A 57,671-nucleotide genomic window follows, 5' to 3' on the forward strand; every position below is an offset into this window, starting at 1 on the left:
TTGGTTCAGAACGAATCGGAGGCTATACCGATCTCGCGGAACGGCTGAAAGTCGAAGCTGAAAAAGCCGAATATTCCTACACACCAGTCGCCGCAGTCTTCTCAACGGCTGGATTAATGGCACTGGCGACATCACTTGGCATTCCTGGCTTCATGGGATTTTCGCTCTCGATGCTAGCTTCTCTTAAGCTGATGGATCTGAATTCGTTTGCTGAGAGTTTCGAGAAGTATGATCTCGTCACTAAGCGCTTTAAGCCTTATGGAAGGATCTACCCGTTTGCTGAGTTGTTGATCGGGCTTGGATTTCTGTCTGGTATTGCACCATTAGCAACTGGCATTGGATCATTGGTTGTCGGAGTCAGTGGAGCAGTTTCAGTGTTCAAAGCGGTCTACATTGATAAGCTGGCGTTGAATTGTGCTTGTGTAGGTGGTAATTCCAAAGCACCGTTGGGTGTCGTAAGCTTTGCTGAGAACGCAATCATGGCGGTGATGGGGGGAATGTTGACCTTCACTTCATTGTCAGAGGCAAATATTCAGCCGATGAGAGCCTTAGAAGCACTGCCGCCCTCCCTTGTGCAGGTGCAAGACAGTAAGCCGAATCAAGCACAGTGAGCTTCATTGTCTGATCAAAGAGATTTCAGGAAATTATAGCGGTTGCCCGTAAGCTTGCGGCAGCGATAGTTATGCAATGGAAGCCGTTGCATCTTTGAGAACAGCTTCGATTGCATCGCTTAAGGATGGAGCTTTGTCTAACCGTTTGCGAATGCGACTTTTGAGCCACGCCCAACACTTCTCAATGCGATTGAAGTCGGGAGAATAGGGCGGCAGATAAAGCAGATGGCAACCTGCCGCTTGAATAATTTCAGCCACCCGTCCACCATGATGAAACGTCGCGTTATCGAGAATCACGACTTGGTTTGGCTGAAGTTGGGGAACTAAGCAGGTTTCGAGCCAGGTTTCAAAGATGGTTCGATTACACGAGCCTTCGACGGTGAACGGCGCTTGGAGTTGTCGCTCACAGTAAGCCGCAATCATGTTAATGCGTCCGCCCCGTCGTCCTGATTTGAGGGCTTCAAATCGCGTTCCCGCTTCACACCAACCGTAGCCATAGTCATCGCGTTGATCCATGCCCGCTTCATCGACATAGACCCGACGGGATGGCTCAATGGTCGCAATCTGTGCGAGAAATTCTGAGCGCTTTACTTCATCGCGTTCCCGATAGCCGTAAGTCTTTTTTTCCGCGTAAATCCAATCTTCGCCAAGGCTCGTGAGATGGTACGAGCACTGACTGGCTCGTGCCACAATTCGGCGAGTTCTGCTTGCGTCTTGTCGCCGTGTTGTTGAACAAATGCCCGAAACCGCTCCCAGTCCACAATCCGATGACTGTGCCCCCGTTGATACCCTTGGCTTGCGGCAAGATCACCAACCGAGCGGCGTTTGAGCCACCGATCCAAACTATCGCAGCTGATGTTGAACATTGTGATCACCTCGCTTTTGGGTACACCGCGATCCACAGCAACAACCGCTTTTTCTCGCAAATCTTGACTATAAGCTTTCGGCATTGGAAGGATATGGCAGCTCAACTGTCCTAGAGTGCCCAAGGGCTTCCTTTTGATACCGCTAACCTAATGACGACCGCTATAAAGCCATTGTCGGAGGATTAGAGTTGTGACAGTACACGACAATACGACGATCGCAGATTCAGCTACCACTTATCACGTTGAATTTGAATTCTAAGCCTATCCGCATTCAAGCAGGTGAACCCGTAGAACTAGCATTCACGATTCGGAACTCAACTGGAGAAATTGCCCATGATCTGAAAATCGCGCCTTGCTCAGTAATTTTTTCTTCTAGCATCCCTATCGTATCTTGAGATGAATCTGTATTAAGAAAAAGGTTGCCTATCTATCAGCGAAAGGCAACCTTTTTGAGTAGGACAGTTTGGAAAATATGCTATGCAATTCCTGCAACACTTGCCACTTTCTTGTACTCCGCAGAAGCTTGGCGGCAAGCTTGGGCGCACTTTTGACAATGAGGATTGTCTGGGTACTTTTCACACTCCGTCGCACAAGCATCACAAATTTCGATGCAAGCGCGAACAACTTGAGGAATGAAGCGAGATCCACGGCTCATATAGGAAGCTGAAGCCCAACAGATTTGAGCGCAGTCTGTACAAACTCTCGCACAGTCGGGCATTGAACCTAAACAAGCATTTGCACAGTGTTCACATTCGTAAGCACAGTGAATCGCGGCATCCAAAATTGATTGATAGTCTTGATGGGGCATTGTTCTTTTACTCCATGATTAAGCCATCTCTGCCATTTTGCGACAAGATTCTAGACAACGACGGCAGGTTTCTGCACAAGCTTTCATTTGGGCATCACTGCCATTGTCGCTATGACGATCGCAATCATCTGCACAACGCTCATTGACATCAGCGCACGTCCCACACACTTCACGATGAAACTCTGATCCTCTCAACATAAAGTCTGCGGCAGTTTGGCAGATTTGAGCGCAATCCATCAGAATCTTGATGTGCGAGGGTTCTGCGTGATGTCCACCTTTTTGTAACCTTTTTGTAAACAGTAGGTTGCTGTGTTGAGACAAATGCTGTGGCAGTCAAGGCAATCTTGAATGCACTTCAGCATATCTGGGCTGGTTTGGCTGAAAGTCAGTTGTTGAACAGTCATAAGGTTCTTCAGGGTTAAATTGTCCGAGAGTCATCTCTCAGACATAACCGTAGGAAAAGCAGGTTTCAATCGCATCATTCTTCTGGTATAGGGAAATTTCTAACTTCTAATAGGCATTCATTTCATGTCTATTTCATGTTTACGTGCTGGATTGAATGCTTTGAAAGCGACAGCTACGATAGCAGCGGTGAGCTAAAAGTAGTAAAGATAGTACGTTATCAGGATGACACGCAAGTTGTCACGGTAGCAAAGTCATTCACTGCTTCATGGATATAGCAACTGTTTTTTACGAGGCGAAGAATGCTTCTCAGACTTTATCGTTTTAACACTTCAGGAAAAACTCATGTTTCAAAGTCGTTCACCTTTGACTACTGATCTCGTTTCGACTTCTTCCTCGATCGTCAGTCCTCTAACCACTGATTCCCTCACAACCGTGGATTCAGGATTACGATTACCGTCACTCGCTTCGTCTGATGTTCGCGCTGCCTCAACAGTTGCACCAAACGATTCAGCAGCCCGGTTTGATGTGCGCTACTTGCAAGAGACGATCGATCATCACACAATGGCGATCGAGATGGCGGAACTCGCAGTCGATAAGGCAGTGAATGACGATTTGAGATCCCTCGCGCAAGGGATTGTTGATACCCAAACGGAAGAGCGATCGCAAATGCAGACTTGGCTCAGAGATTGGTACGGTTTCAACTACAGTCCTGATCTCAACTTTGGCGAAGAACGCATGATCCGAGAAATGTCTCGTATGGAAGGTGCCGAGTTTGAAATCGACTTTATGCGTCAAATGACCATGCACCATGAGGCGGGCATCAGTGATGCAGTTCCTTGTACTGAACGGGCAGGACACGCCGAGTTAAAAGATCTGTGTAGTAACATTGCTTCAACTCAGCAGAGTGAATCCGATCAGATGCGGCAGTGGTTACGCGATCGCTATCAAACCTCGGTGGACATGATGATGCCCGCAATGGGTGGATTAGAAAACTACAACGATTCCTCGATTCCGAACGGTAGTTTTGAGAACGGGGATTTCACAGGTTGGTCAACAGTTGGAAAAGCTGAAATTCAACCTTTAGATTACGGAGTCTTCCCAACTGACGGCATCTTTCAGGCACTGCTGACCACTGAGCGAGAAACCGCTTCTCCTTCAGAACTCGCATCGTTTCTAGGCGTAGATTCAAACGTGTTGAATAATCTTGGCGACGGCAACATTGATCAAGGCTCCGCAATCAAACTTACCTTTGATGCAAAAGCAGGAGACACTGTGTCGTTTGATTGGAATTTCCTGACCAATGAGTTAGATTCAACCCTGGTTGATCCCAGCAAAGATTTCCTTTTCGTCACGCTCGAACCGTTAGCACTCACCGCAGCCGATCCTAACTCAGCTTCTAACTCTTCGAGAACCATGTTCTCGAATGAAACCGGGTATGAAACCTTCTCGGCTGGAATCACCCAATCTGGTACCTATACGTTAGGAATTGGCGTTGCGAATGTTGGCGATCCGTTGTTTGACTCTGCCGTGCTGCTAGATAACTTCAAACTTGTCTCTGCCTAAACAATCATCTTGCAGTCTCTGCTGATCTAGCTTTAACGCAGGTATTAGTTTCTAATGCTTGCGTTAAAGTTCATTTTACTTTGCTGGAATCTTTCAATCTCGTCCTATGGATACAGAGCCATTTCATCTGCGTTTCATGCTGATGTTAGAAACTGAAGATTAGTAACGATTGTTCTCTTCATGATTGAATTCTATGAATTATGACTATGACTTAATTGTGATTGGAGCGGGTCCGGGTGGCCTAGCGGCATCAGAGCGAGCCGCCAGCTATGGCGCTAAGGTTGCGATCGTGGAATGCGATCAAGTGGGTGGAACCTGTGTGGTTCATGGCTGCATTCCTGAAAAACTGATGACCTATGCTGCCAGCTTTTTGCAATTCTTTCAGAATGCTGACGACTATGGTTGGGGTAACGTCTCCACCCAGTTCGATTGGTCTCAGTTTATGAAAGCCAAAGAGCAGCACATTGAGCATCTAAGCCAAGTTCACATCGAGCATTTAAAGAAAGCAAAGGCGGAACTGATCAATGGACAAGCTCGTTTTTTAGATGCTTATACGTTAGAAATTGGCGATCGTCGAGTTACAGCAAATAAGATTCTGATTGCGGTGGGTGGAAGGGCGGTTAAACCGAATCTTCCTGGAATTGAGAATGCAATCACAACTCGCGAACTGTTAGAACTGAATGCTCGACCGGATCATCTAGCGATCGTAGGCAGCAATCATATCGCTGTGAAAGCCGCAGGTATCATGAACGCTTTGATCCCTAAAGTCACGCTGATTACGCCAGAAACTCAAATTCTTCCAGGCTATGACGATGATTTGCGCTCGACTATTCAAACTCAACTTTCCCAGCTTGGAGTTCAAATCTTGTGTCGATCGCAAGTACAACAACTTGAGCGCGAACAGTCCTGCATCAAAATTAGTGTTTCTAGTGAAGCCGTAGATGAAATTTCTACAACAACGGTTGCTTGGATTGAGAATCGTACCCCGAATTTGGATGGATTGAATCTAGAGCAAATCAATGTTGACCTTGATCAAGGTGCGATCGCAGTTGATGAGTACAGCCGCACTTCGCAACCAAACATTTTCGCAATCGGAGATTGTACGCTTCGTCCTCATTGGACTCCCGCTGCAATCGCGTCCGGTCGGGCATTTGCTGATACAGAATTTGGTGATCAGCTTTGTGCTGTGAACTATGAGAATATTCCTGCTGTTGTTTCGACAAAACCCGAAGCAGCAACGATCGGACTTAGCGAAACACAAGCCCGCGAGAAGTTTGGAGATGCGGTTCGATGTTACCGCAAAACGTTTCAACCGCTGTTTAATCTAATTGGAGAATCGAAGCAGGAAGCATTGCTCAAACTTGTGGTCGATCAGCAGACTGACCGGATTTTAGGCGCTCATATGGTGGGTGAGTATGCGAGTGAGATTATTCAAATGATTGCGCCTGCGATGAAAGCTGGAGTCACCAAAAAGCATTTTGATCAAGCGATCGGGATTCATCCTTCGCTAGGGGAGGAGTTTTTCACAATGCGTGAAAAGTTGTAGCAGATTGACCGAACCGTGAGTAATGCTTATGACCCAACTACGTTCTAAGAGCTTTTGTTGCTGCCCCTCGGAGCCGCATTTCCACCTAAGCTTTGTTTGGAAAATGCTACAGATGTTCGCTTATGCACCGTCTAGTCAATCTGCTGCTCAAACATGGCGATTCTGTGGACTAGCTTTGATCGCGGATGCCACTTACATCACGGCGCTTTATTGGCTTAGCAAGTCTTTCACGCAGAGCGATCGCTGAATTACTCATTTAGCTTGAAGGCAAATTATACTGATGCCGATCGTTGGCATCATTTAGTGCAACAATCATGGAACTATCGCACTAACACTTGGGTCATAACGGTATAATAATGCAATGATTCGAGTGTTCGGTCTCGAAGTCGGTGTTATTCCACTGCTTCAGCTATTTCCTTCACTCTGATTGAAACCGTCCATGGAGTGGGCTATTGCCTAAATTTGCCTCATGCGCCACAGTAGCTTATTTAACCGGACTCGCGCAAAAATGGCAGGCTGGTATGCTGTCATTCTAGGCTTAATTTTGGGTACTTCTAGCTTTATGACGTATCAGATGGTGGCATATGCTCATTGGCAAGCCGTCGATCGAGAGCTAGAGTCTATTTCTGGAACGCTTCATGACAGTTTAGAGCCAAAGCTGAAACAACCCGGAAAATTAGAGCCAATGGTTGAACAAGTCCTACCTGGGTTGTGTCAAGTTGATACAGCTTGCTCAACGGCTTCCGATGGCGATCGCCACATTCTCGGTATTGTTCAGAATGGCGGTTACTATATTCGTTTTCTTGATCTGTCGGGTCGTTTATTAGCAACGGCTGGAGCATCTCCAGCTCAATCCAATTTGCCAGGAAATATTCAAACTTGGCAAGTGATTCGCGATCGCGAATCACAACGCTATCATCAGTATTCATTAACGCTAAAAACCTCGACAGGACAGCCGTGGGGTTATCTGCAAATTGGACGATCGCTGCGGGAATACGACGAACACTTAGCGATGCTTCGGATCTTATTTCTCTTTGGGTTTCCAGGAGTTGTTTTGATCATTGCGATCGCAAGCTGGTGGTTAGCGGGACTGGCAATGAAGCCTGTGTATGATTCGTATGCAAGAATGCAGCAGTTTACTGCTGATGCTGCCCACGAACTACGAACCCCGATCGCAACGCTGCGAGCCACCGTTGAGACGGCTCAAGATAGCCAACCGATATCAGAACAAGAAACGCAAAATTTGCTATCAATCTTGAATCGTCAGTCAGATCGATTAGCCCAACTCGTTCAAGACTTGTTGCTACTTTCTCGAATGAATCAAAAAACACTATTTTCTCAAACACGCTTGTGTTGTTTAAATGATCTCATTAGTGATTTGGTTGAAGATCTATCAACATTAAATATCGCAGCCCCGATTCAATTGAGTGTTCAAATTCGAGTTTCAGAACAACTTTATGTGATGGGCGATGAGAATCAACTGATTCGTTTATTTTCAAATTTAATCACAAATGCCTTGCACTATACTCCTCCTGGCGGTCAAGTGATTGTGACCTTAGAGAAAGATGAGCATCAGGCTGTGATTCAAATTCGCGATACGGGAATTGGGATTGCGCCCAAGGATCAAGCTCGAATTTTTGATCGGTTTTATCGAGTCAACAGCGATCGCTCTCGGCAGACGGGTGGATCAGGCTTAGGACTGGCAATTGCTCAAGCGATCGCAAAAGCTCACAACGGCAAAATTGAAGTGGAAAGTACCGTCGGTAAAGGTAGCACATTCACCGTTCGCCTTCCACTGCAAAACCCACATCACCCATCCAGCAATAAAAAGCCTGTAACTTTCAGATGGAAAACCACAGGCTCGAAAATGGTGTGAGATCCAGACAAAGTAATGACAAACCTTGCTTGGATTCTCACCAATAATTCTACTCGTCAACTATAGAAATTAAGATGAAATTAAAATCCTTAGCTTTCTCTGATTTGTTCCGATTTATTTCTTGAATTAGCTATTTCATGCTGATTTCATTTTCTTGTGAGAGCTTGGAAATGAGAGCCGTTTTTTCTTAGAAAGAACAATCCTTTCTATTTTCTAGGGTCAGCCATGAAAATCTTAATTGTAGAAGATGATCAAGCGGTTGCTAGTTCCCTGAGTCTATTGCTGACTAGTCAAAATTATATTGTTGAAATTGCCCCGGATGGAGAAACCGCTTGGCAACTCGTTGAGGTATATGAGTATGACTTATTGATGCTAGATGTTTTATTGCCTCGCTTAGATGGAATCAGCCTTTGTCGTCGGCTGCGATCGCGAGGGTACAAGATGCCCATTCTCCTGTTAACAGGTTGTGATACTAGCCAAGACAAAGCAGCAGGACTCGATGCCGGAGCCGATGACTACCTTGTTAAACCGTTTAATCCAGAGGAACTTTTGGCGCGGATTCGGGCATTATTGCGCCGGGGAAATGTTGCATCGCCAGTTCTGACATGGGGTGACTTACGCTTCAGTCCTGCAACAGGAGAAGTGGGTTACGCAGGTCGCGCTTTACTACTGACTCCTAAAGAATATGCGCTGCTAGAATTATTTCTCCGCAACCCACAGCGAGTATTTAGCTACAACGTTATCTTGGATCATTTATGGACGGCTGGAGAAGCACCTAGCGACGATGCCATTCGAGCGCATATTCGCGGATTACGACAAAAGCTGAAAAATGCAGGCGCAGCGAATGATTTCATTGAAACCGTCTATGGGATTGGATACCGTCTTAACCCGCTGAAGAATCAGCCAGCGTTTCAAGCGTTGGAAGGTGAACTGAGTTCGTCCCCAGGGACTCCTCAACAAATGCTGGCATCACTGACCCAGGTTTGGAATCGGTTTCGAGGAAAGGTCGAAGAACAACTGGCGCTGTTGGATCGAGCGACAAAAGCGATCGCAAACCAATCCCTGGACGAAACGTTACAACAGCAGGCGGTTGGAGAAGCACATACCTTGTTTGGCGCTCTCGGAACCTTTGGATTTTCAGAAGGATCTCGGCTCGCCCAACAAATTGAGCAAATGCTGCAAGTCGGAGCATCGCTTCAGCAGAACGAGATTGCTTGCCTGTGTCAATTAGTTGCAGCCTTGCGTCAAGAAATTAATACACCAAGAGAGGAAAGCGACTCAGAGGATTCCGGGTTAGAACGCGAAGAAAATTGCCCTTTGCTACTGATTGTCGATCGCGATCCAATCGCAGCAGAACAAGTCGTTCATGAAGCTGGAAATTGGGGATTCCGAGGAGCGATCGCAAGCAATTTAACGGTAGCTCAAACCCTGGTGGAGCAAGATGCTCCCGCTGTGATTGTCCTTGATCCAACCGTGTCACAATCGATTCAAGAGAGTTTGGCGTGGCTGGCTGAATTAAGCCGTCAATCCCCTTCAATCCCAGTTTTGGTATGGACAGCACACCATCAACTGACCGATCGATTAGACGCAGCACGGTTGGGCGCTAAAGCGTTTCTGCATAAGCCAACGACACCAGCACAGGTTTTAGAAACTGCCATTGAGGTGCAGCGAATTGATGCATTTCAACGAGCAACACTGCCGGGATCTGCGAGAATCACAGTCTTGGCGGTCGATGATGATCCTCAAATTTTGGTTGCACTACAAACATTCCTGGAGCCGTGGGGATTTCGAGTCCTGACATTGAGTGAGCCAGAACGCTTTTGGCAAACATTAGAAGCAGCCCATCCAGACTTGTTAATTCTAGATGTCCGAATGCCGAATATTAGCGGGATTGATTTGTGTCGAACGGTTCGGAATGACCCAGACTGGAGTGGCTTGCCCGTCATTTTCTTAACTGCTCATACTGACACTACTACAGTGAATCAAGTCCTTGCTGTAGGAGCGGATGATTTTGTCAGTAAACCAATCGAGGGTGCAGAACTCGTGACCCGCATTATCAAGCGGTTGGAGCGAATCAAGCTGTTGCAAAGTCGGGCAGAAATTGACCCGCTAACTTGGGTTGCAAATCGTCCACAATCCATCCGAGCCATTCAGGGATTTCTGCGGCTGGCAAATCAGAATCAGCAACCGTTGTGTTTCGCGATTCTAGATCTCGATCGCTTCAAGCAAGTGAACGATGTCTACAGTCAGATGGCTGGCGATGCTGTCTTGCGCCAATTGGGGCAGATGCTTCGACAAACGTTTCATCAGCGATCGGTCGTTGCCCGTTGGGGAAGCGGAGAGTTTGTGATTGTGCTTTATGGCGTGACAAAAGCTCAAGGAATCGAGCAGCTTTCTGAAGTATTGAAAACGCTTCGGCAACATTTATTCACATCTAGCAACGGCAGTCCATTTCGAGTGACATTTAGTGCTGGTGTTGCCCAATACCCCGACGATGGAGATGACTTGGACGCTTTGAATCGTGCGGCGCAAACTGCTCTCCATCAGTCCAAATTGGCAGGCTGTGACTGTATTTTTTCGGCTGGCACTCCCGGAACCATTCATTCAACCTGACGCAAACGCTACTTGTTTCTGTAACAAGTTATTGCACCGAATGCGGTTTTGCCAAGTTCCTCATAACTTTCTCGGATTTTCTCACTATCTTCAGGAGTGTAAGGAAATTCAGCGCTCTCTCAGAAGAGGTTGAGCCTATGTTTCAAAAAATTCTGGTGGCTTTAGATAAGTCAGAAGTTAGTAATCAGGTGTTCCAAGCGGCTCTAGATTTGGCGAAATCGGATCACGCCAGCTTGCTGTTACTGCACGTTCTATCATTTGAGGAAGAAGACTATCCGATCGTGGTTGGACATACGAGTTTGAACTATAACTCGGAGGGAATGGACTCAGCGATAAAGCAATTTGACCAGCAATGGCGAGCCTATGAACACCAGGGGATTGAGATGTTGAAATCGCGAACAACCACTGCAACCGCAGCCGGAGTTCCAACCGAATACATTCAGTGTTTGGGCGGTCCTGGTGCTTGCATTTGTGCGAATGCACGGGAGTGGGGCGCTGATTTAGTGGTGATTGGACGGCGGAGATTATCAATCTTGCGAGAGTTAGTGTTGGGTAGTGTGAGTAACTATGTGATTCATCATGCGCCCTGTAATGTTCTAACGGTGCAATCTATTGTGCAGAAAAATGTTCACGCAGAACTGCTTCAAGCCGCAGAGCTATCTCCCTAAGTAAAGATTGATTGCAAAGACTTGTCCCTCTAGTGAACTGTAAGGTTTAGCGTATTGATAAAAGACATTAGGATGCTATCTCTTCAATTCACGCCTGTTGTCTTCATCCCCTTCTACTTGAAGGAAAGGAGAGAAATTATGAGTCGGAAAACATTAACTTATGGTCTAGCAGGGTTATTAGCGAGTAGTGCGATTGTTGGACTTGTCATCATGAGTAACGCACAAGCCGATCCCCAAAACTCGATGCTTGCTCAACGTCCTGCTACGCGCACGAATCCTTCTCAGCCACGGGTGATGATGGGGCAGATGGATCAGCATTTTATTCAGATGATGATCCCGCATCATGAAAGCGCGATCGCAATGGCAGATTTAGCCTTGACTCGTGCCAAGCGCCCAGACATCAAGAGGTTGGCTGAAACGATCAAGCAAGATCAGACCCGTGAAATTCAGCAAATGCGGACGTGGTACAAGCAATGGTATGGAACCGAAGTCCCTAAAATGTCGATGGGAAATATGGGCATGATGGGGCACGGACAAGGCATGGGAAATATGTCTACGCACTCAGGCATGATGGCGGACACTGAGATGCAGTTGGAGACGCTGAGAACTGCCCCTGACTTTGATCAAGCATTTATCCGCGAGATGATTCCGCATCACCAAATGGCAGTGATGATGTCTCAAATGTTGCTCAACGGGACAAATCGCCCTGAACTGAGAAGTCTGGCTCAATCAATCATTCAAAGCCAAACGGCTGAAATCAATCAAATGCGCCAGTGGTATCAAGCTTGGTATCCCAATGCTAGTCGCCAATCTCAAACAAGGTAAGCGTGATGTGGACAAAGCTAATTCTGGGGATTGTTGCTGCCAGTTTTGGCGTGTTGCTTGGTGTCGCTGTGGTGAACATAATTGACCCTCAACCCCCTAAACGAGTTAACTCGCATCCCGACCCCTACACTCACAACGGCAGATACCTTCGATAAACAGAGACACATTTGAAAAAGAGTACAAACAATGTAGGAGATGAATTATGTCTGGAATTTCTGGGCTTTCTGGAGGAAAACAAGATAACGAGAAGACGGCGGTTGATCCAATCTGTGGCATGACAGTTCAGAAAGCAACTGCCATCAAAGGTGAGTATGAGGGACAAACCTACTATTTTTGTAGCCCTCACTGTCAGAACATTTTTGCCGCACAACTCAAGGAAGAAGCTGAATCCGGCGAATGAGACGCTCGATCGCCTTCCTGTTGCTTTGATTTCTAACCCTTTCTACTTTAACCCTAAGCTTCGTGTTCCGAGCCTTTCTAATCAATTGCCTCTTTAAATTTCCCCTTAATAAAGGAGCTTGCTAGAGCATGACCTCACACGGACATCACAGCCATTCACATGGTGGTACGAAAACCCTAACCGCAGACAAAATGGCGAAAGATCCTATCTGCGGTATGGTCGTTGAAAAGGCAACTGCACTTAAAGCTGAACGGACTGGGCGCACCTACTACTTCTGTAGTCAGAGTTGCCTGAATACATTTGAAAACCCAGAACACGAACTGAAATCCATGCGACGACGGGTGACGATCGCGCTCACCGGAGTTGTCTTACTGGCAATTATGCGAGCCGCCGCTTTTCTAGGATTAGCTGCGGGAGTGACGCTGGTTACGTGGGTTCCAATTCCAGCACTCCCCTGGTTTACTTGGGGCGTGTGGCTGTTTATTTTAACAACTCCGGTGCAATTCATCGGCGGGTGGTCATTCTATGTAGGATCGTGGAACGCGATTCGGACACGCCACATTAACATGGATTTTCTCATCGCCTTAGGAACGACAGTGGCATACATCTACAGTGTTGTTGTTGTCTTCTTTCCCAATATTCTGCCTGTGAAAGTGGCAGAGCGCGAAGTTTACTTTGAAGTCTCTGCGATTATCATCGCCTTCGTGTTATTGGGCAAATACATGGAGGAGATTGTTAAGAAAAATTCCTCAGCAGCAGTCCGAAAACTACTTGATCTTCAAGCTCCGATTGCTAGGGTGATCCGAGACGGAGTGGAAATGGAAATTCCCGCAGAAACTGTCATGGTTGGGGAAACCATTGTTGTGCGTCCAGGCGAAAAAGTTCCAACGGATGGCACAGTGACTGAAGGTAATTCCTCGATCGATGAATCGATGCTGACCGGAGAATCAATCCCAGTCGAGAAAGCACCAGGATCTGAGGTGATTGGTGGCACCTTGAATCGAACCGGATTATTTCGATTTCGGGCAACTCGCGTGGGTTCAGAAACAGCACTCGCACAGATTATCAAATTTGTCGAAGAAGCCCAAAATAGCACTGCACAAGTTCAGCGATTAGCAGATACAGTGACAGGTTACTTTGTCCCTGCTGTTGTTGGAATTGCTGTCCTTGCCTTCATCGGATGGTTAATTGCAGGAAATTTTCCACAAGCCCTGCTTGCATTCATTGCCGTGTTGATTATTTCCTGTCCTTGTGCATTGGGTGTTGCGACACCAGCCGCGTTGATGGTGGGGGTGGGCAAAGGAGCAGAAGCTGGAATTCTGATTCGAGGTGGCGAAGTGCTGGAGCGAGCACAAAAACTTTCAACAGTGATTTTTGATAAGACGGGCACTTTGACTCGTGGAGAACCGAGTGTTACCAATGTTGAGACATTTACAGATCGTCCCAAAGATGAAGTCTTGCGGTTAGCAGCTTCGGTAGAAGCAGGGTCAGAACATCCGTTGGGCGAAGCGATCGTGCGAGCAGCAACCAAGAACCGCCTAGATCTAGTGAGCGTGAAAAACTTTGAAGCCATCCCTGGGCATGGAATTCGAGGCGATGTTAATAGCGATCGCGTCGTCTTAGGCAATCGGCGATTGTTCCGAGAACAAGGCTATGCGATCAATTCTACGGTTGAAAATCTATTAACCCAACTCGAAACTGAGGGCAAAACGGCGATGCTGGTCGGCTGTAATGGTTTATTAGTGGGTGTCATTGCGGTTGCAGATACCCTGAAACCCGAAGCGATCGAGGCAGTCACAGGTTTGAAGCGAGAACGAGTAAAAGTTGCGATGCTGACCGGAGATAATCAGCGCACGGCAGATGCGATCGCTCGGCAATTGGGTATCGATCGCGTGATTGCAGAGGTGCTACCAGGCGATAAAGCTCAAGTGGTAAAAGACTTGCAAAAGCGGGGTGAAGTGGTCGCAATGGTCGGAGATGGAGTCAATGATGCTCCGGCTCTGGCAACGGCTGATATTGGGATTGCGATCGGATCGGGGGCAGATGTTGCCAAAGAGACGGGTGGAATTATTCTCGTCAAAAACGATGTCCGGGATGTAGTTGCCTCGATTCGACTGTCTCGCGCTACATTGCGGAAGATCAAACAAAATCTTTTCTGGGCGTTCATCTACAACACGATCGGGCTTCCGATTGCTGCCTTTGGCTTTCTGAGTCCAATTATTGCAGCAGCGGCGATGGCGCTTAGTTCGCTGTCGGTCATCGTCAATTCATCGCTCTTAAAAGGATTCAAGGTCAAACCTGATGAGCATTCGATCGCGACAACTTAAGAAGCTTCGTGAAACACCGTTTTGTTCCTAATCTATTGTTCTCTTAATTACTGAGGCTGCAATGACTCATCAACATGATCATTCTTCTAACCCCCCACGCGGCAATCAACAGATTAGTCCAAGCCGCTCGTTTGTTCGGATTGTTATGTATGTCACGATCGGCATTATTGTGTTTTTTCTGATCACAGAACACACAGCCCATTTAATCAGTTTTTTGCCGTACTCGCTTTTGTTTATTTGTTTGTTTATGCATCTATTCATGCATGGCGGTGGACATGGCGGACACGGTGGAGGGAACAATAACCAACCGCGTTAAGCACAATTTACTAAGCAATCATTCTGCTCAACTTTACTGTCAATGAGGTTCAACTGATGAATACGATGCCCGCTTATGGACTATGGGGATTAGTCCTAATCAATTCACTCATTTTCATTGTGTTCGCCTTTAGTTTCACGAAGCCCAAAACTGCGCGTGATTGGCGATCGTTTGGAGCATTTTCTGCCTTCATTGTTGCGCTATTCACAGAGATGTATGGGATTCCGCTCACAATTTACCTGCTATCGGGTTGGCTGCAAAATCGATTTCCAGGAATGAATTTGCTCGGTCATGACACCGGACATCTGTGGTGGACAGTTCTCGGTATGAAGGGTGATCCTCACCTCAATCCGATTCACTGGCTCAGTAATATTTTTATTGTGGGTGGCTTAATTGTGTTGGGATCGGCTTGGGAAGTTCTCTACAAAGCCCAGCGCAGCCATACATTAGCCACATCAGGTCCTTATGCAGTGATTCGCCATCCGCAATATGTGGCGTTCATCACAATTATGCTGGGCTTCTTAATTCAATGGCCCACCATCATCACGCTCATCATGTTTCCCATTTTAGTGGTAATGTATGTCCGACTAGCACGGCAAGAAGAGCGAGAAGCACGCGCAGAATTTGGAGACGAATACAGCCGTTATATGGCAAATACACCAGGCTTTTTCCCACGCTGGGGAAGATCTAGAAGTCGCACGACATCATAGTTTTTGCATGATAGTTTAACGATATGGGAGGTTGATATGACAATGCACACGTATGACCATGAAGAACGCCATCTCACTCGTAACACGAGTACAAGACTGAGAGTTCGATCGCTAGCATTTGCTGTCGGAGTTGCTACAGGTTTTGCCTATCTGCTCTGCATTCTCTTCATTGCGCTGGCTCCCCAAGCAGCAATGCGATTTTTTAGCTATATTCTGCACGCTGATCTGAGCGGAATCATGCGAACGGTGAACTTCGGAAGCTTTGTGGCGGGTCTGCTGTTTTGGTTGATCGCGCCTGCGTTATATGCTGCCCTCGTAGCCCGCTTCTACAATTCATTCTCAACCAGATAGTTCGCTTAAAAACACGATGCACAACGAATAGGAAGACCCATGAGTGATTTAATCGTGATTGGCTTTAAAGATGAATTCAAAGCAGATGAAGTTCTCATTGATCTGCGAAAACTCGAACTCGAATACTTGATTGATCTAGAAGATGCTGCTGTTGTGGTGAGAAATCAACAAGGCAAAGTCAAGATCAAACAAACTCAAGAACTTGTGGCTTCTGGGGTGTTGAGCGGTGGCTTCTGGGGACTCCTATTCGGATTTCTGTTTTTCAACCCTTTGTTAGGCTGGGCACTTGGAGCAACCGTTGGAGCAATTTCTGGGGCACTGACCGACATTGGGATTGATGACAACTTTATTCGTGAAATCGGTGAGACAATCGAACCTGGAACCTCTGCTCTATTCATTCTGGTACGGAAATCTACTCCGGACAAAGTTCTGGAAGACTTGAGCAAGTTTGAAGGAAAAGTAATCCGGACTTCACTCTCAAAGCATGATGAAGCAGAATTGCAGGCAGCATTAGCAAAGTCTCATCAAGCTCTCCAAGAAGCTTCTAGCGATCGATAACCTTAGATTCAAGAGGTGATTATGTTTTACAAAATTCTTGTTGCGATCGATCAGTCTGATCTGGGTGAGCAATTGATGGAAAAAGCCATCACAATTGCAAAACCAATCGATGCTCAGTTAATGTTGCTAAATGTTGCGTCTCCTTTCTATTCAGGCTATCCAGATCCGCCTGTTTATCCTATGGTTGATAGCATCTATCAAGAAGCAAACCAAACCATTCTGGAACGCTATGAACAAGAAGTAGAAGCGATCAACCAGCAAGGCTTAGATTTGCTCCGATCTCAGCAAGCGATTGCAACCCAAGCAGGAGTCGAAACAGAGATCACACAAAGTTTTGGCGATCCAGGTCATGTGATTTGCGACGTTGCCCGAAATTGGCAAGCAGACTTAATTATCATTGGACGACGTGGGCTTTCGGGATGGAAGGAAATGATTTTAGGAAGTGTGAGCAACTATGTGATTCACCATGCACCCTGCTCGGTTCTAACGGTTCAGCCCCTTTTACAATCTACTCCTGAAGCACCTCACATTGCTCAAGTCCATCATCATTAGCCTTAGAAACGCACTTTAGACGGTAGGAGGAATCTATGTTTAGTAGAATTCTCGTTGCGATCGAGATGTCAAAAGCAGGTCGGCACGTTTTTGAAACCGCTTTAGCACTTGCAAAGGCAACAGGTGCAAATCTGAAAATCTTGCACGTTCTATGTCCAGACGAAGAAGGTTGCCCAGATACATCAGGACTGTTAGGCACCTACTACTATCCAGGCACGGATGATGAAGCCACAGAACATGGACAAATTGGATGGGAGCAATATTCTCAGAAATGTTTAGAGCGGTTGCGATCGCTCGTACAGATAGCAACAACCGAGGGGGTTCAAGCTGAGTTTGCTCAACCGAGTGGAAAACCAAGTCAGACAATCTGCGAAGAAGCCCGGAATTGGGAGGCGGATCTGATTGTGATTGGTCAGCGCGGGCTTTCAGGTTGGGAGAAAGCATTGCTTGGCAGTGTCAGCAGTTATGTGATTCAAAATGCTCCCTGTTCTGTGTTGGCTGATCAATCGCCAATTCGAGCGAGATCTGTTCCCGCAAAAGTTTAGAAGCGTTGTCCAGCGTTCTTGCATTTCTCCTTTTGGCAGCAGTTTTCTTAATTGCTGTCATCATTCTTCTGGCTTTGATCTTTTCATCTCAATGAGTCATTCATTTTACTAAATAGTTTAAGTAAAAATGGCAGAACAACCGCGATTTTTAAATAGATTCCTTGCTTTAATCCAAGGAGAGGTTCCTGCCGACACTCTTGAAGCCTATCAGCGTGCAGGCAATGCCGTTTACGATCTCCTGAAGCAAGTTGAAGACCATCGCTTATCGCTCAAAATTCAGGGCTTAAATCCCTGGCAGTTCGATACGGCAACTCAGACACAATTTCTTTGCGCTTGGAATGCGTTTGTGTTGCAAAGTGTGGGGGATCAGCTTTTGCAAGCGGACTATCGTGCTGACCCCGCGACGATCGGATATGTTCCACCAATGACCGCAGAACAAGCACTTAACTTTTATAACCAGGTTGGAAAATGGTTAAGTCGGGCACACCAAGCAAGTAACAATCCCACCTATCGGCTCGATGTTCCACTCCCCGCCGATCTACCAGTCTGGGGAGAAGAAAAGCCCTGTCCAAATTCACATTTGGATGGCATGATTAGTGCGACGAAACTGATCCGAACTCATACTGAGGCAGCGATCGCAGGGTTTGAATCGGATACGATCGCCTCTGAACATGAAACCGCTCTGAACCAAATTCACCAACTGTTAGCCAGCGCCACGAGTGAAGCAGAATATGCCGAGCAACTCTGGGCACCTAAGCTTGCTCAAGTTGTGCATGAAAAAGTTGAGCAACACGCTAGAACAGCCTTGGAGCAGTACTATCGGCTTGGGCAAATGTTAGCAATGCCGCAACTGCTAGATCGTAGGTATTCCACTCAAGCCAGCAAAGCAGCATTTTCTGGACAGACTTCTCGTTTACCGCTTCCCGAAGAGGCAGGCTTTGATCGTTGGTGTTTAACTGATCCTGTCGTTCGAGACGATCCAAATCGTCCAAATGATACTGAGGCGGCGATCGCACTAATTTGGAAGTACGATCCCGAACCAGAAAAAACATTGGCGATTCAAGCAGACATCAATGGGGCTTTAGAACGACACGATATTGACTATGCCACTGATCGATTTGGAGATCGCATAGGACACTACTACTGCTGTCCTTGGGCACCCATCTATGTTGTGAAACATCCAGTCACGATCGCAAATCGCCATCTTCGCACGTTCCAAGAATTCACATTAGAAATCTCAGCCGAAGCAGTTCCTAGAGGCGGAGAGTTCAAACGAAAACTGTTAGTGGGATCATTCCAACCCGTTGAAGATATGGAGTACTGCTCACCGTTTTCTAGCGATCGACGCAGTGGTTCTCATCATCGTAGAAGTTGTTAACCGTTAGGAGAGTTAGACGATGACAAAACAATCACGGTTTGCTTGGTCGCAAATTCTAGGTTACGGATTAGCGGGTTTAGTTGGTGCTGGGGTTGCAGTTGTCAGTCAGCGATCGTCAATTTCCAATCCTAGTAATTCTGCACAATCTACTGCTCAATCTCCTAACATGACTGCTATCAACCATCGGCTCAATGTCACGGGTAGAGGCGGAGATGGCGATTTTGTTGCGGTAGCAGCCAAAAAAGTAGAACCAGCCGTTGTCCGCATCGATACAGAACAAGTGATCCAGCTATCGAAAGATCCAGCGTTAGAGAATCCGATTCTGCGCCGCTTTTTTGGCATGGATAATGCTCCAATGCCTCAGCAACGGGAATTACGACGGGGCATTGGCTCTGGATTTATTGTCGATCGTAATGGCATTCTTCTGACCAATGCTCATGTCGTCAAAGGCGCAGATAAAGTCACTGTAACCTTGATTGATGGGCGAACTTTTCAAGGAACAGTGCGAGGCACAGATGAGTTGATGGATCTAGCAGTCGTCAAAATCGATCCAAAAGGTCAAGAGTTACCCGTTGTGCCATTAGGAAGTTCTGATCAAGTAGAGGTTGGAGACTGGGCGATCACGGTCGGCAACCCACTTGGTTTAAACAACACCGTAACCCTGGGAATCGTCAGCAATTTGAGTCGATCGAGCAATCAGGTTGGCATTCCAGAAAAACGATTAGATTTTATTCAAACCGATGCTGCAATTAATCCGGGAAATTCTGGTGGTCCCTTGCTCAATAAAGCCGGAGAAGTCATTGGAATCAATACTGCGATTCGCTCTGATGCACAAGGAATCGGATTTGCAATTCCTATCAATACCGTAAAAGCTGTTCAACCGCTCCTTGCCGATGGAAAAAGTGTTCCGTATCCCTATCTGGGAGTTCAGATGGCAACCATCACACCAGAAATTGCTCAAATGAACAATCGACGATCGGATCTACCGTTTCAAATACCAGAGGTTGCTGGAGTACTAGTTATACAAGTACAGCCAAACGCACCAGCAGCAACCGCAGGGGTACGCCCTGGAGATGTTTTTGTTGAACTGAATGGACAGCCCATTACTAAGGCAGAACAAATACAGCAAGTGCTAGCAAAAAGCCAGGTTGGTCAAACCTTACAGGTCAAAGCTCGTCGGGGCGATCAAACGCTTGCTCTATCCATTCGGGTTGGGAATTTACGTGACGCAACCAATGAGTAATGTAACTCACAACTTTTCTAGCTGGAGGTCACACAATGAAGTTAGTTGAGCAAGAGGGAGACACCATCAGCGTTCAGAAAGAATTAATTCAGCTTTATCAAGCACATCTTGCTTATGACGATGTTACTGCACAATTACGTAGCAATATCGCGATCGAGAGTTGGGTATACCGCAGGCAAGCGGCTCAGGTGCTTTCGCTAAAACTCGGAGACACAGTTGTTGATTTAGGGTGTGGTACAGGTTTGAACTTTCCTCTATTTCAAGAAGCTGTAGGATCTCAAGGAAAAATAATTGGTGTGGAAAGTGCCACCGTGATGTTAAAACAAGCATGGCAGCGAGTACAAACTGAAGATTGGTCGAATGTTGAACTAGTTGATAGCAGAAGTGGTTTGTTCCGTTTTCCAAATCAGGTTGATGGAATTTTCTCAACCTTTGTCATCCCGTTACTTTACCAATTTGAGCAAATTGTTGGGGATGGTTGTGCAGCACTCGCACCCGGAAAACGATGGATCATTCTAGATCTCAAATCCCCTACATCAGAAACTTCGGTGCTTTCAACTTTACTCAGTGACTTTATGAATCAATCGCTCGGAGAAATTGCAAGCAAAGAAAAGTGGATGACATGGATTCCGATTCAGAATTACCTGGGAAACGCTTCATTAAGCAAGCCTTGTACAGGTTTTGTTTACACTGCTCCGCTAGCAAGTAGAGGAAACGTAGGATGAACGCTATTTTAAAAGATCCGGTTTGTGGCATGACTGTTCAAGCAGAACAAGCAATAACCGCTTCTTACCGCGATCGCACCCTTCATTTCTGCTCAGAGTTCTGCCAAACTAAATTCTTTGAGCATCCAGACCTTTATCTTACGACGCTCACGACCGCTCAGATCAATGAAGCAAAAACTAGTAGACGAGTTGCCTACTTCTCAATGGAAGTTGCGATCGGATCAACGATGCCTACTTATAGTGGAGGATTGGGTGTTTTGGCAGGCGATACGTTGAAATCTCTAGCTGATTTGCGGGTTCCTGCGATCGGAGTCAGCTTACTTTACCGTAAAGGTTATTTTGATCAGGCATTAACCGCGTGGGGGGAGCAGCAAGAACGTCCGGTGAGTTGGAACCCCGATCGCTTCCTTCGCCTGTTGCCTGAAGTGGTCTCGATCAAGCTTGAGCAACGCAGCGTCAATGTTCGAGCTTGGCAGTATGACATTGTAGGACTCAATGGTTACAGCGTTCCCCTAATCTTGCTCGATACCGATATGGAAGGCAACACCAACGACGATCGAGGATTAACAGATTTTCTTTATGGTGGGGATGAACGCTATCGACTAGCTCAAGAAGTTGTTCTAGGAGTCGGTGGAATCAAGATGCTTCAGACGCTGGGCTACACAGGCATTGAACGATTTCACATGAATGAAGGACACGCTAGTTTACTGGTCATTGCAATGTTGAGGGAACGGAATGGACAAGCCAGTGAAACTTGGGATTTTAGCAACATCCGTAACCAGTGTGTCTTCACGACGCATACCCCTGTCCCCGCAGGACACGATCAGTTTGACTATGGTTTAGTCCAGCATGAATTGGGTCAATTGGTGCCATTCGAGGTACTGCAAATGTTGGGAGGACGCGATCGACTGAATATGACCTTACTGGGACTCAATCTGAGTCATTACGTAAACGGAGTCGCAAAGCGGCATGAAGAAGTCTCGCAAGCCATGTTTCCTGGCTATCCGATTCACCATATTACGAACGGCGTTCACTCCTGGACATGGACGTGCGATAGTTTTCGAGCGCTCTACGATCGCTATATTCCGGGCTGGAGCAATGATCCATCCATGCTGAGACACGCGATCGACATTCCTCAACCTGATATCTGGACTGCCCACCGAACGGCGAAAGCACAACTACTGGACTATATTCAACAACACACAGATTATTCATTGTTCCCAGATACTCTCACGATTGGCTTTGCCCGTCGCGCAACTCAATACAAACGGGCAGATTTAGTTTTCTCTAATCTCGATCGATTGTTAGACATTGCTCAAGAGGTAGGTTCCTTACAGTTTGTATTTGCTGGGAAAGCCCATCCTAAAGACAAAGCAGGTAAAGAGTTAATTCAACATATCTTCAACGTTTCGCGTCAACTGCGCGATCGCATCCCAGTGGTTTTTCTAGAAAACTACGATATGGATCTCGCTAAATTCCTGGTATCTGGCGTTGATCTTTGGCTCAACACACCGCAAAGACCGCTCAAAGCTTCTGGAACGTCTGGCATGAAAGCTGCTCATAATGGTGTTCCAAGCTTTAGTATTCTCGACGGCTGGTGGATCGAAGGGCACATTGAGGGAATCACAGGTTGGTCAATTGGTGCAAAAGGGTCAGCAATCAATCCCTCAGAAGACTTGAATCGTGAGGATGCAGAGGATTTGTATCAAAAATTGAAGAACGTCATTGTGCCACTATTCTATCGAGAACGTGAACGCTGGGTAGATGTAATGCGGCATTCGATCGCTTTGAATGCTTCGTTTTTTAACACGCACCGAATGGTACAACAATACGTCACGAATGCCTATCTATCGTGAAATGGCTGAAACACTCTAGTTGAGCTAGACCATTCCTCCAGACAACTGCTTTCATCTTCATCACAGTCGTTTATTACTCTCAATAAATTATGACAGTCATTCCTGTAAAACAGACCGCTTCCCTTACCGCAGAAGAACTGCGTAAAATGCAGGCTTACTGGCAAGCAGCGAACTATCTTTCAGTTGGACAAATCTATCTTCTCGATAATCCGCTCTTGCGTGAACCGCTCAAATTGGAACACGTTAAACCCAGACTCCTGGGACATTGGGGAACAACGCCTGGACTGAATCTAATTTATGTGCATTTCAATCGATTGATTAAACGCCATGATTTAAACGTCATCTACGTTGCAGGTCCGGGGCATGGCGGTCCTGGTTTGGTTGCCAATACCTACCTAGAAGGTACTTATAGCGAATTCTACCCCAACATTTCTCAAGACCTTGAGGGAATGAAACTACTGTTTAAGCAGTTCTCCTTTCCTGGAGGCATTCCCAGCCATGTTGCTCCTGAAACACCTGGCTCTATTCACGAGGGTGGTGAACTGGGCTATGCCTTGCTTCATGCTTATGGTGCTGCGTTTGATAATCCTGATTTGCTGGTTTGCTGTGTTGTGGGAGACGGTGAAGCTGAAACAGGAGCACTGGCAACCAGTTGGCATTCTAACAAGTTCCTCAATCCAGCCCGTGATGGCGCAGTTCTACCGATCTTGCACCTGAACGGCTACAAGATCGCCAATCCAACGATTCTGGCGCGGCTCGACCAAGAGGAACTAGAGGCTCTATTTGTGGGATATGGCTATAAACCGTATTTTGTGGAGGGAGATGATCCTGAAACGGTACATCAACTGTTAGCAGGGACGCTGGATACGATCGTTGCCGAAATCAAAACGATTCAGCAGGATGCCCGCATCAATGGCTTCTCTAAACGTCCTCGCCATCCCATGTTAATTCTACGCACCCCCAAAGGCTGGACAGGTCCCAAAATAGTCGATGGTATTCCTGTCGAAAATACGTTCCGATCGCACCAAGTTCCTTTGGCTGAGTTGGCAAGTCAACCTGAGCATCTCAAACTTCTAGAAGACTGGCTGCGAAGCTATCAACCTGAAAAACTGTTTGACCAGACTGGCAAACTGATTGAGGAACTGGCAGAACTTGCGCCTCAAGGCGATCGCCGCATGGGGGCTAATCCTCATGCCAATGGGGGATTGCTCCTCAAAGATCTGAAATTGCCGAACTTCCGAGACTACGCCGTTGAAGTTCCAAACCCTGGCACAACAACAGCAGAATCAACTCGAATCATGGGACAGTTCTTGCGCGATGTGATGAAACTGAACCTCGATCGCCAGAATTTTCGAGTTATGAGTCCCGATGAAAACAACTCAAATCGATGGAATGCAATCCTGGAAGTGATCGATCGCGTTTCTACGGCTGAAATTTTGCCGACTGATGACCATCTTTCTCCTGATGGTCGGGTGATAGAAGTTCTGAGTGAGCAGATGTGCCAGGGCTGGCTAGAAGGATATCTGTTGACGGGTCGCCACGGATTTTTCTCTTGCTATGAGGCATTCATCCACATCATTGATTCGATGTTCAATCAACACGCTAAATGGTTGAAAGTCACTCGTCATATTCCTTGGCGTCGATCGATTGCATCTCTGAACTATCTACTAACCTCCCATGTTTGGCGACAAGACCACAATGGATTTTCACACCAAGATCCTGGCTTTATCGATCATGTGGTTAACAAAAAAGCAGATGTCATTCGAGTTTATCTACCTCCAGACGCGAACACGCTTCTTTCAGTGACTGATCATTGTTTACGAAGTCGTCACTATGTCAATCTGATTATTGCCGGAAAACAACCAGAGCTACAGTGGCTCGATATGGAGTCCGCAATTAAACACTGCACTGCTGGCATTGGCATCTGGGAATGGGCGAGCAATGACCGAGGTAGTGAACCTGATGTCGTGATGGGATGTGCCGGAGATGTGCCAACCCTTGAAACATTGGCAGCCGTTGATCTGTTACGTCAACACTTTCCCGACTTAAAAGTGCGGGTTGTGAATGTGGTAGATCTGATGAAACTTCAACCTGAGGAGGAACATCCTCATGGATTAAGCCATAAAGAATTTGACACCATCTTCACAACTGATAAGCCCATTGTGTTTGCCTATCACGGCTATCCCTGGCTCATCCACCGCTTGACCTACCGTCGCACCAATCATAAAAATCTTCATGTGCGGGGATACAAGGAAGAAGGAACCACAACCACTCCGTTCGATATGGTGGTACTCAATGATTTAGACCGCTTTCATCTCGTTCTTGATGTCATTGATCGAGTGCCCAAACTGGGTTACACAGCCGCCTATACTCAGCAATTCATCCGCGACAAGCTGATTGAACATAGACAGTACATCACTCAATACGGTGAGGATATGCCTGAAATCCGCAACTGGAAATGGCAGCACTAATTGATCACTATTTTGGAGATAAACCTGTTTGGAAGTGAATAGGGAGCAAAATGAAGTCATGGAACCAAAATTGCTAGTAACACTGCCATCTCATTCCCCTTCTCCAGGCGATCGTGGGGCGGTAACGTCCTCTGCCCCAGATTCAAGTCTGCTGATTCCGGCTGGTTTTGTCATCCTCTCAGCGATCGCGATTTCAATTTATGTCTTCATACCTAAACAGATACATCAGGCTGCACTTGACTTGAAATGCCGTTCCAAAGTCCCGTGTCGTCACTGTCGGTATTTTAGCCACAACAATTATCTCCGATGCAGCGTTCATCCGACAACCGCAATGACTGAGAAAGCCATTGATTGTCAGGATTATGATCCAATTGTTAGGAGTAACCGTTGAAAACGATTCTGCGAGGAAGTAAATGAATCACCCTGCACTGCTTTTTTGGAATATTTCAGTTGCGGAATCGCTTCAACAATTGCAAACTACCCCGAATGGGCTAACGAATGACGAGGTGGCACGACGACTCACACGCTACGGATTTAATCGGCTCAAACCTAAACAGCAGTCAACCATCCTCACGTTGCTATTGGCACAGTTCAAAAGTCTGATATCCTCATTCTGATCTTTGCTGCTTAGAACTGGATGGTTTATTGAATCGATCATTTCTGCTTCGATGATTGTACTGGTGATTCGCACTCGCAAGCCATTCTTCAAAAGTCAACCTGGCAGACTCTTATTAATTGCAACCTTGCTAGTTGCAGGAGGCACGCTCCTTATGCCATTTACTCCACTAGCGACCCCGTTTAATTTTCAACTTTTGCCTATCTCGTTTTTCTTACTGATAGGCATAATTATTATAGTTTATATTGTAGTGGCAGATACTATGAAGCGCTTCTTCTATCAACGAGTCAAGTTTTGAAATTTTGAGAGGTTAACTCAATGCATGAACATAATCTTGCAGAAGCTTCGGTAACGTTTGATCAACAGAAAAAACATAGCAACTTCTTGATTTGGATCAATCGTCTGATTGGAACAGTAGTCATGTTCATAGCCTGTTTAGCCGTCTGCCATTTTGCTGGAATCATCCATTTAAATCCTGGTCATTTCTAGATCACCTAAGAAGCGGTCTTAACCAGGCTCCTGCTATGGACTAGTCATGGGACGCTCTAAAAATTCTCACTTCAACCGATATAGCCAAATTGCTAACATTGTTGCTCGTCATGGGCTTGGGTATTTTGTTGGCATCCTCGGATTAGAACGCTTTGTTCCTTTTCATCAGGGATTACTGGGTCATTCCCGCCGGACAGAGCCTTACACTCAGCCTGAACATATCCGTATGGCATTTGAGGAATTAGGTCCAACCTTCATTAAGTTGGGGCAGATTCTTTCTACACGCGCTGACCTGCTGACACCTGAGTATCAGGCTGAGTTTGCCAAACTTCAAGATCAAGCCTTACCTGTCCTAACCAATGCAATGGAGGACATCTTGGCAGAAGAACTAGGAAAACCAATCAATGCTGTGTTTGCAACATTTGATCCTACTCCGATCGCGGCAGCCTCAATTGGTCAAGTTTACACAGCAACGCTGCATGATGGAACAGAAGTTGTCGTCAAGGTACGCCGACCTGGGATTGTTGAGCAGGTTGAAGAGGATCTAGAAATTCTACAAAATCTAGCAGTTAGTGCTAGTTATCGTTGGGAACTTGCCAAGCAGTACGATGTGATTGGGTTGGCTCAGGAATTCGCGCAAACTCTTCGATCGGAACTAGACTACTTACGTGAAGGACGAAACGCTGAACGCTTTGCTAAAAATTTCGCTCACAATCCAAATGTTCATATCCCGCGAATTTTTTGGGAATCCACAACTTCACGGGTGCTAACAATGGAACGCATTCGAGGAATTAAAGTTAGCGATTTATCCGCTCTAAATGCGGCTGGAATTAACCGCAAGACACTGGCTGAACAAATTGCCCAACTGAATCTGCAAATGGTCTTCGAGGACGGCTTTTTCCATGCAGATCCGCATCCAGGCAATTTTTTCATTGAACCCAACGGACGAATTGGCTTGATTGACTTTGGCATGGTAGGCAACTTAGATGCAAACACCCAAGAGCACCTTGCGGCAATCCTTCTAGCCGTAATTAGCCAGGATGCGAATCGCCTAGTAGACGCATTCCTAGAGCTTGGTTTCGCTCAACAGACCGTAGACCGCACTTTATTAAGGCGAGACTTGCAATATTTGGTTTCCCACTATTATGGACAGCCACTTGGAGAAATTGCGATCGGCAAGATTCTCAACGAGATGCTAGATGTTGTCCGCCGCCATCACTTACAGTTGCCGTCAAACCTGGGCTTGTTTTTCAAGGCTGGAATCATCAATGAAGGAGTCGTTGCACACCTTGATCCATCGGTTAGCGTCACAGCATTGCTGATGCCCTATGTTGAGAAATTACTACTCCGGCAGTATTCTCCGACGCTTTGGGCACAACGGCTCAGTGAAGCGAGCTTGTACGCTACTCAGTGGGGAGTGGAATTACCCCGAAAGTTAAAGTATATCGTTGGTGAACTAGAACGCGGCAATCTGCGGATAAATACACAATTGACCAACGGCGAACCAATTGTTCGCCGATTTGAACGGTTCACAAACCGGATTGTGTTGAGCATTATTACGGCTGCTTTAATCAATAGCTTGGCAGTTTTAATGTTGATTTATCATCCAGCCAATTGGGAGAAATGGGCAGGTTATTTCTTCACAGTTGGATTCATTGCAGCCAGCACATTCGGAATTTATCTGATCTGGAGTACTCTTCGCTCAAAACACTAGTTCAGTTAGTTTTCAAGCACACAGATACATACATAAATCCGCACGAAGTAGGTTGGAGGTAGCAATGCTTTCTAGAAAATCAAAGTTCCTTCGGATTGGTCAAGTCGCTATTCAAAGCGGTGTCCCGATTAAAACACTTCGTTATTACGACGAGCTAGGATTGTTGAAACCGCCTATTCGTAGTCGTGGTGGCTTTCGTCTGTTTTCCCCTGAAGTGTTCGATCGTCTGATGCTAATTAAAGGTGCTCAGATTCTAGGCTTAAACCTTCAGGAAATTAAAGAATTGCTGCAAATTTGTGAGCAATGCAAATGTCCTAGCGAAACAGACAAACAGAAGCTAGAAACCCTGCTCCAGGAAATTGACTACCGAATCTTGCAGTTGCGGTTTTTACAAGCTGAATTTGCAACTGCGATCGCCGCTTTTAATCACAGTTAGAGATAGTACATATAAACGGAAACAAATCTACAGAGACTTTATGTGTACCTTACCGAGTAAAGAGAAATGAAGAAGTGTTTCAGTTTCGGGCAATCCAGCGTTACTCATAACTTTCTCGGATTCTTTTGCAAGGCTAGAGTATTGGGACTTGCAAAATTAAATCCGTATTGAGAAGGTTACTGCGTAATGACTCAACTACTTCCAAAACCTTCGGAGAAAGATTCTTTACCTGACTTGCCGGACTCTGAGCAGTCACTAAAAACCTCTTGGAAAAAACGTTTACTAATTGGTACAAGTCTTGCGATCGCTGCTGGCGGACTCACCACCTGGTACTTTCTCTCCCGCCCTAAACCAGTCGATCTCCAGTTGAGCGGTCGCATCGAAGGCTATCAAACTGATGTTGGTGCCAAAATCGGGGGGCGGGTCAACTATATCGCTGTGCGGGAAGGCGATCAAGTGAAAACAGGTCAAGTGGTGGCTCGACTGAATGATGACGAAGTTCAGGCTCAACTGCGCGGCGCACAAGCTCGGCTGACGGCTGCCCAGCAGCAGGAAAATCAGTCTCGTCTACAAATTCAAGTGGTTGAAAGCCAGATTCAGCAAGCCCGATTGACGCTGGAGCAATCTCAGGGCGATCAACAGGGACGCATTTTTCAAGCAGATTCTACCGTAGCAGCAGCAGAGGCACAACTGAAGCAGGCGCAGGCGCAATTGAAGTTAGCGCGGGTGAACCGAGATCGCTTTGCTCAACTGGTGCGAGAGGGCGCAGCAACTCGGCAGCAGTTCGATCAAGCCCAGACCAACTACGAAACCGCTCAAGCGACTGTAGAAGCCAACCAAAAGCAGGTAGATGCTGCCCGTGGTGGCTTGACCCTGGCACAAACTTCTAGCTTGAACCCTGACATTCGTAATGCTCAAGTCTCCGGACTGCTACAACAGCGCCAACAGGCTTACGCTCAATTAAAAGCGGCTCAAGCCGAGGTTAAAAATGCCCAGGCAGCAATCCAGCAGATTCAGGCACAAATCGCGTATCTGAATGTGATTAGCCCAATTAACGGTGTAGTGACGGCTCGCAGTGTGGAACCGGGCGCAGTGGTCAGTAGCGGTAGAACGCTGCTGTCTGTCGTAAATCTCAATACGGTCTATCTCAGAGGTTTCATTCCAGAGGGTAGCATTGGCAAGGTGCGAGTCGGTCAGAAGGCAACTGTGTTTTTAGATTCTGATCCCAACAAACCTCTAAACTCAACCGTTGCCGCGATCGATCCACAAGCCTCGTTCACACCAGAAAACATTTACTTCCGCGACGATCGCGTTCAGCAAGTCTTTGGGATCAAACTCCAGATTGAGAACCCATCCGGCTTCGCCAAGCCTGGAATGCCAGCGGACGCGACCATTCTCACCGAGCAGAGGTAATCTTTATGAGCCTGACGCTAAGTGAACAAAATTTTTCACCTGCTTTCTCTCCCTCAAGTTCTACAGCCGTCATTCAAGTACAAGGGTTGCACAAACGTTACGGTCGATTGGCAGCCGTGCGTGGAATTGACTTTGAAGTTTATGCAGGTGAAATTTTTGGATTGATCGGACCTGATGGAGCGGGCAAAACCACCACGTTTCAAATTCTAGCAGGCGTGATGGAAGCAACAATGGGAAATGTTCAGGTTCTCAATCGTTCTCCTCGCAATGCTCGACTAGAAACTGGCTACCTGACTCAACAATTCTCCCTCTACCTCGATCTCAGCATTGACGAGAATCTACGCTATGTGGCTGGCTTGCGCCAGGTTCCCGATCGCGTCTTTCAAGAGCGACGGGCAAAATACTTGAAATTAATGAATCTAGAAAGGTTTGGGAACCGCTTGGCAGGACAACTCTCTGGTGGAATGAAGCAGAAGTTAGCCCTTTGCTGTGCCCTCGTGTCTCAGCCTCAAGTATTGCTCCTAGATGAACCCACGACTGGCGTTGATCCTGTTTCTCGACGTGAGTTTTGGGATGTCCTTGCAGCGCTTTCAAAAGAAGGGGTGACGATCGTGGTTGCCACGCCTTATCTAGATGAGGCAGAACGCTGTCATCGAATTGCTTTAATGTACGAGGGGCAGATTCAGCAAACCGGAACCCTGGCTGAACTCAGGGCTAATTTAGGTTTGCAGCGATTGGAAGTGCGGAGTAATGATATCACTCTCACAGAGCAAACGTTATTAGACATTGCATCCAGTAATACGACAGGAATTCAGGATGTGCAAACCTTTGGCGATCGCCTAGATGTCTTAGTCAAAAACGCCCAAACCGACAAAGCTCAAATTCAGTCAGCCCTTCGTCAGCACAACTTACAAATTACCATTCAACAAACCGAGACAACCCTAGAAAATGTCTTCGTTAGTCGCCTCAGACAACAAGGCTCTGATCCGCCGTTTATTCCCTTTCCACGCTCACTTAGAAAGCATTCCAGATCCAGTTCAAACCCTCAAACTTCAAACCTGGCGATCGCTGCTCATAATCTCAAAAAAACCTTTGGCACATTCCAATCTGTGAAAGGGGTGGAACTAGAGATTCAGTATGGAGAGATTTACGGATTGTTAGGAGCAAACGGAGCAGGGAAAACTACCACGATTAAGATGCTCTGTGGGTTACTGTCTCCCACTAGCGGAGAAGTGATTTTGGCAGGACAGCGCAACAATTTACGAAACCCAGAAGTACGGCGACGCATTGGCTACATGAGCCAGAAGTTTACCCTTTACGACGATTTGAGTGTTGTGCAAAACTTGGAATTTTACTGCGGGGTGTATGGGGTGCCAACTTCCCAACGACGCAGTAGGATTGATTGGGTTTTAGCAACTTGTGGTTTAGTAGGTCAGGAAGACATGATTACGGGACGGCTACCCGGCGGTTGGAAGCAACGGGTTGCTTTTGGAGCCTCAGTGATGCACGAACCGGAAATTTTGTTTCTAGATGAACCGACCTCTGGTGTTGATCCGCTAGCGCGTCGTCAGTTCTGGCGTTTGATTGAAGACTTTGCTCGTCAGGGGACTGCCGTGCTCGTTACGACTCATTATCTGGAAGAAGCGGAACATTGCCATCGCATGGGCTTTATGGTTGCAGGTGAGGTTGTTGCTCAAGGTTCTCCTAGCCAAATCAAAGCCGAGCAGCCAGGTCAACTCGTTGAACTCGTGATTGATCAAGCTCAAACCGCCTCTGATCTGCTGAAACTGCATTTGGAGCCGTGGCGAGTTTCCCTGTTTGGCGATCGCCTTCATCTAGTTTTGAATAATTTAGATCAAGACTTACCTCGGATTCGTGCCCTGCTTCAGGATGCTGATCTACCAATCCGCCGTTTCCGAACGATTCCCTTCTCTCTGGAAGATGCCTTTATTGGAATTGTCCAACGTGCGATCGAGAGGTGAGCCATGAAACGAATTTGGAGCCAGTGCCTCAAAGAATTAGCCCAATTCCGTCGCGATCGCCTCACCGTCGCGTTGGCTTTTCTGTTGCCCCTAATCTCGTTGCTGATTCTCAGTTTCGCCATTCGGCTAGAGGTCAAAAACATTCCTCTAGTGGTTCAAGATTTGGACAACACTCCCCTCAGCCACAGCTACATTGAGCGCATCTTCGCAACGAATCAATTCACAGCGACACAATGGCCCGGAGGCGACCCCGCAATTCACGCCTTAGATCATGGCTTTGCCAAAGCGGTTGTGACCATTCCCCCAGACTTCAGCCGTCAGATTCAATCGGGTCGTGGCAGCGATATTCAGGTTTTGATCGATGGTACGGACACTAATAACGCCAGAGTGATCCAAAATAGCATTCACGCTACCACAACGTTCTTTCTGGCTAGTGCTGGGTTAGAAACTACAAGTAATCCGCTTAAACCCCGTCTTCGTCTTTGGTTTAATCCAGGGCGCAAAGAATCGCTCTACATTGTACCAGGAGTTTTTGGGTTTCTTCTCTGGGTGTTTCCCGGTATCCTAGCAGCAATGGCAATGGTGCGCGAGAAAGAAAAAGGGAACATTGTTCAGGTCTATGCCTCCAGCATGACTGCCACCGAACTCTTGATTGGTAAAGGATTCGCTTACCTTTTGGTAGGTCTTGGTGAAGCGCTGGTTTTGATGCTCATTGGCTCGTTCATTTTTCAACTAGGATTTGCTGGAGATCCATTGCCGCTTTTGATTGGCACTCCTCTTTATATAGGAACTAGCGTGATGTTTGGTCTACTGATCGGATCACGGGCAAAAGATTTAATCGCAACAATTCAGGCGATTTCCTTAATTGGCTTCATGACCGCATTGTTGTTGTCTGGCTTCATCTATCCAGTCAAAAACATTCCCTTTCCGCTAGTTCACCTCGCTGACATTGTTCCAGCCCGTTACTTCATTCAAATCAGCCGTGATGCCTTTGTGCGCGGAACTGGATGGCTCGGTATTTGGTTCTCAATGGTAATGCTTGCTGTTTTGGGATTGCTTTTCTTCTTGATTGCAAACCGAGCTTTGCATAAGATGCAGTTACCAGATTAAAGCATTGATAAGGTTTGAAGTTTCAGCTTTGCCTACTCACCCTACGTATAGTAACTAAATTCAAAAACTCAAAGGTATAGAGAAAGATGAAAGCGATTTTGTTAAATACGACAGTTCTAATCACGCTATTACTGGTGATTGGTCTTTGGTGGCGGGGAGCCGTGCGCTTGCGCTTTTTACCTTGCCCGCCCTGGCTAAGTAGTTTTTTAGAAAATCCATATATGGATGCTGTTGCTGGCAGTTCACTGATTCTAGACCGTCTCAACCTGGCTCCCGGCATGAAAATCCTAGATGTGGGATGTGGACCAGGTCGTATCAGTATTCCTGCGGCTGAGAGAGTTTTACCCAATGGTGAAGTCGTTGCACTGGATGGTCAGCCAGCAATGCTGAAAGAAGTGGAAAAACGGATCGCTGTAAAGAACTTGACCAACGTTCGGACGCTCTTTAGCCGAATTGATCAGAGTGAACTTGAGCAGAATACATTCGATCGTGCATTGCTAGTAACTGTCTTAGGTGAAATTCCTGATCGCGAGGCAGCACTCCAACACATATTTGCTGCTCTGAAACCGGGTGGCTTGCTTTCCATAACAGAGGTCATTCCAGACCCTCACTATCAATTCTATGGAACTGTACGCCGTTTAGCTGAAGCTGCGGGATTTCAGTTCGATCGATATTATGGCAACTGGTTCGCTTTTACAGTGAACTTTATAAAGCCCGACCAAATATAACAAGCCTTTCTCTATCCTATCAGCCGTCTTCCCAATGTTAGTTAAAGTTCTCCGTCACTTCATCTCCAGTTCCTTTCTGGCGCTTGCTATCAAGGAAATTCAGCAAATTCTTCAAAATAAGGAGATTGTTGTCCTGTTGACGATCGCGCCAATTCTGCAAATCATGCTCTACGGCTTTGCCCTGAATCCCGATATCAACAAGATCGATTTAGGCATTGTCGATTATGCTAATGTGCCCGAAAGTCGAGAACTAGTTTCCTCGTTAACCGAGAATCAGGTGTTTGTGGCAAAACAATTCTCACCGAGTCAAGAAGAACTGGGTCAACAGGTACGAAAGGGGAATGTAACGATTGGGTTGGTCATTCCACCAGAGTTTAAACGGCAGTTGACTCAGAATAAATCAGCAGATTTACAACTCCTAGTAGATGGAGTTGATGCAAACACGGCTGGCATTGCGAGTGGATATATGCTTCGCATCATTCAGCAGTATGGTCGCCAACTATTGCCCACTTCAACGCCACCTTTGGTACGTCCTGCCCATACGTTTCTATATAATCCTGGTTTAATCAGCAGTTGGTTCTTTGTGCCAGGTGTAATCGGCATCTCAATCACACTTGTTAGTTCCCTAGTTTCTGCACTGACTGTGATCCGTGAGAAGGATACTGGAACGCTGGAACAGTTGCTCATGACTCCAGCCGCAATATGGGAGATCTTGGTTGCAAAAATTGTACCGCTATTTGTGTTGCTAATGGGAACGATGCTGCTGGCATTAGGGATAGCTCGGTTAGTGTTCGGCTTACCCGTGCGAGGCAATTTCCCCTTACTTTTGCTGCTTTCGGGTTTGTATTTATTTGTCGGAATTGGAATCGGAATTATGCTGGCAACGATTGCCCGAAATCAGCAGCAAGTTGTGTTGACGGCATTTTTTATCAATATTCCATTAATTCAGCTTTCGGGCGCGATCGCTCCGGTGGAAAGTATGCCACCCTTCTTTCGCGCTCTATCTTGGCTCAATCCTCTCAGGCACTTCGTGCAGATTCTCCGAGGCATTCTACTCAAAGGGATCGGGTTAGAGATGCTTTGGCTTCATGTGTTGGCATTAATGCTCTTTGCGGCTATTTTCTTAGCAGTGAGTATTGGACAATTTCGGAAGCAGCTTTCTTAACAACCAAGATAGAACGCTGAAGATAGTGCTGTTTCCAAAGGAGATTAACTTCGCTGTACGTACTGTTCATATGATGGACAACTTCCACCTAGAGCGATCGCTAGCCTGAATCCAAATTAACCAAAAATTAACCACTCAAATTTCATATTTCATTCTGATTTCATAAGTTTCTGAGACTCTAGTGTATGGAGCTAGTTGCAATAGATACTACCTCCAGACAAAACGATTATGTCTGCTAATTTATGTGAGGGTGAATGGTGCAAAAGACTTTCATAGACTTAACTAGAGTTGGATCAATTGTTTTTGGTGCAACGTTGACATTGGTAAGCAGTAGCTTCGCTGCTGAGGTTGCTCCGCCTCAACTGAATCCGAACGAACCAGAAGCGATCGTAGAAAACTCTACTGACGCGCTCGAAACTGTTTCTCAATACTCCGAAGGGATGACTAGCAATTCCCTCAGTCAAGTTACTTCGGTGTCTCAGCTATCTGATGTTCGTCCAACCGATTGGGCATTCCAAGCATTGCAATCCCTAGTCGAGCGGTATGGTTGTATCGCAGGGTATCCCGACCGAACCTATCGCGGCAATCGTGCTTTAACACGCTATGAGTTTGCGGCAGGTTTGAATGCTTGTCTCGATCGTGTCAATGAATTAATTGCTGCGGCTACGGCTGATTTAGTCAAAAAAGAAGATTTAGCAACTCTCCAGAAACTGCAAGAAGAATTTTCGGCTGAACTGGCAACATTACGAGGTCGTGTAGATGCCCTAGAAGCACGGACGACAACTTTGGAAAAACAGCAGTTCTCTACGACTACGAAGTTGGCAGGGGAAGCAATTTTCGCTTTAGCAGACGCATTTGGAGATAGAGCCGCTAATGGTACCGATTTGAATGCAAATACGGTTCTCGCAAATCGAGTTCGTCTTTCTCTCAATACCAGCTTTAATGGTCGGGATTTGTTGTTCACTCGTCTGAATGCAGGAAATATTCCTAACCTTGCTGGTGTCACGGGCACTAATATGACCCGATTGAGCTATGAATCCGGTGTCAATAATCAGCTGGGCATCGATAAACTTTACTATCGTTTCCCAGTAAATGAGAAATTGACTGCCTACGTGGGAACAACTGGGCTTGAATCAGCAGTCGATTTGATTTTCCCTTTGAATCGGGCTTTTGAGAGTACTGGGACAGGTGCTATTTCCCGGTTTGGACGCTTTAATCCAATTTATCGGCAAGCAGTGGGTGCAGGTGCAGGTTTAACCTACAATTTCAGCAACTCTGCATCATTATCATTGGCGTATCTTGCGAGTGATGCAACAGCGAGCGATCCGAGTGTCGGTCGTGGAGTATTCAGCGGTCCCTATGGCGCGATCGCTCAACTTACGCTACGACCCACACAAGCACTGGGCATCAATCTACTTTATATCAACTCCTACAATCGTCTTAATGTAGGTGTCGGAAGCACCTTTGCGAATTCTCCATTTGGCAGTGGGATCGCAGCGTCTGCCAATTCTTTCGGGGCAGAAGTCAGTTTCCGCCTCAGTCCTCGATTCATTTTAGGCGGTGAAGTCGGTTGGGTTCTTGCAAACGCCGAATCTTCCTCTGCGCTAGTGGCACGAGGCAGTGATGCAACCATTTTCAACTGGGCTGCGACCTTGTCGTTACCCGACTTAGGGAAGAAAGGGAATTTAGCTGGCTTGGTGATTGGTCAACAGCCTAAAGTCATTCGCAGTGACATTGCTGCTCGTGAAGATGCCGATACCTCATTGCATCTAGAAGCATTCTATCGACTGGCGCTGACAGACAAGATTTCCGTCACTCCTGGCGTGATTGTGATTACAAACCCAGAGCACAATTCAAGCAATGACACCATTTATGTGGGCACCATCCGAACCACATTCAGATTTTAAGTTGGCTTTCTAGGCACTTATCCGATGGGTGAGCGTTGGGAAAGATTGATTACCTTTGTATTTACACCATCTTCGGCGAGGCATAGTATTTTGCCTCGCTTTTATTTTTACTGATTAAATTGTCCTGTCAGTAGTTTATGCTTCGCGACCTTTATAACTTTCTCGTATTCTTCTGACAAATTGATGAATGTGCGGTAAACAATCTACCGTGCGATTAAGAAGTTCTGAAAATAGATTAAGCGAGGTGTCTTATGACAACTGCAACTGTGAATGATTGCATCCAGGACTGCCTAGAATGTTTACGAGAATGCGAAGTTTGCGCGACTGCCTGCTTGACCGGAGAGATGTCAGCAATGATGGCAGAGTGTGTTCGCCTCTGTCACGACTGCGCTGATTTGTGCGACATTTGCGCTCGGCTGATGATGCGCGGCTCTAGTGTCCATCAGGAAGCTTGTCTTGCCTGTGCAAAAGCCTGTGAACTCTGTGCTCAAGAATGTGAAAAACATAGTGATCATGCAGTTCACTGTAAAACCTGTGCAGAAGCTTGCCGCCAATGTGCCGCAAGTTGCCGAGCAATGGCACAGGCAGCTTAACCGCTAGAAGTGACAGTAACTGAATTCAATTCTATTATCTGGGCATCCTGCTTATCACAGGCAAGATGCTCAAACGATAGCTTACTGTTTGAGGAATCATGCTATGAGACCGGATTACCTCATTGTCGGCAGTGGTTTATCAGCATTAGTCTTAGGTGCGTTGATGGCAAACTCCGGCAAGATTGTGCAAATTCTTGAAGCCCATGAACATCCAGGGGGCTTTGGGCACACCTTTACAATGGCGAAAACGTATCAGTTTAATGCTCAACTTCACTATGTTTGGGATTGCGGCGAAGGGCAAACTGTAAATCGGGTACTTAAAAAACTAGGTCTAGATCAAGACGTAACCTTTGAACGGTATGACCCAGATGGTTTTGACCATATGCGGATGCCGGGGTATGCGTTGGACATTCCTTCGGAACCGGAAGAATTAATCCAGCGATTATCAACACTCTTTCCTACCCATCGCGATCGCATTCGCCAATTTATCAACGAAGTCGAAAAGACAGGGGCAGGCTTGAAAAAACTCGCTCCTCCACTCCGACCGATTGAACTGCTTAAACATTCAAGTGAAGTCGGTTGCGCCACTCAGTATGTCAACAGCACCCTTCAAGACGTATTCGACAAGTTTCAGCTACCACAAGCTGCCCAAACCTTGTTAGCACTGCAATGGCTCGATTTTTTACTGCCGCCCAATCAACTCTCATTCTATGCCTGGGTTGCTTTGTTCAGAGGGTATCAAGCAGGTGCATTTTACCCAACCCAACATTTTGAACACTTCATCAATTCGTTAGTTCAAGTGATTGAATCACACGGGGGGCAAGTCTTGCTCAACCATGAGGTCACGAATTTTAAGGTCATAGACCAAACGGTTATAGGTGTTGAAGCGATCGATTTAACGACGCATCAAACCTGTGAATTTACAGGAGCCATCGTGATCTGCAATATGGACCCCAAAAAAGCCGCCAAAATGATCGGTGAGGAGAAGTTTTCCAAGAAAGTGCGTCGCAAACTTAATTACGAGTATTCTGCATCTAACTATATGGCTTACTGCGTGGTCAAAGACCTTGATCTTCGAGACTATGGATTTGGTAAGTGGAATCTCTCGCATACAGGTCACCAAGATTTGAACGAAGCCTTTGCTCAGATGTATGAGCGCCATGATTTCTCCAATCCTAGTTTTGCGATCACAACGCCCACCTTACTGACCGAGGCACATCGAGATTGTCCAGAGGATTGTCAAATTGTCGAATTCCTGACCGTTGCTAACTACGACTACTTTAAGCAATTACGAGAACGCGATCGTACAGCCTATAACCGGAAAAAACAGGAAATTTTGGATTCAATTCTAGATGTCGTGGAAGAGCAGTATGTACCGAATTTTAGGAAGCATATGGTTTTTCATGTGACGGGCAGCCCTACTACCAATGAACGCTTTTGTTGGTGCCCCAATGGAAATTCCTACGGTTCCAGTCTAACCCCACGCAATATGGGTTTAGGGCGCTTAAATCATGAATCCTCATTGAAGCATTTTTACTTTTGCAATGCGTCATCAGGATATCCGGGCTTTGCTCCCACCGTTTGGACAGGAGCATTACTCTATCAACGGTTATCCGGTGACGCAATCTTGAGCAACAACTAAACCCGCGATCGCACTTAACCTATTCCATTTGATTTGAGGTCAATTATGAGAATTGCTGTCATTGGAGGCGGCGCTAGTGGCATGGCTACAGCCTACCTGCTTGATAAACAAGGGTATCATGTCACGGTGTTTGAGCGGCAACCCATGTTAGGAGGACATATTCGGACACTGAACAAAAACGTGAAGCCAAACCAATCCGAGTGCAATGAAGTTTTGGAAAGTGGTCCACTCGAATTTCCTACCGCATTTCACAACTTCGTTGCTCTGATGCAAGAACTAGACGTGAAACTAGTACCCGTTGACATCGGTTCAGAATTGTTTCCTAAAAATGGAGGTCATTTTCTATCTGAAGTTGCTATCCAGAAAAACTTCACTGGCATCCAACGCTTAATCGAGTATCTTCGATTCGATAGCATCTATGTTCGTTCCGCCGGATTATGGCTAAAAACACGATTCGCGGACATGAAAGATTTCTACGACCAACCACTATCTCGTTATCTAAAGAACGACAGTACTGGCAGCCTGTGGCTTAAGTTGTTAACAATGTACAGTTACTCAACACCGTTCGATCAGATCGACAATTTTCCAGCAGAACTGGCAATTCCAATGTTACGCGATTACCTTGCAGTCAACTGGCTCAGGGTCGAAGGTGGAGTATATTCATACATTGAAAAAATTCTAGAGCGCTTTCGTGGGAAAGTTTGGCTGAACGTGGAGATTGCCAATATTTCCAGAAGCTCAGATAGTGTGAAAATTGAGCGATCGAATGGCGAAACGCAGGAGTTTGATAAAGTTGTGTTTGCCACACCGCCTGATCAAGTGATAGCTCTTCTAGCTGATCCAACTGATGCTGAAATTAAGCGCTTCTCAGCTTGGAAAGCGAATTATGCAACCACGATCGTTCATACAGATACTTCCATGTATGACAAACAGGGGATTCGATACCCCACAGAATTTGATTTCTTCCAAACAGACACCCGCTGGGGCTATAACGGTTGCTTAAATCAGCTTTGCGGTATCCCGTCGTCACCACAGCACCATTTCCTATCGTTTCAATTGGAGGAGATAATTGCTAAAGATCGCATCATTCACATTCAGCAACATCACACGCCGTTGTATACGACTGAATCTTTTCGATACCGAGATGAAGTTGTCGCTACCAATGGAGAGAACCATACATATCATGTAGGAGCCTATCTGGGAGACGGCTTGCATGAAGGAGCGATTACATCTGCCTTTCGAGTCGCTGAACTCATTGGTTAAGCTCTAACTCTATCTAGATGCAGAATTATTAATTCATTCGACGAGGAGAACTTTATTATGCTTGGATTGCTTTTAGGACTTGCACTGCTTGTAGTTGCTGTAGTTTGGTTTCAGCGACAAGGACACAGCAGACACAACCACGGTGGCTCTAATGGGCATCACAGTGGACATGGGCATAGGAGCAGTCGTGGTGGTGGTTGCCACTAGCCTGTTTAGAAATCCCCTTTTCAAAATTAGTAGATCGCTGCTGCCTCCCATTTTGTGATTAGCCTTGTTAAACTAAAAGCCCAATGAGTAGAAGATTATTTGTTCTATTGTTCTGTCTGTTTGTCGTGATGATTGGCTTCGGAGTGACGTTGCCAGTTCTTCCCTTCTATGCCAGACATTTAGACAGAACAGTGGGAGTTTCTCGCGAAACAATGGCGCTTCACATTACGCTGCTATCAAGTATTTATGCTTTTATGCAGTTAATTTTTGCTCCGTTTTGGGGGCAGCAAGCGGATCGGATTGGAAGACGACCGTTGATGTTGCTGGGAATTGCAGGGTCTGCGATCTCACAAATTCTATTTGGTTTTGCAACATCGTTGTGGACACTATACGTTGTAAGAGCCATTGGAGGTCTTTTATCATCAGCAACATTGCCTGCTGCAACAGCTTATGTCACTGACGTAACGACTGATCGCGATCGCAACCGAGGCATGGCATGGCTGGGAAGTGCAGTAAGTCTTGGAATTATTACAGGACCAGCTTTGGGAGGATTGACAACTCGCGAAGACTTGCACTTTACACTAGGATTCATCGACATCAAAATCGAAAACTATGCACCTCCGTTCTTTTTATCCGCAGTTTTCATGTTCTTTGCGCTGCTTGCCGCCGTAAAATGGTTGCCGGAATCGTTGCCTTCAACTGTCTCCTCCGTTTCTAGTCGCAATGTGGAAATGAAATGGAAAAATCTTGATAGCAAACTAAAGCTGTTACTTGCTTTAACCTTAATTTCACAGTTTGGACTCGCAATATTTGAAGGAACCTTTGCACTTTATGCCCAGGAAAAATTAGGCTATGGTCCAACGCAAACTGGATTCGCTTTTATGGTTTGTGGGGCAGTTATGGCAGTATTTCAAGCGATCGCCGTTAATCTTTTATCGCGAAGAATTAACATTATTGCTCAACTTGCATTAGGCTTTGGTTTAATGGGGTTAGGCATCGTGTTACTGCTGCTCGTCCGAATCCTGCCATTCGTTCTAGGGGCTGTGGGTTTACTAGCCTTGGGTATGGCGTTAGTTGCTCCGAATCTTTCAGCTTTAATCTCTAAACGCGGAGGTCAGCACGTCGGAGCGGTACTCGGAATTCAGAACGCGGCAAGTAGTCTGGGGCAGGTGGGAGGTCCGATGTTAGGGGGAATGCTATTTGCATGGCAGGCAAGCGCACCGTTCGCGATCGCAGGCGTTTTTCTGATGAGCATCGGTCTGGTTGTGGGTTGGAAAGAAAGAATGAGACACCATTAAGCTGGAGTGTAGTTTATGCCTGTTGAGAAAGACGGAAGTTCCAAAACACCGAACCCACAACACTTTGGCAGTAGCTTATTGATGTTACTCTCTTTCCTGCTGCTGTTTCATTTTGTGGTGATGCCAGGTCTACGCCGTCCATCAACAGAAGTTCTCTACAGTCAATTTCGCAAAGACGTAAAAGACGGAAAGGTTGCCAAAGCTGAGATTGGACAAGACCAAATTCAGTACATTCTCAAAGCTGATTTACCCAAAACCCAACAACCGCAGTCCGATGGTGCGTCACCCACTCCGAATAAAGTCTATGTCACAACTCCCATTCCTAACGATCAAAGTTTGCCAAAACTGCTCGAAGATAGCAATGTAGAATTTGGGGCAATCCCGCCCGATCGCGGCAATTTCTTCACTACACTGCTTGGTTGGATCATTCCACCCCTAATTTTCGTTAGCATTTGGGCATTTGTTCTCAACCGCGCTCAAGCGGGAGCCGGGGCAGCATTGACCGTTGGTAAAAGTAAAGCCCGCATCTATTCTGAAGGGAATACAGGCGTGACGTTTGCAGATGTCGCGGGGATTGATGAAGCGAAGGAAGAACTGGAAGAAATTGTTGATTTTCTCAAAGACTCTGCCAAATACACTCGTGTTGGAGCAAAAATTCCCAAAGGTGTCTTGCTAGTCGGTGCGCCAGGAACTGGGAAAACACTATTGGCGAAAGCCGTTGCTGGAGAAGCCAGTGTTCCATTTTTTAGCATTTCTGGCTCTGAATTTATTGAACTCTTTGTGGGTGTGGGCGCGGCGCGGGTGAGAGATATGTTTGAGCAGGCAAAGAAACAAGCCCCTTGTATCGTGTTTATCGATGAATTGGATGCCTTGGGTAAATCTAGAGCTGCTGCTGGTTCGCCATTGGGTGGCAATGATGAGCGGGAACAAACTCTCAATCAATTGTTAACAGAGATGGATGGATTTGAGGCAAATACAGGGGTAATTATTCTCGCAGCCACCAATCGACCGGAAGTGCTTGATCCAGCCCTTCGCCGTCCAGGTCGATTTGATCGTCAAGTCGTCATCAATCGCCCAGATAAGCAGGGACGAGAAGCGATTCTGAGAGTTCATGCTAAAGCAATTCAACTAGCAGAGGATGTCGATTTAAGTGTTATTGCGACTCGTACACCCGGATTTGCAGGAGCCGATTTAGCAAATCTAGTGAACGAAGCAGCGTTACTGGCAGCCCGTCAGAACCGCATTTCAGTGACGATGGCAGATTTTAATGAAGCGATCGAGCGCGTCATTGCAGGTTTGCAAAAGAAATCTCGCGTGCTTAATGAAGTTGAAAAGAAAACTGTTGCCTATCATGAAGCAGGTCACGCGATCGTAGGAGCGTTAATGCCTGGAGCGGGCAAAGTGGAGAAAATTTCGATTGTGCCGCGAGGGGTTGGGGCATTGGGGTATACGCTGCAATTACCCGAAGAGGACCGTTTTTTAATGGCAGAAGACGAGATTCGCGGTCGCATTGCCACACTGCTAGCCGGACGAGCTTCGGAAGAAATTGTGATTGGCAAAATTTCTACGGGAGCGAGTGACGATATTCAAAAGGCAACGGATCTAGCAGAGCGAGTTGTTACGCTGTACGGCATGAGCGAGAAATTGGGACCTGTGGCATTAGAGAGAGTGCAACAGCAGTTTCTAGATGGTGTTGTTAATCCTCGTCGCCCGGTGAGTCCTGCGGTTTCGGAAGTGATTGACCAAGAGGTGAAAGCGATCGTCGATCGCGCTCATCAAATGGCGTTAGATATTCTGACCGCAAATCGAGAGTTGCTAGAGGATATGACCTATCAGTTGCTTCAGCAAGAAGTTTTGGAAGGAAGCCTTCTTCACGAATATCTTTCTAACGTACAATCTCCAACCCACTTAGAAACTTGGTTACGCACAGGTCAGCTTGCTAGTATCACTGAATAAATTGACCTGCTAAGTTTTGCGGTGAGATGAATAGGATTGTTCATTGCATTGTTTGATGAATTCATTGGGGTTTCTCCTTAGTTTGATGAGAGGTGATGTAAACAGGTTGATTCAGAGGAGTAATTCGATCGAATGGGTAGAACCGAAAGACTGCTCGCCCGACAATATCGCTGCGCGGGACAAACCCCCAGTAGCGACTATCAAAGCTGTTATTTCGGTTGTCGCCTAACACAAGGTAAGAATCGGGAGGAACAACAACCGGATTCCATTGTTTTGCTGGAGCAGCGATGTAAGGTTCGTTTAGAGCAGAACCATTGACATAGACTTGCCCATTCTTGATTTCGACAGTTTCTCCGGGCAACCCAACCACTCGCTTGATAAACGCATCCTTAAAGTTTTGCTGCCTCAAACTAGCTGTGGGGTTGAAAACTACAATATCTCCGCGTTGGGGTGGAACAAAGTCGTAGCTCAGCTTATCTACAATTAGGCGATCGTTAATTTGAAGCGTCGGTTCCATTGAGCTAGAGGGAATGTAACGAGCTTCTGCGATGAATGTCCGAATGCCCAACGCAAGGATAACACTCAAGCTTAGTGTTTTTAATCCCTCTAGCCAAGCATTTTCAGATTTAGAAGGTGGAGTCGATCGCTGTAACTTTAGTTGAGGCATTTTCTTTGTTGGGTTGAGAAGTGATACACCTGATTATGCTCCTACAGGTGAAGACGTATCTACAGGTTCAGCTTTGGTAAGTGCTGCTTGCAGTTTTGCTTCATCTTCTCTAGATAACGAGGTTCGTAACACTTTGCCTTCAAACTTGCTGATTTCCTCTAGAACTTTGTCTGGAGTCGATTTTCTAACCAAAATGAAAATGGCAGAAGTACCTGGTTCTAGAGTGTTTCCAATTTCTCGAACGAATTCGTCATCGATGCCAACATCAGTCAACGCTCCGGAGAGTGCGCCAACCGCCGACCAAACAGTGCCAGCATCGGATGTAGAAAGATGACACCGAATAGCAATCCCCAAAAACCACCAGATAATGCGCCCGATGCAACGAGTTCTTGAGTTTGCTTGATCTTAACCTTGCCTTGCTTGTTCCGCACTACGATCGCAGCATCTTCTAAATCAATCAAATACTCTCGCTCCAATTTTTTAGATCGATGAGAACTTCGTCTGCTTTGAACTCATCTTTGAACCCGATCGCAATTAAATCACTCATTCGTTTGCTCCTTAATCTTGAATTGCTGTAGAAGAGTTGTAGGTTTCAAAGGCTATCAAGCGATGAACAACTACTTCTTAATCTAAACCCCCTAGTGGACTGGAGAGGCAAGTGGTAAAGCTTAAGATCTTCTGAAAACAAACTGTCCTTTGAACTAGCTTCAGTAAAAAAGCACTTTGGTTCCACAAAGCAGCTTTAACCCCTACTGAATACGATAAGCAGCAAGAATGAAATAGAGGTGAAAAATCAGGGCTACTGCTCCCCGCAGCAATTTTTAGTTAAAAACCTGAATTGCTACGCTCCAAACTTTGAGAAATCAGTAGAATGTCTTAATTGAAAACTAAAGTTTTAAGCAATTAAGGATTAGTCACATGGCATGGTTAAGATTGACGAAAACAGCCCTGTATTTGATGAAAAGCGGAGATGCCTGCTATATCGACAAAGTGGAATTGTCTGGAGAGAAACGGAACCAGGTGAGAATTCCTAGAAACTGGTTTACAGGCAGTGACGCTCCTGGTGCAATGGTAATCGAAGATATAGAACCTCCTGCCTGTCGTATTGCGAGCAATCCTCCGACAATTCCAACCCCTCGACCACTGCTTGGCAAAAAAATAGTGCTTGATCCCGGACATGGAGAAGATCGCGATCCAGGTGCCAAAAATGCTGAAGGTCGTACAGAAGCTGGAGAATCTTTGAAACAGGCAAAGCTAGTCCAGGGATTCTTACAGGCTAGAGGGGCAACTGTAACACTGATTGACAACGCGCTCAATCTCTCCCTAGAGGAGATTGGGGCACGGGGAGCCGGAGCAGACTGTTTTGTTGCTTTACACCTCAATTCTTTCAACGCGGCAGTACAAGGACATGAAGTTCTGATCGATCGCAATGGCACAGATGTAGATTTTCGGTTTGCCACAATTGTTAATCAAGAACTCGATCAAGTACTAAATATTCCAAATCGCGGTGTGAAGCGACAAGGACTAGCTGTTTTGAGAGCCGTTCCTCTACCTGTTCCGGCGATCTTGACGGAATCTTTTTTTATCGATGCGTCTTCAGGGACGCAAGTAGATGATCTGATTCTAAAATCTGCACAAGCGATCGCTCGCGGGATTGAACGGTTTCTCATAGCTTGAGCATCTTCAGTCGATCAGTGATTGCGTGTTCCAAACAACCTTTTGGCTCAACAATTCACGACCCGATTTCTTGTTTGAGTTGAGCGACCCAAGTTTTAATGCGATCGTCAGTCAAGTCCGACTGATTATCCTCATCCAGCGCAAGACCTACGAACTTTCCATCTCGCACTGCTTTTGATTCGGTGAATTCGTAGCCCTCAGTAGACCAATAGCCAATTGTTTCGCCGCCTTGCTCAGAAATCTTTTCTTCTAAGATGCCGATCGCATCTTGAAACGAATCCGCGTACCCGACCTGATCACCTTCACCAAAGTAAGCAACCTTTTTGCCGCTGAAATCAATTTCGTCTAACTGCTCGAAGAAGTTATCCCAATCATCTTGCAGTTGCCCGACGTTCCAAGTTGGGCAACCAATGATAATGACTGAATACTTCTCGAAATCGCTTGGTTCCACACGAGAAATGTCATACAAATCAACGGCATCTTGTCCAAATATTTGCTGAATTGTCTCTGCTGCGGTTTGCGTGTATCCTGTCTGCGTTCCGTAAAATAATCCAATGTCTGCCATATCATCTCCTATCTAGGATAGTGTTTCAGCTTGACCTTAAAACCCTCAAGAGCAGCTTATAGAAAGGTTAATTCAGTAACTTCCCTCCGATGAAAGACTTACAATTTCTAGCCTAAGTCATAGTCAAGTTTCATTTTGATTTCATTCCTTTATGCAGTCTTGAAATAAACGGGCGGTTAGTGCTAAACCGAAGGCGTGAAATCCGTCCAAAATACACTGTATTGCATTTGACTCTCCAGTAGACTGGATGGTTCAGAATGAACTAAAGACATCAATGGAATTTGTAGGTTAAATATGCGTCGCTCAACATTCAAGACAGGTTTACTTGGACTTTCGCTCGGTGCAGTCATCGCGGTTGGTGGACTATCTGCTTGTTCAAATTCCGCTCAAAATTCAACCTCGAATCAAAGCCCAACTGCAACAGGTTCACCGATGGCAGGAATGCCAGGGATGGATCACAGCAATATGAACGGCATGATGATGAACATGGATTTAGGTCCGGCGGGTGCTGAGTATGATCTACGCTTTATTGATGCCATGCGATTACATCATCGAGGCGCGATCGAGATGGCAAAAGAAGCTCAGCAAAAGTCAAAACGTCCTGAAATCCAATCGCTTGCCCAAAACATTATTGTGACTCAGAACCGCGAAGAAAATGAGTTGATGGCAAAATGGCGGAAACAATGGTATCCCGATGCGCCTGAAAGTTTTGTGGCTTACAATTCACAGCAAAATAAATCTATGCCAATGTCTCAGCAGCAAAAAGACAGCATGGCAATGAACATGGATTTGGGAGCAGCCGATGAGCAGTTTGATTTGCGCTTTATGAATGCCATGATTTCTCATCATGAAGGCGCGATCTCAATGGCAAAAGATGCCTTGCAAAAGTCAAAGCGTCCTGAGATTCAAAAGCTTGCCCAAGAGATCTCAACATCCCAGCAAAAGGAGATTGATCAGATGAAGCAATGGCGCAAAGCCTGGTATAACCAGTAAAACTCTTCATTCGTCTGAATTAAGAGCAGTAACTTCAGCAATCAGGCTACACAGTTCTCGACTGTGCGGATCATCAAGCGGTTTACCCGCCCAACGATTCCTGTACTGCTCTAATTCGGTTTTGAGCGCGAGCATCTGCGCTATCTGGGCTTCAAGCTGGGCAATTTTTCCGTCTAACAGTTCACGCACTATTGGGCAAGCTGGATTACCATGCTGACGTACATTCAGGATCTGTTGAATTTCTGAGAGGGAAAACTGAAGCGATTGAGCTTTCTTGATAAACTGAAGACGCTCGATCGCATCCGCATCGTAATAGCGGTAGTTACTTTCACTCCGATGCTTCGGTTGAATCAATCCCAGACTCTCGTAGTATCGAATCGTTGCAACAGCGAGTCCAGTTTGCTGAGCAATTTCACCAATTTTGAACAGGGGAGTTTGAGAGATTGCTTTTTGTGAATGAACCACAATCCTAGCTCCTATCTGAGATCGCAGATTTACCACCCATAGAGACAGCAAGTATAACAACAAACGTCACACTTGCCGCCGAGGTAGATCAATTTGCTATCTTGATATTACTGAGCCGTGCCAGAGTGGTTCATTCTAGGCATCGAATTTCCTGATTTTTTCATCATCTCCATTTGTTGCCGCATCTTTTCCATGTCTTCTTTCATGGTTTTGCAGCAAGCACATCCAGACTGATTGCTAGGTTTAGCTTGATTCGGCTGTTGAGCAAGTTGAAGGTTATTTTCGGAAGCATTTTTCGGATTTTGGTTGATAGATTGAGCAGAAGCAGTTCCGGTTGATAGCGCGATCGCAGCAAGGGTGCCACCCAAAAAAGTGAGAATTTGAGTTTTTATGTGCATGAAAGACTCCAATTGTTTACTCATCAAAACCAATCCGTTATAAACTCTCTAGTCCACTTGAGAGTCAAGTTTTTCGAGCTAACTTCGATCGCGAGTGATATTTCATTCCAGTTTCATTTTCGTGTGAAACACTGAAGATTAAGTGCCGAACAACGCTTAAAGCAAGTTTGCTGAAGAGATCAATTTGTCAAATTATCTCTTCAGCCCATCCATGACAAAATCGCTTTACGAGCCACAGACACTTTGATCGGTTTTATGATGTTGAAGATTCAGCTTCTAAAATTCGCTAAAGAAAGGATTGCGGTTAGTGTTGCTACATTAGCTGCACTATCGCTGATATGGTTCAGTCTGGGACAGCAAAAAACTATTCCTCCCAAAGATCCCGATCGAACTCCGCCGTTAGTTATGACTGGTGGAGATCCATACATTCGGGCTTTAATGCGAACCATTTCCGCCAGTGAAGCTCAAGATAGTGATCCCTACACGGCGCTTTACGGTGGACAACACATTACAGATTTGAGCCAACATCCCAATCAGTGCGTCACGATCGTGTCAGGACTGCACAAAGGAGAATGTACGACTGCCGCGGGGCGCTATCAGTTACTCAGTACAACCTGGGATGAAAAGGTTCAGCAATATCATCCTGAACACAGCCAAAACACGTCAGACACGGTTTCTGAAAGTTTTCAGCCAAAACAGCAAGATGCTGTAGTTTACGCTTGGTTGAGCGATCGTAACGCCTGGGAAGTTGATATCAATGCTGAACTCGAAAAAGGAAATTTGAACGAAGTCTTGAAGCATTTATCTGCAACCTGGACAAGTTTAGGCTATGGAATTGAAACAAATTCTGTGACATTACAGTTACCTAAAATCTATCAGAAAGCATTAGCCGAAGAGTTAGCTCTTGCAAAGCTATCAGCATCAGTGAAGTAGGTTTTCAACTGAACTTTGTCAGTTAAGAATTGGAAATTTCATTCTGATTTCATATTCTTATGTTTTCTTAATATGTAGCAAGGGCGATTAAATCGACCTTCGTAGCCGAGATTTGTCTTGCAATTTCGGTGTTGCTCATTCTTGGGTGAGTGCGACAGCTTTGCTGCACGGAGACGTGTTCGCTTCGCTGAACGGAGATGTGTTCGCCAGTCAAACTGCTTAAACCTTTTCTTTTTGTCAACATGAAACGCCTAAAACCTACATTTTTCGGATTTTCCTTTACTGCCCTGATCAGCTTGAGTGCGCTTACGGCTTGCTCATCCAGTACAGCTCAGAATTCAACCCCAGCCAGTTCTCCCGCTGCAAGCACGATGTCCGGTATGGATCACAGCCACATGAATGCTGGCAAAAAGGATCATGGTGCAATGGATCACAGCAGCATGGGACACAATATGGATTTGGGTCCTGCTGATGCTGAATTTGACCTGCGCTTCATCGATAGCATGATTCCCCACCATCAAGGTGCAGTAGATATGGCGAAGGAAGTGCTGCAAAAATCAAAGCGTCCTGAACTGAAAAAACTGGCTCAGGATGTGATTACGGCTCAAGACAAGGAAATTAGCCAGATGCAGCAGTGGCGCACAGTCTGGTATCCTAAAGCACCTAGACAACCGATCGCTTGGCACGCTGAGATGAATCACTCGATGCCCATGTCAAAAGAACAAATCAAAGCAATGAAGATGAGCATGGATTTAGGCGCGGCAGACGATCAGTTTGACTTGCGGTTTATCAATGCAATGATTCCGCATCACGAAGGAGCCGTGACAATGGCAAACGATGTTTTGCAAAAGTCAAAACGCCCGGAGATTCAGAAGTTGGCGCGAGAAATTATTGCCTCGCAGCAAGCCGAAATCGATCAAATGAAACAATGGCGCAAAGCCTGGTACAACCAGTAGAGGATTTCATCCCTGTTTCACATTCGGGTGTCACAATGTAAAGAGTTGTGCAATATCAGGAAACTTCGTCATGCCGAGCCTTGCTGTTTCTGTTTCCACTTCGATTCGCCGTCTCTCAGCCACATTGATGACACTGGGAGTCTTGGCAAGTAGTCCTGCGATCGTGCTAGCTCATGGCGGGCATGGCAACGAGTTTCAGGGGGGAGCAACGCAATCGTCTGGCAGCGTGCAAGTCGATGCGGCAACGGCTCAACGGCTCGGCTTCAAAGTGGAGCCTGTTACCCGACAACGCTTAGCATTTGGTATCAAGACGACCGGACAAATTGAATCGCTGCCGAATCGCCAGGTTGAAGTCACAACGCCAGTCGGGGGAACCTTACTGCGGCTGCTCGTCAAACCTGGTGATGCAGTCAGTGCAGGGCAACCACTGGCGGTTATGACGAGTCCAGATTTAGCACAGTTGAGAACCGAGGCGCTCGATCGACGCAGTGATGCGACAGGCACAGTCCAACAAGCAGAAGCGGATTTACAGCTTGCTCAGGAAAATCTAGCGCGTCAGAAGACCATCGTCGATCGAGAAATTCAGCAAGCGCGATCGGCGTTTGATTTTGCCCAAGAAAGCTACACCAAAGATCAGCAATTGGCTCAAACTGGAGCGCTTCCACGACGATCAGCGCTCGAATCGGGAACAAAACTGGCAGAAGCTCGCGCGAATCTATCAAAAGCAGAAAGTCGATTAGCCGTTTCAGAAGCTCAAGCCCAACTGAAGCGGGCACAATCAGCGCTAGAAGTTGCACGATCGCGGGTTCAACTGAGCGGTCAAACTTATGAAACTCGATTGCGGCAGTTAGGAGCGAATGCGAATGAAGATGGCACGATCACAATTACGGCTCCGATTTCCGGCACCGTTGCCGACCGAGAAGCAACCCCTGGAGAATCGGGACAAGACGCGGGAAAGCAAATTTTAACGATCGTCAATGGCAGTAGCGTGCAAGCATCGGGCAACATTTACGAGAAGGATCTGAACCAAGTTCGGGTGGGTCAGCCTGTTCGAGTTAAGGTCAATGGATTGAACAATCGGACTTTTAACGGGCGGATTAGTGTTGTGGGTTCAACCGTACAGGGTGAAACCCGTGTTGTGCCCGTGAAAGTGGAACTGGATAATGCAGATGGAGTATTGAAGCCGGGAATGTTCGCTGAGATTGAAGTACTGACTGATCGCACTTCGGTTTTAGTCTTAGCTGTACCAAAATCTGCGATCGTCGAAACTAATGATAAAAAGAAAATTGTCTTTGTGCAAAACGGCAACGCTTTTCAAGCCACCGATATTACACTCGGACGAGAATCCGGCGAACTTGTAGAAGTTACAAACGGCTTATTTGATGGCGATAAAGTGGTGACGCAACGCGCACCGCAACTATATACCCAGTCATTACGGGGTGATGCAAAAGCCGATGCAGAACACAGTGAAGCTCCCGCAGCACCCGCTCAAGGATTCAATCTGTCTGCACTGCCCTGGTGGGTGATGCTACCTGCGGGAGGCGCGATCGCGGCAGGTACGTTTTGGGCAGGTGCGGTTTGGTCATCCCGTCGTAATCGTCGGCTTCAACCCGCAGAAAACGGTTCTATGTCTCCCTACGAGACTGAAATTCATTTTCACTCTAATGGCAACGGAAATAGTTCTGCACCTAGCAAAGTTCGTACATCTGTAGATCCGTTAGAGGAATCGCGGAATCCGCATCAGAATTAGTGGATTCACGAGCGATCGCTTTCTACCTCTAAACACAATACTTTCTTGCCTGTCCTTTGCGACGAGCTCTACTCACCTTCCTTTCAATGAACATCGAGCTATTGCTATGCTGAATGCGATTCTCAAGTGGTCAATTGCGCGTCGTTGGCTAGTTATCTTAGGCACGATCGTCGTCACGATTTGGATTTTCCGCACGATCGTTCAAATGCCGCTCGATGTGTTTCCGAGCTTTGCACCGCCCCAAGTTGAAATTCAAACCGAATCCGCAGGACTCGCGCCAGAAGAAATTGAATCCCTGGTGACATTGCCGATCGAGAGTGCGATTAACGGTACACCGGGCGTTTCGGCAGTGCGATCCGCTTCAGCACCCGGACTTTCAGTCGTGAAAGTCGTTTTCAACTGGGGAACAGATATCTATCAAGCGCGACAGCTTGTCACTGAGCGGCTCCAGCAGGCGCAAAGCAAACTTCCAGAAGGAGTCGAAACGCCGCAAATTTCTCCAATTACGTCACCCATTAGTACGGTGATGCAGTACGCTTTTACTCCTGAGACGACCTCGCTCATGGACGTGCGGCGCTTGGTCGATTGGCAGGTCACAAATCGCTTGTTAGCGGTGCCGGGAGTGAGTCAAGTGATCGCCTATGGCGGCGACATGCGGCAGTATCAAGTCCTCGTTGATCCGGCAAAACTCACCTCGTTCAATGTGTCGCTTCAGCAGGTCAGAGAAGCGGTTGCAGGGGCGAATGTGAATGCACCAGGAGGCTTTTTAATTACACCGGATCGAGAACGCTTGATTCGCGGGATTGGACGCATCGAATCGATTGAAGACCTCAAACAATCGGTGGTGACTGCTCGGAATGGAACTCCGGTTCGGTTATCGGATGTGGCAGACGTGATGATCGGATCTGCTTTAAAGCGCGGAGACAGTAGCCTCAATGGTCGCAAAGCTGTGATTGTGATGGTGAACAAACAACCGATGGCAGATACGCCTACGGTGACGCGAGCGATCGAGACAGCAATGGCGGAAATCAAAACAGGGTTACCGAAAGATATCAAAATCGATGTCACCTTTCGCCAAGAGGACTATATTGATTCCTCGATCGAGAATGTGCGATCAGCGTTGGTCGAAGGTGCAATTATCGTTGCGATCATTCTGATTCCGTTCCTCATGAACTGGCGGAGTTTAGTCATTTGTTTCGTTGCATTGCCGCTATCGTTGCTGATCGGTGTAATGGCGCTCGACTGGCTAGGACAAGGCTTGAACACGATGACACTGGGGGGATTGGCAGTCGCGATCGGGTCGGCGGTCGATGATGCGATTGTGGATGCGGAAAATGTGTTTCGATCACTGCGAGAAAACAAATATGCGGCTGAGCGTCGCCCGGTGTTAGAAGTCGTCTTGGAAGGCTGCCAAGAAGTGCGAGATTCGGTGTTTGGGGCAACGCTGATCACGATCGTAGTCTTCTCTCCGGTGTTTGCGCTCGGTGGTGTAGAGGGCAGCATTTTTATCCCGATGGGAATTGGTTACATGGTGGCAGTATTAGCATCGAGCGTGACGGCATTAACAGTGACTCCTGCTTTATGTGCGCTGTTGCTGCCGTATGGAAATTTACCTGAAACTGAGCCTTGGGTGGCGCGATTTTTCAAACGTCTTTATGCCCCGTTTTTAGACTTTGCAATTCGTCGATCAAGGGTGATTATTTCTGTTGCCATTGCAACCTCGATCGCTGCAATTGTCATTGTGCCCGCTCTGGGTCGGGAGTTTTTGCCAGCGTTTCAGGAAAAAACGCTTGTGAACACATTAATGCTGTATCCGGGAACCTCACTCGAAGCCACCAATGCCGCCGCAGAAGCGATTCAACATGCCCTTAAAGATGATCCTCGTTTCGAGTACGTTCAGATGCGCTCCGGGCGTGCCCCTGGTGATGGGGATGCCGCAGGCGTGAACTTAGCGCATTTGGATGTGGATCTGTCTGAAAAAGGATTGAAAGAGCGGAACAGTAGCATCGAGAAACTGCGGCAAGAAATGGCGCGATTACCCGGTGTTGCACCCAACATTGGTGGCTTTATTTCTCACCGGATGGATGAAGTTTTGTCAGGGGTGAGAAGCGCGATCGCGGTCAAAATCTTCGGCACAGACCTAGCTCAACTGCGAACAATTGGGGAGCAAGTTGAAACACAGATGCAATCCATTAAAGGCATCGTCGATTTACAGCTTGAGCCTCAGATCCCGATCGAGCAGGTGCAGATCAAGTTCGATCGGGCGGCGGCTGGGCGTTATGGACTTACCGTTGGCAATCTGTCAGATATCGTTGAAACAGCACTGAACGGACAAGTCGTTTCACAAGTTCTAGAACAGCAGCAAACGTTTGATTTGCTGGTTTGGTTAAAGCCTGAAGCAAGAACAAATTTAGAGACCATTTCAAGATTGTTAGTCGATACTCCGACCGGACAGAAAATTCCTTTAGCTCAAGTTGCTGCGATTACGCAAGGTCAAGGACCAAACACGATTAACCGGGAAAACGTTTCACGGCTAATCGTTGTAGCGGCGAATGCGGAAGGGCGAGATATGCGATCAATTGTCAACGAAATTCAAGCTAAAGTGAACCAGAACGTGCAGCTGCCGGCAGGCTACTTTATTCAGTATGGAGGACAGTTTGAGGCAGAAGAACGGGCAACCCAGAACATTCTGATTTTTAGCGCGATCGCAGCAGTTGTAATTGCTGTGCTGATGTATTTGTCCGTCAAATCAATTCCCTCGACAATCATGATCATGGTCAATCTACCATTAGCGTTAGTCGGTGGAGTGTTTTCGGTTGCGTTAACAGGCGGTGTGATTTCGGTTGCATCACTCGTAGGGTTTGTGACGCTCTTTGGGGTTGCGACTCGCAATGGATTGCTATTAGTCGATAACTACAACACTAAATTAGCTGAGGGAATGCCACTCAAAGATGTGTTAGTCAAAGGCACAATGGAACGGCTTAACGCGATTTTGATGACTGCTTTTACGTCTGCATTGGGGCTTGCTCCGCTTGTGATCTCAGGTGGACCTGGTAAAGAAATTTTGCAGCCATTGTCGATCGTCGTGCTAGGAGGATTATTCACCTCAACTGCTTTGACGCTGTTAATCATCCCTGCACTCTATAGTCGATTCGCTCATCTCCTTTTCTCTAAAAAGAAGACTGCGCTTGATAGCTCGATGAAGCTTGTGCAGAGCCAATAACGACTTTCTCTCTCTATTATTTTGCTGATTTCATGTGCATTTCATATTGTTGAAACAACATAGAGATATGAATGCTCAGGAGAACTAATATGAGAACTCCGCTGATCTTTGTATCAATTGCGATCGTCCTTTCCGTAATCTCGATTCCTACTGCTTTTGCAAATCAACTTACTGTTCCGTCTTCAGTAAATACGACTCCATCAGCAACCCTACCTCAACCACAACCTAATACTCTCCGCAATCAAAATGCAATCAATGGTTCTCACACCCAGAACGCAACCGTTCAAGCCCAAATGAGAACTCCTACCACATTGCATCGCCGCTGTACTGGAGATGCAGCGAAAGCAAAGCCGCCTGTTCCTAACAATCCAACTCATCTCAGAAATGTAATTTGGCGAAATATGCGGGCAATGTGTACTTGAACCTTCTTTCAATCATTAGCGATCGAGTTTCGCATAAATATCAGCCGTTCTACCTTTAAAGCGGCTTTTTTCACGTCATCCTGGTTCCATAAGCACCTGAGACGGTAATAGTTGATGATAGCTATCGTCAACAACAGTGCGAGGAGTCATTAATTTCCCGCACATCACTTAGAATTTACGCTTGCAGATTGAGGAAAAAATGAGCATTTTCCTCGACTAATTGTTGAGCCTAGTTCTAGTTTCATTCCCATTTCATAATTTCCTGTCATGATGAGTTGTTGGTTGTAGGCATACAATCTGCCGATTTTCCCAAGGGAGTGTTCAGAAGAACGATGCTCAACTCGATTGTCAAATGGTCGATCGCGCAACGATGGCTGATTGTCCTTGCCTCAATTCTCCTTTCACTTTGGGGACTGCGCGTCATTACTCAAATGCCTTTGGATGTGTTTCCAGCGTTTGCCCCGCCCCAAGTTGAAATTCAAACTGAAGCGGCTGGACTCGCACCCGAAGAAGTCGAATCACTCGTGACTCGTCCAATTGAAAGCGCGATCAACGGAACGCCCGGACTTGTCTCTTTACGATCCGCCTCGGCAGTTGGGATCTCTTCAGTCAAAGCAGTTTTTGGATGGGACACTGATGTTTATCGCGCCCGTCAGCTTGTAACTGAGCGATTAGGGCGCACCCAGAGCATTTTGCCTCAAGGCGTGGATCAGCCAGAAATCTTACCTGTGAGTTCACCACTCGGTTGGACTGTGAAATATGCCTTCACTTCAGAAACAACGCCGTTAATGGAAGTCTCAAGGCTAGTCGGATGGGATATCAAAAACCGATTATTAGCCGTTCCAGGTGTGAGTAATGTTTTTCTCTATGGTGGGGATGAACGACAGTATCAAGTGCTAGTTGATCCCAACAAGCTCAAAGCATTCAATGTGTCGATCAATGACGTGGTGAAAGCAGCTCAGAATGCTAACGTGAATGTTCCGGGTGGATTTGTTGTTACACCAGATCAAGAACTATTAGTTCGAGGCATTGGACGAATTGAATCGATCGAGCCACTGAAGCGGTCGGTCATTAAATCCGTTAATGGAACTCCGATTCTGCTCGAACAAGTGGCAGAGGTGAAAATTGGAGCTGCACTTAGACGAGGTGATGGATTGTTTCGCGGCAAGCGATCGGTGATTCTCACAGTAACGAAGCAACCGAATGCAGATACACCGACGGTTGTAAAAGCTGTAGATGCAGCAATGGAAGATCTCAAAGGGGGACTACCACCGGATGTGAAATTCTTCAAGACGTTTGATCAAAATCTGTTTATTGGCTTGTCGATCGAGAACGTCAGAGACGCATTAAGAGACGGCGTGATCATTGTGTCAGTAGTGCTGATTGCATTTCTGATGAACTGGCGCACCGTGGTGATTAGCCTCAGCGCATTGCCGCTCTCGTTGCTCGTCGGAATGATTGTTCTTAACTGGACAGGGCAAGGTATTAACACGATGACGCTAGGCGGCTTAGTCGTTGCGATTGGTTCAGTTGTTGATGATGCGATCGTCGATATGGAAAATGTCTATCGTCGATTGCGGGAGAATCAGGTTGCGGAGAATCCTAAACCGCCATTGCAAGTTGTATTTGATGGATCGATCGAAGTCAGAACCAGCGTTTTGTTTGCAACGATCATCATTGTGGTCATCTTTGCGCCAATTTTCGCCCTCTCAGGCGTTGAAGGTCGAATTTTTACCCCGATGGGACTTGCCTACCTTCTGTCAATCTTGGCTTCGACTGCGGTAGCATTGACGCTCACTCCTGCATTGTGTGCGTTGCTGTTGGCGAATCGTCGTTTACCCAGTACTGAAACCTGGCTCGAACGCAAAGCACATCAAGTCTATCGTCCCG

55 protein-coding genes (2 of these 55 cut by a window edge) are annotated in these 57,671 nt (G+C 46.5%); 46 read left to right on the forward strand and 9 right to left on the reverse strand.

Annotated elements, in window-relative coordinates; all coding sequences use genetic code 11:
• A protein-coding gene (locus LEPBO_RS0134635; protein WP_017292183.1) for a MauE/DoxX family redox-associated membrane protein crosses the window boundary here: on the forward strand, positions 1 to 611 show its 3' portion. 217 nt of this gene lie to the left of the window's left edge; 611 of the gene's 828 nt are visible here — the last part of the coding sequence; its start codon lies off the left edge, out of view; the stop codon is at positions 609 to 611.
• A gap of 69 nt (positions 612 to 680) precedes the next feature.
• Here the strand turns inward: LEPBO_RS0134635 and LEPBO_RS42045 are convergent.
• The 3 genes from LEPBO_RS42045 to LEPBO_RS45190 form a co-directional block, all read right to left on the reverse strand.
• A protein-coding gene (locus LEPBO_RS42045) for an IS630 family transposase (RefSeq protein WP_144056475.1) occupies positions 681 to 1,561 on the reverse strand; the annotation gives its coding sequence in 2 pieces (ribosomal slippage) (positions 681 to 1,235 and positions 1,238 to 1,561; 879 coding nt in all).
• A gap of 391 nt (positions 1,562 to 1,952) precedes the next feature.
• Positions 1,953 to 2,285, reverse strand: a complete 333-nt coding sequence (locus LEPBO_RS0134650) for a four-helix bundle copper-binding protein (protein ID WP_017292185.1) — start codon at positions 2,283 to 2,285, stop codon at positions 1,953 to 1,955.
• An 18-nt stretch (positions 2,286 to 2,303) separates the two neighbouring features.
• The gene (locus LEPBO_RS45190; RefSeq protein WP_017292186.1) at positions 2,304 to 2,522 is read right to left on the reverse strand and encodes a hypothetical protein; all 219 of its coding nucleotides are present in this window, start codon (positions 2,520 to 2,522) and stop codon (positions 2,304 to 2,306) included.
• Between the two features lie 510 nt (positions 2,523 to 3,032).
• On the opposite strand from LEPBO_RS45190, the gene LEPBO_RS40670 reads away from it, so the two are divergent.
• The 37 genes from LEPBO_RS40670 to ftsH all read left to right on the forward strand — a co-directional run bounded on the left by LEPBO_RS40670 (position 3,033) and on the right by ftsH (position 43,732).
• The gene (locus tag LEPBO_RS40670; RefSeq protein WP_017292187.1) at positions 3,033 to 4,253 is read left to right on the forward strand and encodes a DUF305 domain-containing protein; all 1,221 of its coding nucleotides are present in this window, start codon (positions 3,033 to 3,035) and stop codon (positions 4,251 to 4,253) included.
• A gap of 193 nt (positions 4,254 to 4,446) precedes the next feature.
• On the forward strand, positions 4,447 to 5,799 hold the full coding sequence (gene gorA / locus LEPBO_RS0134665) for a glutathione-disulfide reductase (RefSeq protein WP_017292188.1): 1,353 nt from the start codon (positions 4,447 to 4,449) through the stop codon (positions 5,797 to 5,799).
• A 103-nt stretch (positions 5,800 to 5,902) separates the two neighbouring features.
• The gene (locus tag LEPBO_RS43210; protein WP_154660853.1) at positions 5,903 to 6,046 is read left to right on the forward strand and encodes a hypothetical protein; all 144 of its coding nucleotides are present in this window, start codon (positions 5,903 to 5,905) and stop codon (positions 6,044 to 6,046) included.
• Positions 6,047 to 6,268: 222 nt separating this feature from the next.
• Complete coding sequence (gene rppB, locus LEPBO_RS0134675) at positions 6,269 to 7,675, forward strand: two-component system sensor histidine kinase RppB (RefSeq protein WP_017292190.1); 1,407 nt, start codon at positions 6,269 to 6,271, stop codon at positions 7,673 to 7,675.
• A 225-nt stretch (positions 7,676 to 7,900) separates the two neighbouring features.
• Positions 7,901 to 10,288: a response regulator gene (locus tag LEPBO_RS0134680; RefSeq protein WP_017292191.1), complete on the forward strand. Its 2,388-nt coding sequence runs from the start codon at positions 7,901 to 7,903 to the stop codon at positions 10,286 to 10,288.
• Positions 10,289 to 10,425: 137 nt separating this feature from the next.
• A complete protein-coding gene (locus LEPBO_RS39490; protein WP_017292192.1) occupies positions 10,426 to 10,956 on the forward strand; it encodes a universal stress protein in 531 nt (176 codons plus the stop codon).
• 138 nt (positions 10,957 to 11,094) lie between these two features.
• A complete protein-coding gene (locus LEPBO_RS0134690; protein WP_017292193.1) occupies positions 11,095 to 11,781 on the forward strand; it encodes a DUF305 domain-containing protein in 687 nt (228 codons plus the stop codon).
• A gap of 202 nt (positions 11,782 to 11,983) precedes the next feature.
• The gene (locus LEPBO_RS0134695; protein ID WP_017292194.1) at positions 11,984 to 12,181 is read left to right on the forward strand and encodes a YHS domain-containing protein; all 198 of its coding nucleotides are present in this window, start codon (positions 11,984 to 11,986) and stop codon (positions 12,179 to 12,181) included.
• A 128-nt stretch (positions 12,182 to 12,309) separates the two neighbouring features.
• Positions 12,310 to 14,508: a heavy metal translocating P-type ATPase gene (locus tag LEPBO_RS0134700; protein ID WP_144056476.1), complete on the forward strand. Its 2,199-nt coding sequence runs from the start codon at positions 12,310 to 12,312 to the stop codon at positions 14,506 to 14,508.
• A 61-nt stretch (positions 14,509 to 14,569) separates the two neighbouring features.
• The gene (locus LEPBO_RS0134705; protein ID WP_026149149.1) at positions 14,570 to 14,824 is read left to right on the forward strand and encodes a DUF2933 domain-containing protein; all 255 of its coding nucleotides are present in this window, start codon (positions 14,570 to 14,572) and stop codon (positions 14,822 to 14,824) included.
• Positions 14,825 to 14,880: 56 nt separating this feature from the next.
• Positions 14,881 to 15,534, forward strand: a complete 654-nt coding sequence (locus LEPBO_RS0134710; protein WP_017292196.1) for a methyltransferase family protein — start codon at positions 14,881 to 14,883, stop codon at positions 15,532 to 15,534.
• A 36-nt stretch (positions 15,535 to 15,570) separates the two neighbouring features.
• Positions 15,571 to 15,885: a DUF5676 family membrane protein gene (locus tag LEPBO_RS0134715; RefSeq protein ID WP_144056477.1), complete on the forward strand. Its 315-nt coding sequence runs from the start codon at positions 15,571 to 15,573 to the stop codon at positions 15,883 to 15,885.
• A 39-nt stretch (positions 15,886 to 15,924) separates the two neighbouring features.
• Entirely contained in the window at positions 15,925 to 16,443 is a 519-nt protein-coding gene (locus LEPBO_RS0134720; RefSeq protein ID WP_017292198.1) for a DUF1269 domain-containing protein, read from the forward strand.
• Positions 16,444 to 16,464: 21 nt separating this feature from the next.
• Positions 16,465 to 16,995, forward strand: coding sequence for a universal stress protein (locus LEPBO_RS0134725; RefSeq protein WP_017292199.1), 531 nt, complete (start codon positions 16,465 to 16,467; stop codon positions 16,993 to 16,995).
• A gap of 35 nt (positions 16,996 to 17,030) precedes the next feature.
• Positions 17,031 to 17,540, forward strand: a complete 510-nt coding sequence (locus LEPBO_RS0134730) for a universal stress protein (protein WP_017292200.1) — start codon at positions 17,031 to 17,033, stop codon at positions 17,538 to 17,540.
• A gap of 127 nt (positions 17,541 to 17,667) precedes the next feature.
• Entirely contained in the window at positions 17,668 to 18,918 is a 1,251-nt protein-coding gene (locus tag LEPBO_RS0134735; protein WP_017292201.1) for a hypothetical protein, read from the forward strand.
• Between the two features lie 19 nt (positions 18,919 to 18,937).
• A complete protein-coding gene (locus LEPBO_RS0134740; RefSeq protein ID WP_017292202.1) occupies positions 18,938 to 20,161 on the forward strand; it encodes an HhoA/HhoB/HtrA family serine endopeptidase in 1,224 nt (407 codons plus the stop codon).
• Between the two features lie 35 nt (positions 20,162 to 20,196).
• A complete protein-coding gene (locus tag LEPBO_RS40675) occupies positions 20,197 to 20,886 on the forward strand; it encodes a class I SAM-dependent methyltransferase (protein WP_017292203.1) in 690 nt (229 codons plus the stop codon).
• Complete coding sequence (gene glgP, locus LEPBO_RS0134750; protein WP_017292204.1) at positions 20,883 to 22,742, forward strand: alpha-glucan family phosphorylase; 1,860 nt, start codon at positions 20,883 to 20,885, stop codon at positions 22,740 to 22,742. Before LEPBO_RS40675 ends, glgP begins: the two co-directional genes overlap by 4 nt.
• Before the next feature lie 89 nt (positions 22,743 to 22,831).
• Positions 22,832 to 25,213, forward strand: a complete 2,382-nt coding sequence (locus LEPBO_RS0134755; RefSeq protein ID WP_017292205.1) for a phosphoketolase family protein — start codon at positions 22,832 to 22,834, stop codon at positions 25,211 to 25,213.
• 58 nt (positions 25,214 to 25,271) lie between these two features.
• Complete coding sequence (locus LEPBO_RS42710; RefSeq protein ID WP_144056478.1) at positions 25,272 to 25,604, forward strand: hypothetical protein; 333 nt, start codon at positions 25,272 to 25,274, stop codon at positions 25,602 to 25,604.
• Positions 25,605 to 25,626: 22 nt separating this feature from the next.
• The gene (locus LEPBO_RS0134760; protein ID WP_017292206.1) at positions 25,627 to 25,830 is read left to right on the forward strand and encodes a cation-transporting P-type ATPase; all 204 of its coding nucleotides are present in this window, start codon (positions 25,627 to 25,629) and stop codon (positions 25,828 to 25,830) included.
• A 3-nt stretch (positions 25,831 to 25,833) separates the two neighbouring features.
• On the forward strand, positions 25,834 to 26,127 hold the full coding sequence (locus LEPBO_RS45540; protein WP_347276222.1) for a cation transporting ATPase C-terminal domain-containing protein: 294 nt from the start codon (positions 25,834 to 25,836) through the stop codon (positions 26,125 to 26,127).
• 237 nt (positions 26,128 to 26,364) lie between these two features.
• Positions 26,365 to 28,032: an ABC1 kinase family protein gene (locus LEPBO_RS0134775; protein ID WP_017292209.1), complete on the forward strand. Its 1,668-nt coding sequence runs from the start codon at positions 26,365 to 26,367 to the stop codon at positions 28,030 to 28,032.
• A gap of 64 nt (positions 28,033 to 28,096) precedes the next feature.
• Entirely contained in the window at positions 28,097 to 28,468 is a 372-nt protein-coding gene (locus LEPBO_RS39500) for a MerR family transcriptional regulator (protein ID WP_017292210.1), read from the forward strand.
• Positions 28,469 to 28,654: 186 nt separating this feature from the next.
• Positions 28,655 to 29,881 carry an HlyD family secretion protein gene (locus tag LEPBO_RS0134785; protein WP_017292211.1) on the forward strand — a complete coding sequence of 409 codons (1,227 nt, stop codon included), beginning with the start codon at positions 28,655 to 28,657 and terminating at the stop codon, positions 29,879 to 29,881.
• 5 nt (positions 29,882 to 29,886) lie between these two features.
• A complete protein-coding gene (locus LEPBO_RS0134790; protein ID WP_017292212.1) occupies positions 29,887 to 31,863 on the forward strand; it encodes an ATP-binding cassette domain-containing protein in 1,977 nt (658 codons plus the stop codon).
• A 3-nt stretch (positions 31,864 to 31,866) separates the two neighbouring features.
• On the forward strand, positions 31,867 to 32,973 hold the full coding sequence (locus LEPBO_RS0134795) for an ABC transporter permease (RefSeq protein WP_017292213.1): 1,107 nt from the start codon (positions 31,867 to 31,869) through the stop codon (positions 32,971 to 32,973).
• Between the two features lie 86 nt (positions 32,974 to 33,059).
• Positions 33,060 to 33,701, forward strand: coding sequence for a class I SAM-dependent methyltransferase (locus LEPBO_RS0134800; RefSeq protein ID WP_017292214.1), 642 nt, complete (start codon positions 33,060 to 33,062; stop codon positions 33,699 to 33,701).
• Positions 33,702 to 33,735: 34 nt separating this feature from the next.
• Positions 33,736 to 34,866 (forward strand): ABC transporter permease, encoded by a 1,131-nt coding sequence (locus LEPBO_RS0134805; protein ID WP_017292215.1) that lies wholly within the window; start codon positions 33,736 to 33,738, stop codon positions 34,864 to 34,866.
• 254 nt (positions 34,867 to 35,120) lie between these two features.
• Complete coding sequence (locus LEPBO_RS0134810) at positions 35,121 to 36,773, forward strand: iron uptake porin (protein ID WP_017292216.1); 1,653 nt, start codon at positions 35,121 to 35,123, stop codon at positions 36,771 to 36,773.
• Between the two features lie 251 nt (positions 36,774 to 37,024).
• A complete protein-coding gene (locus tag LEPBO_RS39505; RefSeq protein WP_036047177.1) occupies positions 37,025 to 37,366 on the forward strand; it encodes a four-helix bundle copper-binding protein in 342 nt (113 codons plus the stop codon).
• A 103-nt stretch (positions 37,367 to 37,469) separates the two neighbouring features.
• On the forward strand, positions 37,470 to 39,008 hold the full coding sequence (locus tag LEPBO_RS0134820; RefSeq protein WP_017292218.1) for a phytoene desaturase family protein: 1,539 nt from the start codon (positions 37,470 to 37,472) through the stop codon (positions 39,006 to 39,008).
• Positions 39,009 to 39,053: 45 nt separating this feature from the next.
• Complete coding sequence (locus tag LEPBO_RS0134825) at positions 39,054 to 40,271, forward strand: FAD-dependent oxidoreductase (protein WP_017292219.1); 1,218 nt, start codon at positions 39,054 to 39,056, stop codon at positions 40,269 to 40,271.
• 57 nt (positions 40,272 to 40,328) lie between these two features.
• Positions 40,329 to 40,478 carry a hypothetical protein gene (locus LEPBO_RS44235; RefSeq protein WP_154660854.1) on the forward strand — a complete coding sequence of 50 codons (150 nt, stop codon included), beginning with the start codon at positions 40,329 to 40,331 and terminating at the stop codon, positions 40,476 to 40,478.
• Positions 40,479 to 40,561: 83 nt separating this feature from the next.
• Complete coding sequence (locus LEPBO_RS0134830) at positions 40,562 to 41,776, forward strand: MFS transporter (RefSeq protein WP_051077916.1); 1,215 nt, start codon at positions 40,562 to 40,564, stop codon at positions 41,774 to 41,776.
• 15 nt (positions 41,777 to 41,791) lie between these two features.
• Positions 41,792 to 43,732 (forward strand): ATP-dependent zinc metalloprotease FtsH, encoded by a 1,941-nt coding sequence (ftsH, locus tag LEPBO_RS0134835; RefSeq protein ID WP_017292221.1) that lies wholly within the window; start codon positions 41,792 to 41,794, stop codon positions 43,730 to 43,732.
• Between the two features lie 61 nt (positions 43,733 to 43,793).
• On the opposite strand, the gene lepB is transcribed toward ftsH, so the two are convergent.
• The 3 genes from lepB to LEPBO_RS45200 are packed head-to-tail and all read right to left on the reverse strand — an operon-like array spanning position 43,794 to position 44,860.
• On the reverse strand, positions 43,794 to 44,399 hold the full coding sequence (lepB, locus tag LEPBO_RS0134840; RefSeq protein ID WP_017292222.1) for a signal peptidase I: 606 nt from the start codon (positions 44,397 to 44,399) through the stop codon (positions 43,794 to 43,796).
• A 33-nt stretch (positions 44,400 to 44,432) separates the two neighbouring features.
• On the reverse strand, positions 44,433 to 44,672 hold the full coding sequence (locus LEPBO_RS45195; protein ID WP_242049426.1) for a DUF1269 domain-containing protein: 240 nt from the start codon (positions 44,670 to 44,672) through the stop codon (positions 44,433 to 44,435).
• Complete coding sequence (locus LEPBO_RS45200; RefSeq protein ID WP_242049425.1) at positions 44,669 to 44,860, reverse strand: DUF1269 domain-containing protein; 192 nt, start codon at positions 44,858 to 44,860, stop codon at positions 44,669 to 44,671. Before LEPBO_RS45200 ends, LEPBO_RS45195 begins: the two co-directional genes overlap by 4 nt.
• Positions 44,861 to 45,317: 457 nt before the next feature.
• Here LEPBO_RS45200 and LEPBO_RS0134850 point away from each other — a divergent pair, with 457 nt between their 5' ends.
• Positions 45,318 to 46,076 (forward strand): N-acetylmuramoyl-L-alanine amidase family protein, encoded by a 759-nt coding sequence (locus LEPBO_RS0134850; protein ID WP_017292224.1) that lies wholly within the window; start codon positions 45,318 to 45,320, stop codon positions 46,074 to 46,076.
• 55 nt (positions 46,077 to 46,131) lie between these two features.
• Here the strand turns inward: LEPBO_RS0134850 and fldA are convergent, their stop codons facing one another.
• On the reverse strand, positions 46,132 to 46,641 hold the full coding sequence (fldA, locus tag LEPBO_RS0134855) for a flavodoxin FldA (RefSeq protein WP_017292225.1): 510 nt from the start codon (positions 46,639 to 46,641) through the stop codon (positions 46,132 to 46,134).
• Positions 46,642 to 46,935: 294 nt separating this feature from the next.
• On the opposite strand from fldA, the gene LEPBO_RS0134860 reads away from it, so the two are divergent.
• On the forward strand, positions 46,936 to 47,634 hold the full coding sequence (locus LEPBO_RS0134860) for a DUF305 domain-containing protein (protein ID WP_017292226.1): 699 nt from the start codon (positions 46,936 to 46,938) through the stop codon (positions 47,632 to 47,634).
• A gap of 6 nt (positions 47,635 to 47,640) precedes the next feature.
• On the opposite strand, the gene LEPBO_RS0134865 is transcribed toward LEPBO_RS0134860, so the two are convergent.
• Positions 47,641 to 48,099, reverse strand: coding sequence for a heavy metal-responsive transcriptional regulator (locus LEPBO_RS0134865; protein WP_017292227.1), 459 nt, complete (start codon positions 48,097 to 48,099; stop codon positions 47,641 to 47,643).
• A 107-nt stretch (positions 48,100 to 48,206) separates the two neighbouring features.
• Positions 48,207 to 48,497 carry a hypothetical protein gene (locus LEPBO_RS0134870; RefSeq protein ID WP_017292228.1) on the reverse strand — a complete coding sequence of 97 codons (291 nt, stop codon included), beginning with the start codon at positions 48,495 to 48,497 and terminating at the stop codon, positions 48,207 to 48,209.
• 255 nt (positions 48,498 to 48,752) lie between these two features.
• Between LEPBO_RS0134870 and LEPBO_RS0134875 the strand changes: the two genes are divergently transcribed.
• The 6 genes from LEPBO_RS0134875 to LEPBO_RS0134900 form a co-directional block, all read left to right on the forward strand.
• The gene (locus tag LEPBO_RS0134875; RefSeq protein WP_017292229.1) at positions 48,753 to 49,430 is read left to right on the forward strand and encodes a glycoside hydrolase family 24 protein; all 678 of its coding nucleotides are present in this window, start codon (positions 48,753 to 48,755) and stop codon (positions 49,428 to 49,430) included.
• A gap of 242 nt (positions 49,431 to 49,672) precedes the next feature.
• Positions 49,673 to 50,386: a DUF305 domain-containing protein gene (locus LEPBO_RS0134880; RefSeq protein ID WP_026149151.1), complete on the forward strand. Its 714-nt coding sequence runs from the start codon at positions 49,673 to 49,675 to the stop codon at positions 50,384 to 50,386.
• 70 nt (positions 50,387 to 50,456) lie between these two features.
• A complete protein-coding gene (locus LEPBO_RS0134885) occupies positions 50,457 to 52,136 on the forward strand; it encodes an efflux RND transporter periplasmic adaptor subunit (protein WP_017292231.1) in 1,680 nt (559 codons plus the stop codon).
• Between the two features lie 106 nt (positions 52,137 to 52,242).
• The gene (locus tag LEPBO_RS0134890) at positions 52,243 to 55,359 is read left to right on the forward strand and encodes an efflux RND transporter permease subunit (RefSeq protein ID WP_017292232.1); all 3,117 of its coding nucleotides are present in this window, start codon (positions 52,243 to 52,245) and stop codon (positions 55,357 to 55,359) included.
• Positions 55,360 to 55,448: 89 nt separating this feature from the next.
• The gene (locus LEPBO_RS0134895; RefSeq protein ID WP_017292233.1) at positions 55,449 to 55,781 is read left to right on the forward strand and encodes a hypothetical protein; all 333 of its coding nucleotides are present in this window, start codon (positions 55,449 to 55,451) and stop codon (positions 55,779 to 55,781) included.
• A 332-nt stretch (positions 55,782 to 56,113) separates the two neighbouring features.
• Positions 56,114 to 57,671: the beginning of an efflux RND transporter permease subunit gene (locus LEPBO_RS0134900; protein WP_017292234.1), read on the forward strand. The gene runs 1,571 nt beyond the window's last position; the window shows 1,558 of its 3,129 coding nt (coding positions 1–1,558); it begins with the start codon at positions 56,114 to 56,116; the stop codon falls past the right edge of the window.

The organism is Leptolyngbya boryana PCC 6306 (assembly GCF_000353285.1).
GTDB classification, from domain to species: Bacteria; Cyanobacteriota; Cyanobacteriia; order Leptolyngbyales; family Leptolyngbyaceae; genus Leptolyngbya; species Leptolyngbya boryana.

Bases quoted from the DNA above. Each gene is read 5' to 3' on its own strand.
- LEPBO_RS0134695 (WP_017292194.1), top strand. From the start codon at position 11,984: ATGTCTGGAATTTCTGGGCTTTCTGGAGGAAAACAAGATAACGAGAAG.
- lepB (WP_017292222.1), bottom strand. From the start codon at position 44,399: ATGCCTCAACTAAAGTTACAGCGATCGACTCCACCTTCTAAATCTGAA.
- LEPBO_RS0134860 (WP_017292226.1), top strand. From the start codon at position 46,936: ATGCGTCGCTCAACATTCAAGACAGGTTTACTTGGACTTTCGCTCGGT.
- LEPBO_RS0134820 (WP_017292218.1), top strand. From the start codon at position 37,470: ATGAGACCGGATTACCTCATTGTCGGCAGTGGTTTATCAGCATTAGTC.
- LEPBO_RS0134755 (WP_017292205.1), top strand. From the start codon at position 22,832: ATGACAGTCATTCCTGTAAAACAGACCGCTTCCCTTACCGCAGAAGAA.
- LEPBO_RS44235 (WP_154660854.1), top strand. From the start codon at position 40,329: ATGCTTGGATTGCTTTTAGGACTTGCACTGCTTGTAGTTGCTGTAGTT.
- LEPBO_RS0134725 (WP_017292199.1), top strand. From the start codon at position 16,465: ATGTTTTACAAAATTCTTGTTGCGATCGATCAGTCTGATCTGGGTGAG.
- fldA (WP_017292225.1), bottom strand. From the start codon at position 46,641: ATGGCAGACATTGGATTATTTTACGGAACGCAGACAGGATACACGCAA.
- LEPBO_RS0134895 (WP_017292233.1), top strand. From the start codon at position 55,449: ATGAGAACTCCGCTGATCTTTGTATCAATTGCGATCGTCCTTTCCGTA.
- LEPBO_RS0134800 (WP_017292214.1), top strand. From the start codon at position 33,060: ATGAAAGCGATTTTGTTAAATACGACAGTTCTAATCACGCTATTACTG.
- LEPBO_RS0134850 (WP_017292224.1), top strand. From the start codon at position 45,318: ATGGCATGGTTAAGATTGACGAAAACAGCCCTGTATTTGATGAAAAGC.
- LEPBO_RS0134805 (WP_017292215.1), top strand. From the start codon at position 33,736: ATGTTAGTTAAAGTTCTCCGTCACTTCATCTCCAGTTCCTTTCTGGCG.
- LEPBO_RS0134700 (WP_144056476.1), top strand. From the start codon at position 12,310: ATGACCTCACACGGACATCACAGCCATTCACATGGTGGTACGAAAACC.
- LEPBO_RS0134710 (WP_017292196.1), top strand. From the start codon at position 14,881: ATGAATACGATGCCCGCTTATGGACTATGGGGATTAGTCCTAATCAAT.
- LEPBO_RS0134885 (WP_017292231.1), top strand. From the start codon at position 50,457: ATGCCGAGCCTTGCTGTTTCTGTTTCCACTTCGATTCGCCGTCTCTCA.
- LEPBO_RS0134760 (WP_017292206.1), top strand. From the start codon at position 25,627: ATGAATCACCCTGCACTGCTTTTTTGGAATATTTCAGTTGCGGAATCG.
- LEPBO_RS0134810 (WP_017292216.1), top strand. From the start codon at position 35,121: ATGGTGCAAAAGACTTTCATAGACTTAACTAGAGTTGGATCAATTGTT.
- LEPBO_RS0134650 (WP_017292185.1), bottom strand. From the start codon at position 2,285: ATGCCCCATCAAGACTATCAATCAATTTTGGATGCCGCGATTCACTGT.
- LEPBO_RS0134890 (WP_017292232.1), top strand. From the start codon at position 52,243: ATGCTGAATGCGATTCTCAAGTGGTCAATTGCGCGTCGTTGGCTAGTT.
- LEPBO_RS39500 (WP_017292210.1), top strand. From the start codon at position 28,097: ATGCTTTCTAGAAAATCAAAGTTCCTTCGGATTGGTCAAGTCGCTATT.
- LEPBO_RS0134790 (WP_017292212.1), top strand. From the start codon at position 29,887: ATGAGCCTGACGCTAAGTGAACAAAATTTTTCACCTGCTTTCTCTCCC.
- LEPBO_RS0134720 (WP_017292198.1), top strand. From the start codon at position 15,925: ATGAGTGATTTAATCGTGATTGGCTTTAAAGATGAATTCAAAGCAGAT.
- LEPBO_RS40675 (WP_017292203.1), top strand. From the start codon at position 20,197: ATGAAGTTAGTTGAGCAAGAGGGAGACACCATCAGCGTTCAGAAAGAA.
- glgP (WP_017292204.1), top strand. From the start codon at position 20,883: ATGAACGCTATTTTAAAAGATCCGGTTTGTGGCATGACTGTTCAAGCA.
- LEPBO_RS0134740 (WP_017292202.1), top strand. From the start codon at position 18,938: ATGACAAAACAATCACGGTTTGCTTGGTCGCAAATTCTAGGTTACGGA.
- LEPBO_RS40670 (WP_017292187.1), top strand. From the start codon at position 3,033: ATGTTTCAAAGTCGTTCACCTTTGACTACTGATCTCGTTTCGACTTCT.
- ftsH (WP_017292221.1), top strand. From the start codon at position 41,792: ATGCCTGTTGAGAAAGACGGAAGTTCCAAAACACCGAACCCACAACAC.
- LEPBO_RS0134705 (WP_026149149.1), top strand. From the start codon at position 14,570: ATGACTCATCAACATGATCATTCTTCTAACCCCCCACGCGGCAATCAA.
- gorA (WP_017292188.1), top strand. From the start codon at position 4,447: ATGAATTATGACTATGACTTAATTGTGATTGGAGCGGGTCCGGGTGGC.
- LEPBO_RS0134735 (WP_017292201.1), top strand. From the start codon at position 17,668: ATGGCAGAACAACCGCGATTTTTAAATAGATTCCTTGCTTTAATCCAA.
- LEPBO_RS0134830 (WP_051077916.1), top strand. From the start codon at position 40,562: ATGAGTAGAAGATTATTTGTTCTATTGTTCTGTCTGTTTGTCGTGATG.
- LEPBO_RS0134870 (WP_017292228.1), bottom strand. From the start codon at position 48,497: ATGCACATAAAAACTCAAATTCTCACTTTTTTGGGTGGCACCCTTGCT.
- LEPBO_RS45190 (WP_017292186.1), bottom strand. From the start codon at position 2,522: ATGGATTGCGCTCAAATCTGCCAAACTGCCGCAGACTTTATGTTGAGA.
- LEPBO_RS0134875 (WP_017292229.1), top strand. From the start codon at position 48,753: ATGATGTTGAAGATTCAGCTTCTAAAATTCGCTAAAGAAAGGATTGCG.
- LEPBO_RS39505 (WP_036047177.1), top strand. From the start codon at position 37,025: ATGACAACTGCAACTGTGAATGATTGCATCCAGGACTGCCTAGAATGT.
- LEPBO_RS0134690 (WP_017292193.1), top strand. From the start codon at position 11,095: ATGAGTCGGAAAACATTAACTTATGGTCTAGCAGGGTTATTAGCGAGT.
- LEPBO_RS0134730 (WP_017292200.1), top strand. From the start codon at position 17,031: ATGTTTAGTAGAATTCTCGTTGCGATCGAGATGTCAAAAGCAGGTCGG.
- LEPBO_RS0134775 (WP_017292209.1), top strand. From the start codon at position 26,365: ATGGGACGCTCTAAAAATTCTCACTTCAACCGATATAGCCAAATTGCT.
- rppB (WP_017292190.1), top strand. From the start codon at position 6,269: ATGCGCCACAGTAGCTTATTTAACCGGACTCGCGCAAAAATGGCAGGC.
- LEPBO_RS43210 (WP_154660853.1), top strand. From the start codon at position 5,903: ATGCTACAGATGTTCGCTTATGCACCGTCTAGTCAATCTGCTGCTCAA.
- LEPBO_RS0134825 (WP_017292219.1), top strand. From the start codon at position 39,054: ATGAGAATTGCTGTCATTGGAGGCGGCGCTAGTGGCATGGCTACAGCC.
- LEPBO_RS0134880 (WP_026149151.1), top strand. From the start codon at position 49,673: ATGAAACGCCTAAAACCTACATTTTTCGGATTTTCCTTTACTGCCCTG.
- LEPBO_RS0134680 (WP_017292191.1), top strand. From the start codon at position 7,901: ATGAAAATCTTAATTGTAGAAGATGATCAAGCGGTTGCTAGTTCCCTG.
- LEPBO_RS0134785 (WP_017292211.1), top strand. From the start codon at position 28,655: ATGACTCAACTACTTCCAAAACCTTCGGAGAAAGATTCTTTACCTGAC.
- LEPBO_RS39490 (WP_017292192.1), top strand. From the start codon at position 10,426: ATGTTTCAAAAAATTCTGGTGGCTTTAGATAAGTCAGAAGTTAGTAAT.
- LEPBO_RS0134715 (WP_144056477.1), top strand. From the start codon at position 15,571: ATGACAATGCACACGTATGACCATGAAGAACGCCATCTCACTCGTAAC.
- LEPBO_RS42710 (WP_144056478.1), top strand. From the start codon at position 25,272: ATGGAACCAAAATTGCTAGTAACACTGCCATCTCATTCCCCTTCTCCA.
- LEPBO_RS0134795 (WP_017292213.1), top strand. From the start codon at position 31,867: ATGAAACGAATTTGGAGCCAGTGCCTCAAAGAATTAGCCCAATTCCGT.